Source organism: bacterium (genome assembly GCA_024228115.1).
Lineage (GTDB): Bacteria > Myxococcota_A > UBA9160 > UBA9160 > UBA6930.
The window spans coordinates 1-45,404 of record JAAETT010000062.1 but is presented as its reverse complement, the minus strand read 5'-3'; the positions used below and the strand labels follow the sequence as shown (position 1 = coordinate 45,404).

Below are 45,404 nucleotides of genomic sequence, written 5' to 3'. Positions count from 1 at the left end.
GGTCGAGCCGGGAGGGCGTTCGCCCTGGGTCAAGGACCTTTCGACCCGGAAGATCTGAATCGGAATCCGGAACGGCGGGCTGCGTCGCCCCCCGGCCAAATGATCAGATTTCTACGCTTCTGAGTGAGCGTCTACACTCGGTCGGCGTCCCACGGAAACTGGGGTCCACTACGAGCAGGTCCGCATCCCGCTGCAGCAGCACCTCACCGTGCACCTGCGCTTCGATGTAGTGATCCAGATTCCGGCTGGCGGACCGCTGGGATGGCAGGGGTCGAGTGCGTCCGAGATCCGTACGCAGAGACTCGATGAGCGCGGCGGGGCGAATGTCGCCACGCCCCAGCGCGGAGCCTCGAAGAAAGCTCTCCGTCAGCAGCGCCGCAAGCACGTCATCCCATTGCGCCCATACGCCCCGAGCCGGTGGATTCTCATGGGAGTCACCAAAGCAGAACGTGCTGCGCCGCGAACAGCTCGGAGTCAATACGAAGTAGCTGGAGCCGAAACGGGGAGATGGCCCGTCTGCATGTCCCATCAACGCCAGCGCGCCGTAGCGTGGCCGCAACGAGAGCGGGAGGTCGGGGGCACGGTACGCATCGCCGAAGAGCTCGTTCTCCCAGCGGTCCCGGGGGCCACCCCGCTCCGGTGAAAGCATGCCGTTGGAGAGCTGGGTCTCGAATTGGTTCCGGTAGATACCGTCATCGCGCAGCGCCTCGGCCACGCTGCGCCCATCCCCCGCAAGGCGGTCGGGGTGGAAGTGCAACGCAACGCAGGCGTGGCTCTGCAGCTGCCCGATGAGCGCATCGATCGCGTCCAGCGGCAAGTTGGACATGCGACAGATGTGCTCGATCGTATGGCGAGCGGCGACCCGACGGGCCTGAGCATGGGCCGCCACATGATCGATCGCCTGCTGCTTCGGCGCAGTCTCCGTAGCCCCGCCTCCTTGAACTCGACCGCAGGATAGCGCCGCGACCTGGAGTGTTTGCCCGGTCCGGGATTCACGGGGTCTCTTGCAAGAGTGACCGGTCCGCTAGGCAGCCCCCGGAATCTCGGCCGGATCGAGCAAGGCGCCGGCCTTGCGCCAGCCCTCTGCCAGAAGCCACGTATGCGGCGTGGCGACCGCCACGACCTGTCCGCCGGGTCGCTCCCGCGCTTGAGCGACGATCCCTCTGGCAGAGCACCGCCAACCCTCGAACCAACGCCCTGAAGAAGCGGGATCGATCCTCGTTGTCCTGGGCTTCGTCTTCATGTGCCTACGTCCATTCAGGAGGACGTAGCCCATCGCATTCCGCACCTGGCTCGGCGTCCGTAGCACCACGTGATGGAATCGATCGAGTAGGACACGCCCCTTCCGCCCGAATACCCGGTTCACGGCCCGCGCCAGACGAGATCCCAACGCATTCATCCCCCTGCCGAGCGCCCCCGCATCCCTGGCCTCGACGATCAGATGCAGATGATTCGACTGGATCGAATAGTGAACGAGCCGGAAGTCCGTGCGCTCGAGCACGCAGGCAAACGATCGCTCCACCTCCCGCACCAACCGCCTATCGCGAAGCGACGGAACATCGGGCCGGACCTTCAATGTCACGTGGCAGGGGTGCCGCGAAGCCAAAGGCGCTCGCTGAAGGTGGGCAACTCGCGGGTTCGGCCCCCGCTTGCGCCCAGCGCCCTCACGCCTTCCACCCCAGCCATGAAGAGGAAGATCGAGTTGGGGAGTCCGACGCAACATAGTGTTGATAATGGCATTGTTTAAATGTCGTGTCAACATAGACCCACGCATACAGCCACCAGCCCCAATCCGGCCGGGAACCGGCCGACAGTCCACCCGATCCCCGGCTCGGAGCCGACATCGGCCTCGCCCGTGCGGGCCAAGGCGCCGCGCCCCCACGTCGACCCAGCGAGAACCCTTCGCAGGATGAAAGGATGCCCTCACACCCAACCCGTCCCCCCTCGAAGGCCCCGCGAACCCCAAGCCGGCCAGCCACTCCGCCCCGCAGGAGCCGCCACCGTCAGCCCTCAGCTTCCGGGGACCAGCTCTCCCAGGATTCGCTCCCCTCGCGCGCCGGTCGTCCGTGGCAGGTGATTCACCAGCCCGAGCCGAGCGTTGCGGCCCATCAACGAGAAGGCCATCGCCTCCGCTGCAGCGGCCGGAACTCCCACGGCATCGAAGGGCTGAACGTCGGCCGTGAGACCGCATTCCGCCAAAGCCGCCATCAAGACCGGATTGCGCGCACCGCCACCGCCGACGAGCAGGCGATCGACGCGTGGCACGCCCAGGAAATCGCGGGCAGCACTCGCAACGCTCTCCGCAACCAGCGCGACCAGCGTGGCAAGAAGATCATCGAGAATCCTGCCGGTCTCCTGCCAACGCGACCAGAGCAGCTCGGCTTCGGCCAGGCCATATCGTTCCCTGCCGGTGCTCTTGGGCGGAAGGCGCTGGAGGTAGGGATCGGCCAGGAGTTCGCGAAGCAAGGGCTCATCCACCCTGCCCCTTCCAGCTCCTTCGCCATCTCGATCGAAACGCTCTGCGCCATCGCTCGCCAGGGAGACGACACCATCCATCAGCGAGTTGGCCGGGCCCACATCGAACGCGACGACATCTTCCGCGGCAGCTCCGGCCGGAAGCCAGGTGACATTGGCGATGCCCCCCAGATTCAGAACCAACCGATCTTCGGTCGGGTCCGCCATCACCGCCCAATGGAAGAATGGAGCCAGGGGTGCCCCCTCCCCGCCCGCAGCGATGTCGCGGGTGCGGAAATCCGCGATGGTCGTACAGCCGGTCCGTTCGGCGATGACCGAAGGATCTCCGATCTGGAGCGTGGCTCGGTGCTCGGGATGGTGAGCGACGGTCTGGCCGTGAGAAGCAATCACGTCGACCTCCTTCAGATCCAGCCCCGCGCGTTCAGCGACGGCCCGAGCCGCTCCGGCGAAGCGCTCGCCCAGCTCCACGTCCAGCCGGGCCAGCTCCGCCAGGGCTTCCGGGCCCGGTACCCGACCCGCCGCCAATCGGTGAATCCGTGCCTGGAGCTCCCGGCCCAGCGGGATCTCACAGAAGGCGAGCAACTCGAAAGGCCGGCTCTCCCCGCCCTCGGGCCAGGCGACCAGCGCCGCATCCACGGCATCCGCGGAGGTCCCCGACATCAGCCCGATCACCCGCATCGGAACCCCTCGACTCGGCCGCCCCGCCCGATCACCTGCATCGGCGGGAGGTTAGAGCCCCGCGCGTTGACACGCCGGGCCACACCGCGCATCCTCCGCCCCCGGTTCGCCCGGGCGATGGGATCACACGCTCGCTCCTGTTGGAGACGTTCAAGGGATCCGTCACTCGCCGGAAGGCGCGCCCCTGAGGCATCTCCACCCCACCGCAAGGTGAGAAGAGGGGCGCTGCCGAGCGGACCTTCGGGCCCGGCACGGGGCGGCACCGGCGACATGGAGCCCACCTGGTAGACCCACCAGGAACGAGCTCTCGTCCCTCCTCGGGCGGACCGGAACGCCAGCCTTTCGAGTGGAGAACCATCGATGACCGATTCGTCCCGAACCCAGGGATTCGCCATCTGCGGAGCCGCCGCCTTCCTGGGGCTGGTCTTCCTGAACGGACTCTTGAATGGAGCCTGGTGGGCGGTCGCGATCCCGGTGGGCATCCTGCTCGGCTTCGTCCTTGGCCTGACCTTCTGGGTCGGCTGGACGATCGCCACGATCGAGGTCGAGCCGGAGACGGACCCGACCACCCAGCCTCCTTCCCCGCCTCCGGCGAGTGGGGCAAGCGGCGACGAAACGGACGGCGGATAGGCCCGTGCGGATCGCGCTTCTCACCTACCGGGGCAACATGTACTGCGGTGGGCAGGGCATCTACACCGCGTACCTCGCGCGCGAGTGGAAGAAGGCCGGCCACGAGGTCCATGTGATCGCGGGGCCGCCGCTGCCCGATCTGCCGGATGACATTCCCCTTCACGTGATTCCGAACGAGAACGTGTTTGGCCTGCCCCTCAAGGAATGGGCGCGGCAGAGGGATGCGCGGGCGCTGCTCTCTCCGGTGAACCTGTGGGAACTCGGAGTCTCCCGCATGGGCGTCTTCCCGGAGATGCAATCGTTCGGCCTGCGGCTCTTCCTGCGCTGGAAGGAGCTGCACGAGAAGCATCGCTTCGACATCGTCTTCGACAACCAAAGCCTCTCCTGGGGCCTGCTCGGTATCCGGGCTCTCGGCGTGCCCGTGGTCTCGGTGATCCACCATCCCCTGCACATCGACCGGGAAGCGGATTTCGCCGTCGATCCGCGCTTGATCAAGAAGGTGCGGCGCACGCTCTACTTCCCGCTGTTCATGCAGCAGCAGGTCGCGCCGCGGCTCGACAAGATCGTCACCGTCAGTGAGGCCTCACGAGCAGAGATCGAGCGCTGCTTCGGAATCCCGGAGAAGGACATCGCGGTCGTCTACAACGGCACCGACGCCGAGGTCTTCCGTCCCTTCCCCGAAATCCCGAAACAGACCGATCTCATCTTCGTCGGCCGCACCGAGGATCGAAAGAAGGGCATCGGAACGCTCCTCGAAGCGCTCTCATTGTTGCCCGATGTCACCCTCAAGATCGTCGACGGACGCATTCCAGATCACGGACTCGTCCCCGCGCTCGTCAAGCGGTTTGGTCTCGAGCAGCGCGTCACGGTGAACGAGCATTTTCTCGAGCTGCCGGATCTGGTGCGCGAATACTCCACGGGCAGGATCGCCATCGTGCCTTCCTTTTTCGAAGGCTTTGGCTTCCCCGCCAGCGAGGCGATGGCTTGTGGTCTGCCGGTGATCGCCAATGCCGCCGGTGCACTGCCCGAGGTCGTGGGGACCGACGGCCACGCTGGACGACTCGTTCCGCCGCGCGATCCCCGAGCCCTGGCCAACGCCATCTCCGAAATCCTGGCGGAGCCGGAACGCGCTGCGGAAATGGGCCGCGCCGCCCGGGAGCGCATCCTCAACGTCTTCTCGTGGTCGGACGCGGCAGCACGCCTGACCGACGTGTTCGAAGACGTCCTGCTGGCTTCGCCGACTCGATCCCGAGCAGCCTGACCCATGCTCCTCACCGTGGATCTCGACCGGCTCGACATCCGACCCGGCCAGCTGCTGCTGGACGCCGGCTGCGGCGAGGGGCGCCACTGCTTTGGTGCATTGGAGCGCGGCGCTCGGGTGGTCGGTCTCGATCTGGACCTCGACAGCATGCGCCTGGCGCACCGGGCCGTCCGCCGAAGGGCAGACGAGTTGGAGACCGCGGGCGGCATGCTACAGGGCAACACCTTCGCCCTGCCCTTCGCGGATGCGACCTTCGACCGTGTGATCTGCTCGGAGGTGATGGAGCACGTACACGACTACGGCGCCGCCGTCCGCGAACTCTCCCGGGTGACCAAGCCCGGTGGCCGCATCGCCGTGACGATTCCTACCGCCACCAGCGAGCATCTCTATCTGCGCCTGGGCGACGATTATTTCGAGAGCCCCGGTGGGCATATCCGCATCTTCAAGCCCCGCCAACTGGCACAGGCCCTGGCCAAGGCCGGCCTTGCGACCGAGGGCGCCGGATTCGCCCACGGGTTGCATACGCCCTATTGGGTGCTGCGCTCGATCATGAGCCTGCCCCGCGCCGACGAGAGCGCGATGGTGCGCGCCTACCGCCTCTACCTCGTGCGTGCCACGGGTTCACCGCTGATGGATTGGATCGAGAAGAAGATCCTGAACTACATCTGCCCGAAGAGCGTCATCCTCTACGCGAGCAAGCCCGCGAGCAACCCCGAGGAAGACGTGCGCGCGGCGGCTTGATGCCTCGCCCCCTGCGGATCGGATTCGTCGCCTACCGAGGCAACATGCAGTGCGGCGGCCAGGGCATCTATCTCTGGTTCCTTGCACGGGAACTCACCCGCCTCGGCCACGAGGTCGACGTGATCGTCGGGCCGCCCTACCCCGACGCGATGCCCTTTGCCGACAACGTGACCGAGATCGAGAACGAGATGTTCTGGGCACGCTGGTTCATGAAGGACTGGGCGGAGTTCCTGCCGCGGCCGAACCCTCTGCGCATCTTTCGCCCTCTCCACTTCTACGAGTTGGCGGCGAGCCGCATCGGGTTCCTGCCCGAGCCGTTCGCTTTCAGCCTGCGTGCCTTCCGGGCCCTGGCAGGCAGGATCCGCGCCGGGGCCCGCTACGACGTCATCCACGACGTCCAATGCCTGGGCTATGGCCTGCTCGGAATGCAGGCTCTCGGCCTGCCCGTCGTCACCACCGTGCATCATCCCCTGACGGTCGATCGGCGTGCCTCCTTCGTGCGCGACGAAACCCTTCGCGACGCGATCGGAACGATGCAGTTCTATCCGATCGGGATGCAAGCCTTCGTCGCCCGCCGCCTCGAGCGCGTGCTCACCTCTTCCCATGCGAGTGCCGTCCAGATCCAGCGGGATTTCGGAGTGCGCCCGGAGCGCATCAGCATGCTCGGCAACGGCCTCGACACGGACCTCTTCTCGCCCGACCCTACGCTTGAACGCTCGAACACCGAGATCGTCTGCATCGGCCGAGCGTCGGACCCCAACAAAGGCATCCGCAGCCTGATCCGGGCCCTGGCGCTCCTCGGCAAGGACGTGACGCTCACCCTCGTCGACTCCGCCCAGAGCGAGGCCAGCGCCTGGGCACGGGAGATCGGCTGCGGAGACCAGCTGCACCTGGCGGGACGCGTACCGACCGAGGAGCTGATCCACCTCTACCGCCGGGCCGCACTCGTCGTGGTCCCCTCCCGCTACGAAGGATTCGGCCTACCGGCCGTCGAGGCGATGGCCTGCGGCACCCCTGTCGTCACCACCGATGCAGGAGCCCTGGCCGAGGTCGTCCAGGTCGCCGGTGGCGGCGTCACCGTCCCACCCGACGATCCCGAAGCGCTGGCGAAAGCCATCTCCGACCTGCTCGCACGACCCGAAGAACGCCACCGCCTCGGCGCCCGCGCACGCCCGCGCGTCGAATCCGCCTACGCCTGGCCCCGCATCGCCGAACGAACCCTCGACGTCTACCAACAACTCAACAAGCGGGGACGGGGTTTACAATTGACTTCTTGAGAGGGGGCAGAGCCCTCTCTCAAGAAGTCAATTGTAAACCCCGTCCCCGCTTGTTGACTTGTTTCGCGGGCTTCCGGCCAGGACCAGGACATCGGCAAGGGACGGGACGCGGCCGGCGATCCAGTCGAGGGTGTGCAGAGCCGTATCGGCCACGGATTCGGGCAGATGCCCCACGGTTCTCGTCCAGGTCGGCAGGCCCCACGCGAGCGAGAGACCCTCGACGTGGTCGATCTCCACGTGGGCGCTGAGCTGCTCGCGCATGAGCGCCAGGTCGTAGCGTGTGAAATGATCGTTCGGAACGTCGTAGTGCCTTCGCCCCCGGCGCATCGGGCGGTTCAGGCCTAGCTCTGCCAGGTCATCGGCCGTGCGCGAGGCGCGACACGTGAATGAATCGTAGTTGGCAATCGTCAGCACGACCCGGCCGCCGGGCCGCGTGACCCGGGCCATTTCCGCGATCGCGGTATCCGGCTGATCGAAGTGATCGAGCGCTCCCTTGCAGAACGCGGAATCGAAGCTGTCATCGGCGAAGGGAAGGACGTCCCCCCAGGCTTGGACCCAGGCCGGGACCGCACCGGTGGCCTCCCCGCTCTTCATCCGTGTCCAGGCCATCATCCGCTCGGACGGCTCCGCCCCGACGACCCATGCACCTTGCGCCTGCAGCTCGATCGCGTCCTGACCGAAACCGCTGGCCACATCCAGGATCCGCCGGCCCGGTCCGGGAAGCGTTGCCGCCAGTGTCGCGCGGGTCATTCGATCGAAGACGAACTCACTATCCCGCGTCGTCCCGGTCGGAATGACATCGCTCATATCCCGGTCTAGATCCACCAAACGCATGGCGGCGCACCGTAGCAACCTTCGAGCCAGGTGCGGTGTCTCTACCTGGTCATTCGCTTATTGGGGATTCCTCGGAGCAAGCCGTACCTTGATTGCAGCCATGGATACCGCCGTACACACGCCGGAGCGGGAAGCCCCCGGGGATTCGGACGAGGACCGCCAGGGCCCCCTGGAACGGCTCGCCGGCTTCCGTTTCACCTACCTCGCGATCTTCCTGTTCCTGATTGCCTACGTCTTCTCCGTGGAGGCCTTCGAGGCGGTGATGACCGCCCACTTCAATTCCCAAGTCGAGGCCGCCACCCACGTAGACCCCGATGACGGGCCGGTCGCGGGCCAGGTCCGAGACCGCCTCGACGCGCTTCTCGCGAGTTCCGCCTGGATCCGTGTCGGGCGCATCCGGGTACGCCCGATCGTGCTTGGAGCGGACGGCACCACCCTCTTGTTTGCGGGAAGCTACGCCCCGCCCGTGGCGCCCTCCGATTCGAACGGCGCGGAACTGTTGCCGGCCATCGTCGATGTCGAGGTGAGCGTTCCCCACAACGCCCTTGCCGCCAACGGCATCCTCGTCGCGTACGCGGCGCTCCTGTTGACGAGCCTGATCGGTTACACCCGACGCCTGACCCGGCTCGAAGAACAAGCCCTTCGAGGCGTCATGGATGAACGAGCTTCCATGGCGGAGCGCGCCCGATCCATCGCCCTGGAACTCGGCCAGGTTCGAGGCCGGCTTGCCGAGGTGGAGCCGGAGAAAGAGATCTATTTCGAGGAAATCGAAACGCTCCAAGACGAGCGGACCCGCCTGCGCGCCCGCCTGGCCGAGGTCGAAGACCGGGAGGCATCGCTTCGGGCGGCAGCCGCCGGCAGTTCGGAACTGAATGAGGAACGTCGCGCGCTGGAGGAGCTGCTCGAAGAAGCGACCGGAGATCTCGAGTCCAAAGACGACGAGATCCGCCGCCTGCAGAAGCAGGTCAAACGCACGGGCAAGGGCGCCAGCAAGGATTCCGAGCTGATGACCCGCCGCCTGCGCACCCTCTACAAGGAACTCGAAGTCGACGATCACGCCATCGAGGGCATTCTCGCCCTGGGAGACGAGAGCCAGAAGCTTCGGGCAGAAGAAGCGTTGAAGAAGCTGTGTGACGATCCGGAGAACGCGGGCGTGAGGCGCAAGGTCGGGGGTCTACCCGTTCATCTCAACGTCTTCGAGATGGGCTTCGCGGGCAAGGGCCGCCTCTACACGACCAAGGGCCAGAGCCGTCGCTTCCGGGTCCTGTTGGTCGGCGGGAAGGCTTCCCAGAAGACCGATCTTGAATACCTGAGCCGACTTCCCAAGGGTACCTGAGCAGCCCGACGCTCGGCCGCCGCCCTAGCGCGCCAAGCAGGATCGAAGGGTCGATTTCAGCTCTGCATCGTCCCACGGCTTGGGAAGCAGGGCTGTGATCCCGGCGCGGTCGATCTCGGCCTGGGGGATCTCTTCGGGCCAGCCGGTCAGAAGAACCCGTGGCACACGGCTTCCGCCGCGCTCGACCTCGCTGAGGAATGCGATGCCGTGAGTACCCGGCATCTTCTGGTCCGAGACGATCAGGTCGACCTGTCGTTCGCCAAGCAGCCGAAGCGCTTCGTCGGCGCCGCCTGCGGTCAGGATTTCGTAGCCCTCGCGACGCAGCGAGCGGCTGAGTGCGGAGAGGATGTGCTTCTCGTCATCCACGAGCAGGACGACCGGGAGCGGCTCGCTCACAGCAACTCATCCGGATCGCCCAGCGGCAGCCGAACCTCGAAGCTCGTACCGCGGCCCAGCTCGCTCTCGACCCGCAGCATACCGCCGTGGTTCCGGATCAGATTGAAAGAGGTCGAGAGGCCAAGGCCGGTACCGACACCCACTTCCTTGGTGGTGAAGAACGGATCGAAGATCCGGTCCAGGGTGGCCTTCGGCATCCCCGCGCCATTGTCCGATACGCTGATCAGGACCTCATCGCCTTGCAGCTCCGTCTGCAGTCGGATCTCTCCGCGCAGCTCTTCCTGGGCCGCCCGTTCCTCGATGGCCTGGCAGGCATTCACCAGCAGGTTCATGAACACCTGCTTCAGCTGCATCGGGAAGCAGACCACGGGCGCGAGCTCGGCGTACTGCTTCGTCAGGACGACCGAGTGCTTCATCATGGTCCACACGATGTGGGCCGTAGAATCCAATGCCCGGTTCACGTCACACAGCGCCCGCTCGGCAGTGTCCTGGTGGGAGAAGGCCCGCAGGTCGGTGACGATCGCGCGGATCCGTTCGGACCCCTCCAGCGATTCCCGAATCGCCGTGCCGAAATCCTGCATCAGGAAGTTCGCGTCGACGGCCTGGATGGTGCCGTCCAACGCGCTGGCCGCATCCCGAACCTCCTGGCCATCGAGCCTTTCGCGTCCGGCCGCAGCGCGCAGACCCTCCACGTGGGCCCAGACCTTCTGCAAGTCATCGAGGTACTCGGTGAGCTGGGAGAGGTTCGCGTGGATGAAGCCCATCGGGTTGTTGATCTCGTGGGCCACGCCCGCTGCCAACTGGCCGATCGAGGCCATCTTTTCCGTCTGTAGAACCTGGCGCTGGAGCTGCTTGATCTCGGTCAGGTCCTGGAAGATCGCGACGGCACCCTCGCGGACACCGCTCGCATCGACGAGTGGTGCGCAGGAGATCCCGGTGGGGATCAAGGTTCCGTCGGCCCTCGTCAGAACCGTCTCGACGCCGCGAAAGCGCGTACCTTCTTCGAGCGTCAGAAGTGGCAGCACGTCGCCCGGACCGGCGCCCGGGAACCAATCGCGGATGTCCCGCCCGGTGAGTTCTCCGGACCCCGCGCCGAGCACCCTCTCAGCCGTGGGATTGGCGTAGGAGACCCTCGCATGGCAATCGAGGACCAGCACCGCGCTATTCATGTTTTCGATCACATGCCCGCTGTAACGCCCCAGACTACCAGCGTTTTCCACGTTCTCGACCGGCGGAACGCTGGCCTTGATCCGGCGCAGCCATTGGAGCTGCTCGCGCGCAGCGATCGAAAGGTCGTCACCGAGCGCAGGGCCGCGGGCCACGCAAGCAGCGGCACCAGCACGAAAGGCCCGGAGTGCGAAGGACTCGTCATTGGCCTCGCCGATCACGATCGCCGGCGTCGCACCCTCTCCTGCGCGTTGCAAGAGAGACCAGAGATCGTCGCCGAGGCGGCAATCGAGAACAGCCAGATCCGCGTGCCGAGCCCGCAGGGCGGCGGCAGCGACGCGAACCTCATGATGCAATTCGAGCTGAACCGCCGGGCCCAGCCGCCGAAGCGCATCCGCGGTGGACGTCGCCGTGGGGCCTTCCTGAAAGGGCTCCGCGATCAGCACGTGGACCGCCACACCGGAAGCCGCGTTCACAGCCCGCACCCGCTTCGATGGAGCCCGCCGATCACGCTCGATCCTCTCGCCTATCAGGTGTCGCGGGGGGCGACGGCGCAAGTCTACCGGACGGCTTCGAGCCTACCCACCGGTCCCGTCGGATGGGTCGCGCGTCGGCCCGCCTCGATCCCGTGCTTGGAGAGCTTGCGGTACAAGGTAGAGCGACCAATGCCGAGCCTGCGTGCAGCCTCGCTGGCATCGCCGCGGCTCTCCTCCAGCGCTCGCTCCAGAGCCAGACGCTCGTAGGCCTCGAGGGAAAGCGGCACAGCCGCGTCGGCGGGTTTCATTGCCAGCACCGGCAGCGGCGAATGGCCGTCCCGGAAATCTGCGACACCGAGCCGCTCGTCCTGGGCCAGGGCAAGGGCAGATTCGATGGCGTTCTCCAGCTCGCGAACGTTGCCGGGCCAGCGTTGCCCGCACAGCCGCTCCAGCGCCTCCGGCGTGAAGCCGCGCACAGGGGAATCCGGCCGGCGATGCTTGTGAAGGAGGTGTTGGGCAAGTAGCGCCACATCCTCGCTGCGCTCACGAAGCGGCGGAAGCTCGATGCGAACGACGTTCAACCGGTAGTAGAGATCCTGGCGGAAGCTGCCTTCCGCGACCATCTCGGACAGATCCCGATTGGTCGCGCAGATGACCCGGATGTCCACCGGCATGGCATGCGTCGCGCCCACGGGGCGGACTTCCTTCTGCTGCAATGCGCGCAGCAGCTTGGCCTGCACGCTCGGCTGGATCTCGCCGATCTCGTCGAGGAAGAGCGTCCCGCCGTCTGCGACCCGGAAGAGCCCCGGGGCACCCACGGCGCCGGTAAAGGCGCCCTTCTCGTGCCCGAAGAGCTCGCTCTCGATGATCGTCTCCGGCAGCGCACCGCAATCGACCGGGACGAAGGTGCAATCCTTGCGCAGACTCGCGGCGTGGATGGCGCGCGCAACGATCTCCTTGCCGGTCCCGCTCTCGCCTTGCACGAGCACGTTGGACTCGTTGTGGCGGAGACTCTCGATCATCCGCACGATCGCCCGCATCGAAGGCACGCCGCCGATCAACTCGGGCGCACCCTCGCGCCCTGCCAACTCCTGCTCGAGCATCCGGGTGCGATGGACCAGCCGCCGGCGTTCGATGGCGCGACGCACCGTATTTCGCACCCGATGGATATCGCTCACGGGCTTCTCGAGATAGTCGAAGGCACCGAGGCGCATGCAGCCCACCGCGCTCTCTACGCTGGCGTGGCCTGTCAGGACGATGACTTCCAGATCCGGCCGCAAGGCCTTGATCCGCTCGAGTACCGCGATTCCGTCGACCGTCCCCAGCACCAGATCCAGGAGCACCAGGTCAAGTGTGGGATCGGCCAACTGGGGCTCGAACTCGGCCCAGCAGGAGGCGGCCATCAAGGTATGCTGCTCGGGGCGCAAGATACGATCCATGGCACGTACGAAGAGCGGCTCGTCATCCACCAGGAGGATCCGACCACCGGCCTCGATACCCGCCTCACGAGTCGCAGAACCCGACCCGGGCTTGGAATCCGGGCTTGCCGGCGCGCCGAACTCGGAGATCGAGTCCTGGCTCGCGGGGGGTACGCGCTCCGAGGTCATGCAGGCCTCATCGGCGGCAACCCCGGCCGGGTTGAATCGGACCCCCGGATCCTTTCGGGTGGGTTGAAGGCAGCGCGCTCGATTCCTACCTTGCGGCCACTTCCCCCCGGAAGAGGTTTCGCCCTGGGCAAGCCCCACGTGCTGGTCGTCGACGACCACGAACTGTATCGACGGGCCGTCGAGCGGGTGTTGACCCGTGGTGGCTACCAGGTTTCATCTGCCAAGGACGCGACCGAGGCCATGGCTGCGGTCACGGCCGGCCCTCTCGACCTGGTGATGTGCGACGTCAAGATGCCGGGAATCAGCGGGCTCGAGCTGGTTCGCCAGATCCACGATCTGCATCCCGAGCTGCCTTGCATCGTCGTCACGGGCTACGGTGGCGCGGAAGCCTCCGTAGAAGCCCTGCGCGCCGGGGCCTACTGGTACCTCGAGAAGGCCATGGACGGGCCCCAACAGGACGTCTTGCGCCGGTTGGTGGGCCAGGCCATCGAGCATGGGCGACTGAAATCCGAGAATCGACACCTCCAACATCAGCTCCACGATCGCTACCACTTCGACAACATCGTCGGCGCTCGTGGAGGCCTCCACGATGTTCTCGAGGTCGTGCGGCGCGTGGCGGAAACCGACAGCACCGTCCTGATCACGGGCGAGAGCGGCACCGGGAAAGAGGTGATCGCCCGGGCCCTCCACTACAACAGCCCCCGGGCCGACCGGCCTCTCGTCACCGTCAACTGCGGCGCCATCCCGGAGGAGTTGCTCGAATCCGAGCTCTTTGGCCATGTCCGGGGGGCCTTCACCAACGCGGTGGCCCATCGCGAGGGCCGCTTCTCCGCCGCCAACGGCGGCACGATCTTCCTCGACGAGATCGGCGACATGAGCCCGAACCTGCAGGTGAAGCTGCTCCGGGTGCTCCAGGAAAAGACCTTCGAGCCCGTCGGCTCCTCGGAAACCGAGCACGTGGACCTCCGGGTCATCGCTGCCACCAATCAGGACCTCGGCAAAGCGATCGAAACCAAGCAGTTCCGCGAAGACCTCTACTACCGCTTGAATGTCATCCCGATCCAGGTGCCGCCCCTTCGCGAGCGCCAGGAGGACATTCGGCTGCTGGTGCACCACTTCCTGTCGCGGGACGCACCGAATCCGGACGAACCGCCCTGCCAGCTCTCGGAGGCCGCGCTCGATCGCCTTGTTGCCCACCCCTGGCCGGGCAACGTCCGCCAGCTCGAGAACTCCATCGAGCGCATGGTGGTCATGCGGGGCGAGGGCCAGATCGATCTCGAAAACCTGCCTGAAGAGTTCCATGGTAATGGCGCTGCCGGGCCCACCGGCCCTGCGCTGAAGCTCGGTGAGGCAGGCCTCTCGTTCAACGACGTCGTCGACGATTTCGAGGCCGACTTGATCCGGCAAGCCCTCGAGCGCACCCACTGGAACAAGAACCAGGCGGCGCAGCTGCTCGGCCTGAATCGCACGACCTTGATCGAGAAGATCAAGAAGAAGGGCCTGACACCCGAAGCGTAGGGCTGGTCGCAATCGTGGCGCCCGCTGCGTTTCCAAGCCGAATCCCTCGGATGTCAGAATTGCAACCCGCAGCGCCGGCCTTTTGACGCTTCCGCCGGTTGCTTGCCGGGGTGCATCAGCGGGCTGCGCCAGCCGTCTCGCTGCGGTATTCGCCCGGGCGGAGCCCCTCGCTTTCCCTGAAATGCCTGGGAGTTCAACTGGTTAGCGGGCGTTTTCGCCGGTCGCTTCGGCAGCCCCCCCGGTGTTCCCCGTCCGAGAACCGGGACATTGGCACGACGCCTGCTTTGACCCGCAGTCGAAGTGCAACGGGTCGGCAGGAAGGGTCGCCTGCCAGAACCCGAGGCCAGATGCGGCAACAGCCCGCGCGGAAGGTGGAGAATCGAATGGAAGCTCAGTTGCGTGACGCGAGAGAGAAGCATGGAGATATCCCGGGAGACCTGAAGGAAGCCATCGTCCTCGAGCACGCACCGCTCATCCGGTACATCGTCAACCGGATCGCTGTCAGACTGCCCTCGCATATCGACCTGGACGATCTGCACAACACGGGTGTGATCGGACTGATGGATGCGATCGACAAATACGATCCCGGCAAGAACTGCAAGTTCAAGACGTATGCGGAGTTTCGGATCAAGGGCGCGATCCTCGACCAACTCCGTTCACTCGACTGGGTGCCGCGTAGCGTGCGCCAGAAGAGCCGCAAGCTCGAGCGCGCCTACGGCGAGGTGGAGCAGCGTCTCGGCCGCCAGGCCAACGAAGACGAGGTCGCCGACTCGCTCGGCCTGCAGATCGAGAAGTTTCACGAGCTGATGAATCAGGTACGCGGCATCTCGCTCGTCAACCTCGAGGAGATCCGCGGCGGCGGCCAGGACGGCGACCGCACGGGCTCCTTCGCCGACATCATCGAAGACGTGAACGCCGAGAACCCGTTCTCGACCTTCAAGCTCCACGAGATGAAAGGCCTGATCGCCGACACCATCGCGATGCTTCCCGAGAAGGAGCGCCTGGTCATCTCGCTGTACTACTACGAGGACTTGAACATGAAGGAGATCGGCAACATTCTCGGGATCACCGAATCCCGGGTATGCCAGATCCACACCAAGTCCGCGCTCCGCCTGCGCAGCAAGCTCAAGAACACGCTCGAGAGCGAGTAGCGCTTCGTCCGCCCTTCCCGCTCGCTAGATGGATGCGAGCAGGACGGATCCGATCAGGAGGGGCAGCACCGCGCGGCAATCACCGTGGTGTTGTCCTCGCCACCGCGAGCATTCGCGAGGTCCACGAGGGATTCGCAGAGTTCCTGGAGATCCTCGATATCCGTCGCCATCTTCGCGATCTCGTGATCGTCGACGTGATTCGTCAAGCCGTCGGAGCAGAGCACGAAGACATCGCCAAGTGCGGGCGAGATTTCTGCAAGATCCGGTTCGACGCTCTCGCGAACGCCGAGCGCCCGGGTCAGAACGTGACGATGGGGATGCTCCTTGGCATCGTCCTCGGTGATCTGATTGCGGCGCAGAAGATCACCGACAATGGAATGGTCGTCGGATAGCTGGCGGATGGCACCGGCTCGCACCCGGTAGGCGCGGCTGTCTCCCACGTGGGCCAGGGCCGCACGCTCGCCCTCCGCGAGGATCATCACGATGGTGGTTCCCATCCCGGCGTACTCGGGCCGTTTCTCGGCGGTGCTGAAGATCGAACGGTTGGCGGAAGCGACGGCGTAGCGGAGCTTCTCGGTCAGGGTGGCGGCTGCACCGTCCAGGGTCTGGATCGCCTTCAGCGAGGCTTCGGCGGCCAACTCACTGGCGACCTGCCCCGCGGTATGGCCCCCCATGCCGTCCGCCACCACATACAGGCCCAACTCCGGTGCCAAGGCGTACCGATCCTCATTGTGCTTGCGTCGGTGTCCGACGTCGCTCGCTGCTGCCGCTCTCAGGATCATCTTCACTCCGAGGGGCGGCATGCGCCCCTTCCGGCAGCGTATCGGGTATGGCGACGATCGACTTGACCTTTGGGGGGGGGGACCGGGTGCGGGCCAGGGCCGAGGCCTCTAGGCTGGAGGCGGTTCCGGTCGGGTCGGGTGAGAAAAGGGGTCAATCCCTGGCTCGAAGCCGACGATAGAACCGGCGTAGGGACCGCCACGGCCCGCGGCGCAGGAGCGCCCCGGTACCCGAGCAACTGGCCGTCCAGGGGGGGGAACATGCCCAAGACCCTGCTTCTCGCAGACGACAGCGTGACGATCCAGAAGGTCGTCGGGATCAGCTTCGCCAATGAGGACGTGGAGCTCGTAACCGTGGACAACGGCGATGACGCCGTATCCCGCGCGCGAGAGCTCCGCCCCGATCTCATCCTTGCCGACGTGGTCATGCCCGGCCTCTCCGGCTACGAGGTCTGCCACGCGATCAAGAGTGATCCGGCTCTCAGCGGGATCCCCGTGCTCTTGTTGACAGGCACCTTCGAGACCTTCGACGAGGCCCAGGCGAACGAGGTCGGTGCGGATGGCCACATCACCAAACCGTTCGAGGCCCAGGCCCTGGTCGATCAGGTGAATGCGCTACTCGGAAGCAGCTCCGTCGTCGCTGAAACCGATCCGTCTGCAGAGCCCGAGCCGCTCGGCCTCACAGGCCTGGTGACGCCAGGAGCAGGCCCGGAACCCTACGACTTGTTCGAAGACGATGTCACGGCACCGAGCGGCACGGCCGACGCGGCGCTGCTCGACAGTCCGCCGACCACGGTGCTGATGGGCGGAGAGCCGCTCGACGCGGGCCAGGCCTCTGACTCGCAACCCATGGGTTCGAGTGGCGGCGCCGACTTCGAATCGGATGCGAATGCGCGGACGTCGGATGACTTCGCACCCGGTGCCGATCTCTTCACCTCGGCCGTGGACCCTCACGACGGAACCGTTCTCCTCGAACCCGCATCCGGCGGCGCGAGCGTCGAGGATCTGCTGACCGGCGAGGACGACGTGCTGGAAAGCGGCGATCCGCTGGGGGATCCCCCGTTGATCACCGCGGAGCCGCATCTCCCGGACGAACTCTCGGCCGAAGTCCCTGGCGACGGCCCGAATACGGCCGACGCGTTTTTGTTGGTGGATGAGGTCTCCGACCCGATTGCACCCCAGGCTTCGAGCGACGGGGGTGCCGGCCAGGGCTCGGCAGACTTGTTCGGTGCTTCTGAGAGCGCCGGATTCTCCGACTTCAACGAGAGCTCCCAGGCCGGTCCGGTTTCGGATCCCTTCGAGGCCTCCGATCCCATGGACGCATCCGATCCCTTGGGCTCCTCCGATCCCGGCGGAATGGCCTCAGTGCTCGCGGAACCGCCGCCGGCGCCGGATGCGCCCACGGTCTTCGAGTTCGGCGGCCCTCCGGGCGCGGAGCAGGCCCCGACCTTCGAGAGCAGCTCTTCCTTCGCCCCGGAGCCCGCCAGCGCGGCCGAACCGGGCGCCGGTGCCGACTTGTTCACGGACGAAGTCCGGGAACCGGCAGCGCCGGACCTGTTTGCCAGCGCCGACCCGTCGGCAGCACCGGACTTGTTTGCCAGCGCCGACACCGCGTCATCGCCGGACTTGTCTGCCAGTGCCGACGCGGCATCATCGCCGGACTTCTTCGCGGCCGGCGGCGAATCGGCCGAGGCGAGCAACGTGTCGGACGCCGGCCAACCGCCGCCGGCAGGCGCCCTCTATGACGACGACCCGATGGGCCAGACCACCCTCGACCCCGAGGCAGCCCGCAGCTACGACGTCTCCTCCTCGGACCTTGGAGCCAGCCTCGCCGACAGCCCGCCGGCTCCCATCGTCCTGCCGTCCGAGCCGAACTGGCCGGCTGAACCGGAGGCCGAGGCGGCACCTGCCACGGAGGCCGAACCCGAGCGCCACGATGCGACCCCGCCGGCACTCTCGCCCATGCTGGAGCAGCAGGTCCACGATGCGGTCGAAAAGATGGCCTGGGATGCCTTCGGCGATCTCGCTGAGCGGATCATCAAGGATGCCGTGGAGCGCATCGAGAAGGTGGCCTGGGAGGTCATCCCGCAGATGACCGAGACCTTGATCCAGGAAGAGATCCGCAAGCTCAAGAACGAGGAATAGGCTCTTCCTCCAGAGGCATTTTTTGGCCGCCGTGATCCCCACAGGATCGGCGGGAGTTCCCTCCGGTCGTTAGACTCCCGGGGTGGCTGCGCTCCCCCCGTGTCCGCCGCGTGCGACCTGGCAACCGCTGATCGACCTGGCCGTGGCCGAGGATCTCGGCACCGGCGATGTGACGAGTGTGGCCATCTTCGGCTCCAGCGACGAGCTCTCGGGCTGGATCGAAGCGCGGCAACCCCTGATCGTCTGTGGCCTTCCCATCGCGGAGGCGGTGTTCGAAGCGGTCGATGCGAGCATCGCGTTCAACACCGAGGTGGCCGAAGGCTCGAGCGTCGCCGCCGGACAGATCCTGGCCCGGCTGCACGGTTCCGCACGGGGAATCCTGGCCGCGGAACGCACCGCCTTGAACTTTCTGGGCCGGCTCTGCGGAGTCGCGAGCTGGACACACCGCTTCGTCGAGGCGGTGGCAGGCACCGGTGTGGCCATCGTCGATACCCGCAAGACCCTTCCCGGCTTCCGCAGCCTGGACAAGCTGGCCGTGGCGACGGGCGGCGGCACCAACCACCGGGTGGGCCTGTTCGACGCCATCCTGATCAAGGACAACCACGTCAACGCCGCTGGCGGCGTCGACATGGCAGTCAAAGCGGCACGCGCAGGCGCCGCGCCCCATCTGCAGATCCAGGTGGAGGTCGAATCCGTGGCCCAGGCAGAATCCGCGATCGAGGCAGGCGCCGACCTGCTGCTGCTCGACAACCGCACCCCGGACCAGCTGCGGGAGCTGTCCAGACGCTTCCGGGATCGCATCCCCCTGGAGGCGACCGGTGGGGTGACCCTCGAGAACGTTCGAGAGTTCGCCGAGACCGGGGTCCATCGCATTTCCATAGGCGCCCTCACCCATTCCGCCCCCAATGCGGATCTGGCGCTCGAGGTGACGCCGGGGGAGCTGGCGCAGCGATGAGCAGTACCGAGCGCATCGTCGAAAGCCTGGGCCGCGCGCCCTGCTCGGGAGAAGCCCTTTCCGAGGAGCTCGGCGTAAGCCGGAACCAGGTGTGGAAGCACGTGGAAGCGTTGCGCAGCCGCGGCTACCAGATCGAGGGCGCGGCGGGGGGAGGCTACGAGCTGATCGCCCGGCCCGACCGGCTCTATGCGGAAGAGCTCTTGCCGGGCCTCGGAACCCGCTGGTTGGCCCACGACCTTCACCACCTCGAGACCACCGAATCCACCAACCGGGTTGCCGGAGAGTTGGCCCGCGAAGACGCGCCTCACGGCACCGCCGTCGTGGCAGAGCACCAGAGCGCGGGGCGCGGCCGCCTTGGCCGGCATTTCCATTCGCCGGCTCATCAGAACCTCTACCTCTCGCTGGTGCTGCGGCCCGCGATCTCCATCACCCAGGCACCGACCGTCATCCTCGGAGCCGGGCTGGCCGTGGCTCAGGCCATTGCCGAGGCCCTGGGCACAGCGGAGCGCGTCGAGATCAAGTGGCCGAACGACGTCCTCGTCGATGGCCTCAAGGTTTCAGGCATCCTGATGGAGATGAGTGCCGAGGCGACCCAGGTGGGGCATCTCGTCCTCGGAATCGGCGTGAATCTGAACGTTTCCCCAGAGACCTTCCCGGAGGAATTCCGTTCTCGGGCGACCAGCCTGGCAGCGTCCCTGGGCCGCCCGATCGATCGGGTGGCCTTCACCCGGCGACTCTTCGTTATTCTCGAAGGCGTGCTCGAGAAACACGCTGAAGCCGGGTTCGAAGGATTGCGCGCCGACTTCGAAGCCCTCTACCGGATGCGAGGTCGCGAGATCGAGGTCTCGGATCCCGGCGGCAGCGTTCGTTGCGGGGTCGCGGGCGGTATCGGGTCCGACGGTACGCTCGAACTTCATCTCGAGAGCGGCGACCTTGCGAGGATCGTCGCAGGGGACGTAACGCTCCGGCCCCAGGCGTTGGGCGGCGCCCCAGCGCCCCAAGGACAAGCCGGATGACGAGCCCCGTCCTGCTGGCCATCGACGTGGGCAACACGAACGTCACGCTCGGCGTATTCGATTACAGCGGTGGCCCGGGGGAGCTCCTGCATCACTGGCGCCTGGCCACGCATCGGGAACAGACCTCCGACGAGGTACTCGTCGCTCTCCACGGTCTCTTCGACCTCGGAGGCTGCAAGGTGGGGGCGTTCACGGATGCGATCCTCTCCACCGTCGTCCCGCCGCTGCTGCCCATCTGGGAACGCGTGTGCGGCAAGCTCCTCGCCCAACCGGCCATGGTGGTTGGCCCAGGTATCCGCACCGGCATGCCGGTGCGCTACGAGAACCCCCGCGAAGTGGGCGCCGATCGCATCGTCAACTCCGTCGCCGCCTTCGAACTCGTGGGGGGACCCGTCATCGCCGTCGATTTCGGCACGGCCACCACCTTCGATTGTGTCTCGGCCAAGGGCGAGTATCTGGGCGGTGCGATCTTCCCGGGTGTCCACATCTCGATGGAGGCGCTCTTCGAACGCGCATCGATGCTCCACCGCGTCGAGATCGTCCGTCCCAAGACGGTGATCGGTCGCACGACGACCCAATCCCTCCAATCGGGTTTGCTATTCGGCTATGCCGGCATGGTGGATTCGATGGTGACCCGAATCCGCGGCGAACTGGGCGAGGAGGCCGGCACGATTGCGACCGGCGGCCTGGCCCAACGCATCGCCCGGGAAGCCCAGACAATCGAGCGCGTCGAGCCCTTCCTTACCCTGGAGGGCCTACGCATCCTGTTCGAGAAGAATCGGTCCGCGACGTAGACCGAGCAAACCGGAGGCCCCATGCAGAATTTCAGTGTCGCCAACACGCGTAGCTTTGCGCTGATCGGACACGCGGCCGATGGCAAGACCTCCCTTGGTGAGAGCCTGCTGCACGTGGCCGGTGCCACCCCCAGCCTGGGCTCTCCCGCGGACGGATCGTCGGTTCTCGACACCACCCCGGAAGAGCTCGAGCGCAAGCACACCCTGACTTCCTCGCTATTCGGCTTCGGCTGGAAGGATCTCCATCTCACGCTGGCCGACACGCCAGGCGATCCGAACTTCCAGGGTGACGGGCAAGCCCTGCTGCACGGCCTCGATTCCGCGGTTCTGGTCGTGTCCGCCACCGACGGAGCCAAGGTAGGAACCGAGAGCATGTGGCGGGCCAGTGGCCGCGCAGGAATTCCCGTGATCGCCTTCGTCAACCGACTGGACAACGAACGGGCTGATCTGGATGCGGCCGTCTCCAGCCTGAAGGATCTGGACATCAACCCGATCAAGATCAGCCTTCCGATCGGCGAGGGTGAGGAACTCCGTGGCCTGATCGATCTGCTCGACATGAAGGCGGTGATCGACGGCAAGGAAGCGGAGATTCCGTCGGAACTCATGGACGATGCCCTCGAGGCGCGATCCGAACTGGTAGAGGCCGCCGCCGAGAGCGACGACGAGCTACTGGAGAAATACCTCGAGGACGGTGAGCTCTCGAACGAGGATGTCATGCGCGGCCTGGTTGGCGCGACACTGACGCGGAGCCTCGTGCCCGTGGTATGTGGAGCCGCCACCCGTGAGATCGGCGCGCTGACCTGCCTGCGGGCCATCGAACGCCTCCTGCCCTCTCCGACGGATCGCGGTGCCGCTTGGGCCGCCACCCTCGACGACGAGGAAATCCGGGTCACCGCGGAGCCGGGCGCGCCGTTTACCGCACTCGTGATCAAGACCGTGGTGGATCGCTATTCGGGGACGCTCTCGGTCTTGCGGGTGGTCTCTGGCACCGTCAAAGGCGATACCCCGGTGCTGAACGCCACCCGCGGCGAGAAGGAGCGGCTCGGCAAGCTCTTGCTCTTGCAGGGTGCGGAGCATGTGGACATTCCCGAAGCGGGCCCCGGAGATGTGGTCGCGGTAGCCAAGTTGAAGGATGTCCACACCGGGGATGCCCTGTGTCAGGAAAAGGGGGGCGTGACGCTCCAACCCATTCCGATCCCCCAAGGCGTCCTGTCCTACGCGATTTCGGCACCCTCGAAGGGCGACGAGGACAAGGTCTTCACCTCCTTGGCTCGTCTGGTGGAAGAGGATCCGACGCTCCACCTGGGTCGCGATCCGTCTACCGGCGAATTCCTGCTCACCGGCATGGGCGAGCTACATATCCGCATCACGGCCCAGAAGCTGAAGCGGCTCTACGAAGTGGATGTGGCGCTGAAGACCCCGAAGGTCCCCTACCGGGAGACGATCAAGGGGCGTGCGGAGCATGTGGAGGGCAAGCTCAAGAAGCAGAGCGGCGGCAAGGGCATGTTCGGCGTCTGCTTCCTGACCGTGGAGCCGAAGCCCCGAGGGGAAGGAATCGAGTTCTCGGATGAAGTCGTGGGCGGAGCGATCCCCCGGGGGCTGATCCCGGCCGTCGAGAAGGGAATCATGGAAGCTTCCGAGGCCGGCCCGCTGGCCGGATATCCGGTCGTGGACGTGAAAGTGCGCTGTATCGACGGGAAGCACCACTCGGTGGACTCGAACGAGATGGCCTTCAAGCTGGCGGGCTCATTTGGCTTCAAGGCCGCCCTGGAGCAGGCCAAACCGACCCTCTTGGAACCCGTGATGCGGGTGGAGGTGTCCGTACCCGGGGACTTCGTCGGAGATGTCATGGGCGACGTTTCCAGCAGGCGTGGAAGGGTCCAGACCACGGAAACCCGGGGCCATACGGCAGTGATCAAGGCGGAGGTCCCCATGGCCGAAATGCTGGAGTACGCGAGCGCCCTCACCAGCCTGACCGGTGGGAAGGGGGCGTTCCACATGGAGTTCGACCACTACCACGAGGTACCTGCAGGCGAGCGGGAAAAGATCATCGCGGCGGCCAAGGCCCAGGCTGCGGCAGAGGGGTAACACCGGGAAGAATCCGGTTGCCCCTCCCTGGCTCGTGACCCACAAGAAGAGGAGTGCACCGGCATATGCCCGGAGCTGAAGCTGAGACAGCGAAACAAAAGATCCGTCTGAACCTCTCGCCCCAGGCGGAGAAGTACGTACGGAGAGACGCGCCCATCGGGGTGCGCCGCATGGCTGCAGGCGGTGCCCTACCCCTCGAGCCCGTCGAACTCGCAACCGTCCTGTTTGCTCTGATCCACGATCCGGACGATGAGGTCAAGAGCAAGGCCCAGGAGAGCCTGGAGCAATTGCCCGAGAGCGTGGCGAACACGGTCGCCACTTCCGAAGCGCACCCTGCGCTTCTTTCCTGGCTGGCCCAGGCCTGGAAGGACGACGGCGACCGGACAGAAAGGCTGGCCCTCAATCCTGCGGTCGATGACCGGACGCTCGCCTACCTGGCCAGCCTGCCCCACCCGCGCGTGGTGGAAATCGTGGCCAACAACCAGCAAGCGATGCTGCGACACCCGGCCATCGTCGATTCCCTGGGCGACAACCGGCTGACCGGCCGCGCCACCATCGATCGGATCCTCACATTCCTCGGCCTCGACAGACCGAGCGGCGAGGTCGAAGAGCCCAACGAGGAGAGCGATCTTCCGCCGGTCGAAGAGATCACCGACGAAGCCGCTGCCGAAGCGCTTCGCGCGCTACTCGGCGACGATGCCAGCGAGTTCGATACCGACCTGATCCAGGAGGCCGAAGGCGAACTCGATGAGGACGAGACGTCCAACCTGTATGCACTCATCCAGTCGATGAACGTGATGCAGAAGATCAAGTTGGCGCGGATGGGCAACAAGGAGGCTCGCGGCCTGCTGGTGCGGGATCGCAACAAGCTCGTGAGCACCGCCGCCATCCGCAGCCCGAAGATGACCGACAACGAGATCGAGGGGCTGGCAAAATCTCGCAACATCGCTGACGAGATCCTGCGCATCATCGCCAACAACCGGGAATGGACGCGCAACTATCAGGTGAAGATCGGGCTGGCCACCAATCCGAAATGCCCTGTCCCGACCGCAATGAAATTCCTGAACTTCCTCCAGGAACGGGATCTGCGGAATATCATGAAGAGCAAGGACGTGGCGACGCCGATCTCGACACACGCACGGCGGCTGCTCCAGAAGAAGGGAAAGATCTGATGACCGAGGTGAATGCCAGGATCCTGTATTGGGGAACGCCCGGCGCGGGCAAGCTCTCCAATCTGAAGATGATCCACAGCAAGCTGCGACCGGATCATCGCGGGGAGATCGAGAGCCATCCCACCCGCATCGATCCCTCGGTCAGCTACCACTCCCTCCCGATCGAACTGGGCGATGTCGGTGGTTCGCGCACGCGCATCCGCATCGAGACGACACCCGGCTCGCCCGAGCATGCACCCACCCGGCGGCATCTACTCGACCGGGTCGACGGGGTGGTCTTCGTGGTCGATACCCAACGCGACCAGATCGACGCGACGCTGGCCAGCTGGGCCGAACTCCGCGAGATCTTGTCCGAGTACGGCCGCGAAGTCTCCGATGTGCCTCTCGTGATCCAATACAACAAGCGCGATCTGTCGGATCCTTTCGCCCTGGAGGAGCTGCACCGAAAACTCGAGCTCTCCGGTGTGGCGGCCTTCGAAGCGGTCGCAACCGAAGGCACTGGCATCCTTCCGACGCTGACGACCATCTCCAAACGTGTCGTACGAACCCTGCGCGAGCGTGGCCCCGAGTTGCCTGCCGAGGATGAGGCGTCGGATCTCGCAGAGCCGCTGACCGACTCCGCACCCTTGGTGGATTCCGATCCCCTGGCCGACTCCGATCCCTTGGGCGATTCCGGTCCCCAGCTCGACCCGCTTCCCACAGAGGGCCTGGATGCAGACCTGCTGGCTCCCGATGACGAGGAAGAGGACGACATCGAGGCCACGACGACTCTCGCGGAGAACATGTTCGAAGAATCCTTCCGCGAAGCCACCTCGGATGCGACCGCCGACGTGTTCGACGTGGACCTCGCCACGAGCCTCGAAGCGCCCGAAGATTCGAGTTCCGAGCCCGCCACGGTCGGAAGTTTCGAGATCGTCCAGGTCGGTACGGCAAGGGCCGACGGCCCTCGGGCCGTGGCCGTCCCCCTCGTCCTCCGGGACGAACGGGGTGAGGAGCGCAGTCTCGTTCTCAGTGTCCGCCTCGATCCGATGGAGGAGGCATAAACCCGTTCCATGCGCCGCGCAGTCGCCATCTACGGGGTCACCGAAGAGACCCTGACCCTGATTCCGATCTTGGAAGAGAATCCCGAGATCGAGATCCGAGGGGCCTACGACCCGGAACTTTCGACGGCCCGGGAGCGCGCGGCCGCCATGCATCTGGAACTGCGCTTGACGGACGATCTCGCGCTCTTCGGGCAGCCACTCCACGCGCTGATCGATAGCGGCAGCCTGCCCCCCTTCGCGGAGACGCATCCTGAGCTGGCTCAAGACGTCGAGCAGATCGTCTCTCCACTCACAGCTCGCTTGCTCTGGGGCTACGGGGTTTCGTCCGGTGATCGAAAGAGCGAACTGCTCCAGGCGCTGCATGAGATCGTCGAGTCGGTCAATCTCACAGTCGAGCCCCAGGAATTGTTCGGCCGCATGCTCGAAATCGCCATGAGCGTGACCGGTGCGGACGGGGGCTCCTTGATGCTGCTCGACACCGAACGAGGCGACCTCGCCATCCGAGTCGCGGTCGGCGTCGAACCGGAACTCTGGCCGAAGATCCGTGTCCCCCTCGGTGAGGGCATCGCGGGCAAGGTCGCGGCGGACGCGCGGCCCCTCAAAGTGCGTGGTCATGCGGATCGCGCCGACTTCCAGATCGTCCGGGAACGCTTCGACGTCGAGAGCGCCCTCTGCGTGCCGTTGATTCACGAGGGACGCGTTCTCGGCGTCCTGAACCTGCATCACGCAACCCGGCCCGATGCCTTCGACGACGACGACCTGGAATTTGCGGAGCAACTCGGCCATCTGGACGCCGAGATCATCCACCGAGCCCAGGAGCACGAAACGCTTCGCCGCGAGGCGTCCAGGTACGCCGCCGTGCGGGAAGTGCGCGCGGCCCTGGCCACGAGCGACGCCCTGGATGTCCGCCTGCGTACGCTATGCCAACTGGTCGCTCGCCGAGCCGGCGGCGGTATCGCCACCGCCTACCTCTACGATCCAGACGAAGACTCGCTTCGCTGGATCGCCACTTCGTTGGGAGGTGCCGGACTCGGTGCCGACTGGCGCGTGGATAGCGGCGACGGGATCGACGGCCGGGCCGCTCGCAACCGGCAACCCGTGCTGCTCCATGGTGTGGATGGACGGCTTGCCTACGCCGCCTTGCCCCTGCTCGCCGGTGGCGAGTTGGTGGGCCTGCTCGCCGTCCAGGCCGGCGCACCGGTGCCGCGCAGCCGTAGCTTGGAGGAGGCGCTCCTCGAGATGGCCGCAGCCGCCGCGGAATCGGTGGCCCAGGCCGAACGCGAAGCCCGCATGTCCGCCCATGCCACCAAGGTGACGGCCATCAACGAAGCCGGGATCCGGCTGATCTCGAGCCGGGAAATCAGCGAGGTCACGAGGCTCGCGACCTCTTCGGGGGCCCTCATCCTCGAGGCCGACCACGCCGTGCTGCGTCTACAGGATCCAGAAACCCGCCGCTATGTGATCCGCTCCTACTACGGCTCGGGCGATGGCCGAACCCAGGAAGCCCTCTTCCAGCTCGACAAACACGTCGCGGTCGCCACGCTGAAATCACGCCAGCCGCGCCTGATACGCCAGGTTGCCGAAGAGCCTGGCCTCGCTGAAGCCGGTGGTCGCTTCCAATCCGTTCTCTCCGCCCCACTCCGCCGAGAAAGCCGCGTGATCGGCACCTTGAGCCTGTACGACAAGGTCGCGCCGGATCAATTCTACGCGGGTCCCTTCAACGAGGACGATCTGCGCGTCTTCACCCGCTACGGATCCTACGTCGAACGAGCCCTGGAGAACGCCCTCTACTACGAAAGTGCAGGGCAACACCGCAACTTCGACGAGGAAACCGGGCTTCCGAATGGTGAGTACCTGGCCCTTCGACTGGACCAGGAACTCGCGCGAGCGGGAGACGAAGCAGGCCGATTGGCCGTGGCCGTCTGCCGGCTCGAGAACCTGGACGAGGTGCGCCGGGAAGGAGACGGGGTTCGCGCCGATCGACTGGTCCAGCAAACCGCTCTGGCCCTCCGCGAGCCCCTACGCGATTTCGACGTGCTGGCGCGCACCGGCGAAGCCGAGTTCACCATGCTGCTTCCCGACCCGGGCACTGCGCCGGAAGAGCGGATCACCGCCCTCTCCCGTGCCGTCGCCGACCGCATCTCCCGGGACGACCGGTTGAACCAACCCGTTCGCGCGGCCTTGGCGTTCGGCTACGCCCTGCACCCCGCAGACGGAACGGATCGGCAGGCACTTCTCAAGCGTGCCGGACATCCCCGAATCCGGATGGTTTGATCCGGGGCCTTCTCGAGGTCGGCCGGGGGATCTGGTAACCCGAACACCAGGCCATTGCACGCTAGCCTGCAGGGGATCGTCAAGGTCTTGGTTTCTTTCGAGGAACGTGGCTCGAAGATAGGATCACTGGTGCCGCCTGCGGGACCTGGAGGTTGGCCGGCTTGGGGTTCGCGGGGCTGTTGAGGCGGATGGGTTGGTTGTGAGGGCATCCTTCGATCCTGCGATGGGTCCTCGCTAGGCCGACGGGGAGGCGCGGCGCCTTGGCCCGCCTGGGTTGGGCGAAGGCCGGCTTGGGGCCGTAGGTCGGGTGGGCGGCATGCGAGTTCGTGGCCAGATCGAGGGAAGGAGTAGGCGCCTCTCGCTTGTTCTTGACATCAGAACCAAACAATGCCATTATCAACACCATGCTGCGTCGGACTCCTCAGCTCGATCTTCCCCTTCATGGTTGGGGCGGAAGGCGTGAGGGTGCCGGCCGCAAGCGTGGTCCGAACCCGCGAGTCGCCCACCTTCAGCGAGCACCGCTCGCGTCTCGGCATCCGTGCCATGTCACCGTGAAGGTCCGGCCGGATGTTCCGTCACTTCGCGATGGGCGGCTGGTGCGGGAAGTGGAGCGGTCCTTTGCCTGCGTGCTCGAGCGCACGGACTTCCGACTGGTGCACTACTCGATTCAGTCGAACCATCTGCATCTGATCGTCGAGGCCGGCGATGCGGGGGCGCTCGGAAGAGGGATGAATGCGTTGGGGTCTCGTCTGGCGCGGGCGGTGAACCGGGTCTTCGGGCGGAAGGGGCGTGTGCTGCTCGATCGCTTCCATCATGTGGTGCTGCGGACGCCGACCCAGGTGCGGAATGCGATGCGTTACGTGCTTCTGAATGCACGTAGGCACATGAAGACGAAGCCGAAGACAACGAGAATCGATCCCGCTTCGTCGGGGCGTTGGTTCGAGGGCTGGCGGAGCTCAGCCAGAGGGCTCGTCGCCCAGGCGCGGGAACGACCCGGAGGAAACGTGGTGGCGATTGCCACACCGCACACCTGGCTCCTGGCGGAGGGCTGGCGCAAGACCGGCCCCCTACTCGATCCGGCCGAGGTCCCAACCGTCGTCTAGCCGACCCACGAACCCGAGCCGGCCCCCGCTCCACCTATGCGGGCGAAGGCGCCGCGCGCACCCGTCGGCCACTCGGAAACGTCCCGAAGGATCGAAGGAACTCCCGAACCCCCCGACCGACCCCCCTCAACAGCCCCGCGAACCCCCAGCCGGCCAACCTCCCGGACCCGCAGGCGCCAGAAGCTATTCGCGCTCGGCCTCTCTCAACTCTAGCGATGCTGGATCTGTTCCGAGCTCAACCAAGCAGCTCCGAGAGCTTCCGATACGGAAGCCCGAGGGAATCGGCGACTCCCTGGCAGACGATTTCGCCGCGCCACAAGTTGGCTCCCTGCTCGAGCGCAGGGTCGGCGCCCACCGCAGCTTCGACTCCCTCTGCAGCAATTCGTTCGATGTACGGGAAGGTCGTATTCGTGAGCGCGAAAGTCGAAGTGCGCGGCACGGCACCAGGCATGTTCGCCACGCCGTAGTGGATCACGTCATGGAGCGAGTAGATGGGATCCGAGTGCGTCGTCGGGTGGATGGTCTCGATGCAGCCACCCTGGTCGACCGCCACATCGACCACCACCGAACCGGCTTCCATGCTTTGGACCATTTCCTCGGTCACGAGGGTGGGTGCGCGCCTGCCGTGGATGTAGACCGCACCAATGACCAGATCGCTCTCGGCGACCGCTCGCTCGATATTGGCCGGATTCGAGAAGAGCGTGTTCAGTTCGCCGCGGAAGATGTCGTAGACGTACGCCAGGCGTCGCAGATCTACGTCGAGAACCGTCACGTCAGCCCCGAGGGCGTGGGCGATGCGCACGGCGTTGATGCCGACGATTCCCCCACCGATGACCGTCACCGCACCCCGCGGCACGCCCGGCACACCTCCGACCAGAAGCCCCTTGCCGCCGCGGTTCTTCTGCAGGAGCGTCACGCCGATTTGCGCGGCCAGGCGCCCCGCCACTTCGCTCATCGGTGCAAGCACCGGAAACGTACCGTCCGCATGGCGAATCGTTTCGTAGGCGATTCCGATCACCTGGGCTTCGAGCAGGGCCTGCGTCACCTCGGGTGCAGCCGCAAGGTGCAGGTAGGTGAACAACACCTGGCCCTCGTGGAGGCGGGCGACTTCCTCGGGATTCGGCTCCTTGACCTTGACGATCATCGCCGGCTCGCTCCACACCTCTTCGGTGGAGACGAGGCGCGCGCCGGCCTGTTGATAGTCGTCATCGGGGAATCCGCTGCCCTGCCCGGCCCCGATTTCCACCGACAATCGATGACCGCGGTCGGTCAACATGCGCACGCCATCCGGCGTCATTCCGACGCGGAACTCCTGATCCTTCGTCTCCCTGGAAATGCCGATGTGCATGGGGTTTCCCTCGCCTCCGGGTCGCCGCCAGGGCGATCCTCTCAGGCCTTGTACGCTTCGATCAGGATATCCGCGATCTCGGGGCGAAGAATGCGCGGATCCGGATGTTCCCCAGCGCGAAGCTGATCACGGACCTTCGTTCCCGAGATGCCGTAGGGCTTCTCGTCAGGATGTCGCTCCATCAGGTCGACCCGTCCCAGCGACTCATAGAAGGCCGCAAAGCCGATCTTGCACGGTGTGAGGTGGAGCTCTCCCGGGAGATCGTCGAAGATCTCGTGGGCATCGAAGTCGCCCCAGATGGCTTCGCCGTCTTCGAAGGGCGCATCCGCGTGCTTGCGGCCCACGACGAGATCGCTGAAGCCGTAGTTCTGCCGGTAGATGGCGTGCATGACGGCCTCGCTCGGCCCACCGTAGAACATCTTGATATCGAGTCCGATCAGCTCGAAGACCTCGGGCAGGTCGTACCCCCGCTCGGCCCAGAGCGCCTCGTCCTTGTCCCCTTCGCCGAGCAGACTCTTGTTGCGAAGCTCCCGGTAGCACTCCATGCGCATGGATGCAGGGACGTCGTCTCCTTTCAGCTCTCCGACCAACGGGTTCAGCACGACGCCCGTGTAGCTCCCGTCGCGGGTCAGGCGCTCCGCGCCGGCGACGAGGGCGTACTCATGGGCCCGATGCAGGGGATTGCGCGTCTGGAATGCCAGCGCCCGCTCCCATTTCCGATCCCGGATCAAGGCTCGTACCCGGACCGGGGAGAGCATGAACTGGCCGTACTGCCGATTGATGGGCTGGGGCAGAACCCGCAGGCTTCCGCCCAGAAGCTGCGTGCGCGGGTCGCTCTCGACCATGCGTCCGCCGGGATGGTCGAAGCGTTCCGTACGGTAGACCTGCTTGACATAGCGATCCTTGTCGAATGCGTAGCAGCTCGGCCCGTCGACGATCGCGATGGTGTCCCCTTCCTCGGTCTGCACCGCGACGGCCGATGCGCCGGCTGCAGCCTGGGCTTCTTCATCGGTGACGGGCAGCGCCAGGGGGATCGTCCAGACATAGGACTTTCCACCACTGAGAATGACCCGCTCATCGAGCACCCGATTCCAGGTCTCCTCGTCCATCGGGCCTTCGAGCGGCGAGAGCGCGCCATCCCCGATTCGATACAGGGTCGAAAGATCCGCGCGGCTCACCCGCACGGAAGGCAGACCAGAAGCCTCGGCCAGGAACGCCTTGCGCTCGGAAAGGGGAATGGTGCAGTCGACGGGTGCGTCGAGGCCTCCGTGAACGGGAACGAGATCGCCTTGAGGCGTGCGGGACATGAGAACTCCTGATCGTGATGAAGAAACGTTGGCCGATCGGCCGGAAAAAGATGGGCGGCGGTAACGAGCAGCTACCAGACCGGAAAAAGGCCCTCACCGTCGATGGCCATCGGCCGGTCATCGTCGCCATCGAAGGGCCGGACCCACACCGAGAAGTGGACTTCCTTGTCCGAGGGCGTGGTCACGAAGACGGCATAGCCACCTTCGGTCGATGCCGTGGGCTGATGCTCCCAGGACGCGCCTCGGCCGAGCGGGTGACGCCCCGTTCCATCGGTGCGCATACGCCACAACTTCCAGCCCGAGCGGGTCTTTGCGCTGTAGACGATCCATTTGCCGTCGGGAGTCACACTCGGATGGCGGCCGCGCGTCAGCACCCGGGCCTGGCCGTCGGGATCCGTCAAGTCGAGCATGGAGATCGGCCCCGAGGCCCTATCCTCGACCGAAGCCCAGTACACCGCGCTGCCATCGGGTGAGCAGGAGGGAGCGAAATCGGAGGGGCCGTCCGTGATCGCCTCCGCCTTCCCCCCACCGGCCTTGCGACGGTAGAGCCTGCTTCCGCCTGATGGGAGGAAGGCCGCGAAGACGATGGCGTCCTCACCGCAGTAGCAAGCGTCGAGGTGACGGCGACGGGTATGGGTGATCGGAGTGATGTCCCCGGTGCGAAAATCGCGCTCGTAGATATGCGGCATTCCCCGGCGGAGACCGAGATAAAGGAGGCGTTGGTGATCGGCGGACCATGCCAGCGGGCGGGAGCCGCGGGGCGCCCAATCGGCGATCGAGACCACCCCCGTCCTCGGATCGAGCAGCGCCAGATGTCCAAGGGAAGAAGCCGCGCGCGTCTCACCGGATCCGTAGACGCCGAAGGCCTGGGCCATCTCATCGACGTTCAGCGTGTTCTGGCGTTTCCGGGGCCGAATGCCGGTTCGCGCGGTCCGAAGTTTCTCCTCCATCTTGTAGAACGCGTCGGCGGCCTGCTCGGCCTCCGTCATGTTCCGGTAGACGAGGGCGATCGGCGCCTCCGGAAGATCCTCGAAGCTGTACCGCGGGCCAGCGCAACCCAGGGCATGGGCTACCAGCAACAATCCGATCAGCCGCTTCACGGGGCCTCCGTGCTGAGCACGCGTCCTTCGAAACCACCTGTCGCTCGCTCATAGCGAAAGATGGCGATGTCTCGGACTCGGCGTTCTACCACGGAGATCACCAGATGATCTGCATCGGGGAACGGAAACAACGGTTCGAGGGCATAGGCTTGATCCATCTCGGAGAAGTACGCGCCAGCGCCTACGTGGGAGTGGTAGACCGCGGTCACCTGAACCCGTTCCTCTTTGGCCTGTTGCTGGATCCGCACGTAGTCCATCTCGTTCATGTGAAACGCCTCCCGTCCGTCGAGCGGATGGGACTGCGGGTCTTCCTGGTGCAACCGCGTCATTTCGTTGCGACAGCGGACCACCCTCTCGTAGCGACCGGCTTCCTTGCCCAGGAGGAGCCCGCAGCACTCCTCAGGAACCGTCTCCAGGGCATGGCCCCGAAGCTCGTTCCACACGATCGCGGGCACTGCCACCGGAGGCAGCGACCGTTCTACGTCGATGCGTCCGCTCACAGAGACCGATCTACGTCGATGCGTCCGCTCACGGCCCGTCCTGGGCAACTCGGCCCCTGCGTGGGACCGCGGCATTCTACGGAACACCCTCGGGGATTTCACCCGTCCCGCTGGTCGGGGCACTGTCCCCTGGGGGCAGACAACCCACTACCCACCGCTCAGCGCCTGGAGGATCTGCACCTGGTCCCCCTCGCGGAGGGGCTCCTGCAGGCCGCGTGCGCGCTCTCGATTGATGAACACCCGCAAGTGGGGCCGGAGACGATCCCGCTCATCCACCATGCGGAAACGAAGGCCCGGGTAGAGCCGGTCGAGATCGCGAAGCAGCTCATCGACGGAAGCGCCCTCCGCATCGACCTCCCCGGCGCCGGTGTAGCCTCGCAGCGGCTCGGGAATCGACACCTTCACGCGACGAACTCCACGGCCTCGATGGAGTACACATGGGGCAGGTGGGGAGCGATGCATTGCCAGCTGGCGCCCTCGTCCGCGCTTGCCCAGACGTCTCCATTGGTGGTGCCGAAGTACACGCCAACCGGATCGCGTTCATCCACCGCCATCGATTGACGCTTCACCGTGAGCCAGGCCTGCTGCGCCGGAAGACCCGCATCCTGGCGCTCCCAGCTCTTGCCAGCGTCGCGGGTGCGATAGACCGCCGGCCGGCCAGCCGGGCTCGTGCGTGGCCAGACGTCCGTACCGTCCATCGGAAACACCCAGGCCGTATCCGGATCCCGGGGATGCAGGGAAATCGGGAAGCCGATGTCCCCCACGTCCTTCGGCATGTTGTCACCGATCCGTGTCCACTGTTTGCCGGGCCGCTCGAGGCGGTAGATACCGCAATGGTTCTGCTGGTAGAGGACGTCCGGCGCCTTGGGATGCATGGCCAGGTGGTGGGTATCCTGGCCGGTCTCGGGGAACGGATCCGGCAAGAAATTCGCTTCCACACCGCCATTCAGCGGCCGCCAGTCCGCACCCGCTCGAAGGCTCTCGAACACCCCCCCGCTCGAGGTCGAGAGATACAGATGGGAGGGATCGCGTGGATCGATCCTCACCGAGTGGAGGGGCGAACCGTCCGGCGTCGATTGTTCCGCATCGTCCGGCTCAGCCCAGAGGTCCCAGCTCGCATGGTCGTTCCAGCCATCCACACCATCCCAGGTCAGGCCCCCGTCCTCACTGCGGAAGAGCCCTTCCGGCGCGGTCCCTGCGTACCAGACCCCAGGCTGATCCGCGTGGCCGGGCGTCAGCCAGAACACCTGTTCCACGGCCCGTTGGCGCCCGGCCGGCGAGGGCTTGGGAAAGGCCGGCGGACGCGTAGCCTCTTGCCAGTTCCTGCCCCCATCGGTGGACCGGAACACGGTCGGCCCCAGATGCCCTGCCCTCGCGGCGATCAGCAGGGTTCGACCGTCACGCGGGTCGAGGCAGAAGTGATGTGCCACGTTCCCCAGGAACACCGGCCCCTCGGTCGTCCATACCTCGCGGGCCGCGTCCGGCCGAAGGATCCAGGCGCCCTTCCTCGTCCCAACCAGGAGCGCGAGGCCAGGCCGATGGTGGATCTCGGCGTGGCGGCCCGGGTCGAGCGGCGACGCCTCTCGGGGAGGAGCATTCGCATCCTTCGCCGCGCTGCCGGAAGCAGGAGCACCATCGGGGTTCGCCATTGGAAACCTCATGGCGCCAGGATACGCAGCCTCGAGGGTTCGGAGCCAGGGAATTCAGGCGGAGCGCGCTGGCTCAGATATGCCAGGTACGGCCCGCTGCGCTGGCCCGCTCGACGCCAGCCTCGGCAGCCTGCCGACACAGGCCTTCCAAGCTCACGCTTTCGAGTGCTCCCTGGATGCGAGCTGCCAGATCCGGCCACAGAAACGTCGGACGCTCCGGAACTTCCCGATCTCTGGGCGGCGGACCAGGCGCCAGGGCATCTCCCAGGGGGCCCTCCACCGCCTCGACGATATCTCGCAGCGTCACCTGCTCGGCGTCTCGAGCCAACACGTAGCCGCCACCCGGCCCGCGTTTGCCACGCACCAGCCCGGCCTTTCGGAGGCGCTGGAAGATCTGTTCCAGAAAGCGTCGCGGGATCCGCTGGCGTTCACCGATCACGCGCACCTGCACCGGGCCCTCTTCCCCATGGTACGCGAGATCGAACATCCCGCAGATCGCGTATTGGCTCTGGAGGGAGAGACGCATCGCGGAAGACCTTGCCGCTCCCGGCGCCAACCCACAAGGCGCCCATGACGTCGATGCGATGGGTGGTAGTCTTCGATCGTCCCCGTTTCACCACCGCCGCACCTCCCACCGGCGGAAACAGTCGAAAGGCGTCTGCAGCATTGGCGGGCGAATGGGGATGTGTCGAAGCAAGCAGATCGAGTAGGCCCTGGACGGACAAGCCGCACGAGCGGGAACGTCGCGTCCGGCGGCGGAGGGACCGGCGAACGCATCGCAGCCTTCCTCGATGCCATTGCTGCCGACGCAGATCTCTCCTCGGCCCTGCGCCACCACGAGGTCCTGCCACCCCAGGAGCCCGATCTCGCCCCCGAACTCGAACTCCCGGTTCCGCTTCAGCAGATCCTCAAGACGCGCGGCATCTCCGCCCCCTACGCCCACCAGAGCCGTGCCATCCAAGCCCTGCGTTCGGGGAAGGATGTGGTCCTGGCGACGCCGACCGCCAGCGGAAAATCCCTCGTCTACAGCCTGCCTACGTTGGAGCAGGCACTCGCCGACCGCGACGCGCGGGCGATCTTCTTGTTCCCCCTGAAAGCCCTCGAACAGGATCAGCGGGCCAAACTCGAGCTGGACATCACCGCCCTCGGGTTGATGTCCCAGGACGACCGGCCGCGCGTCGAGATCTACGACGGAGACACCCCTCCTTCGCGTCGCAAGAAGATCCGCGAGAATCCGCCTAACGTCCTCATCACGACCCCGGACATGCTCCACCTCGGCATCCTCCCGCATCACCAGAGCTGGGATGGTCTCTTCCGCGGCCTGCGCCTCGTGGTCGTGGACGAGTTGCATACCTACCGCGGGATCTTCGGATCCCATGTCTCACAGGTCTTGCGACGTCTCTTGCGAGTCGCACGCAACCACGGATCGAAACCGCAGCTCGTCTGCGCATCGGCCACCGTGGCCAACCCGGGCGAGCTGGCCAGCAACCTGGCGGGACGCCCGTTCGAAGTGGTCGAGAGCGATGGCGCATCCCGCAGTCGACGTCACGTCCTACTCATGAATCCTCAGCTTTCGCCCTATACGGTGGCGAGCCAGTTGTTTCGCCTGGCCGTGGGCCACGGCTTGCGCACCATCGCGTTCACCAAGGCCCGCCGCGTAACCGAATTGATGCATACCTGGATCGTGCAAGGCGATCCGGCTCTGGCCGACAAGATCAGCTCCTATCGCGCGGGCTTCCTGCCCGAAGAGCGCCGGGAGATCGAACGCAAGCTCTTCAAGGGCGATCTGATGGGCGTGATCTCGACCTCGGCCCTCGAGATGGGGATCGATGTCGGCGGTCTCGATGTCTGCTTGCTGGTCGGCTACCCCGGCAGCCAGATCGCGACCTGGCAACGAGCAGGCCGGGTCGGGCGCCGAGACGAAGCCCTGATCGCGATGATCGCCCAGCCGGATGCCTTGGATCAGTATTTCGTCGCCCATCCCCGAGCCTTCTTCTCGGGGCGCTTCGAACACGCAGTCCTCGACCCGAACAACAGCCAGATCCTGGACGCCCATCTGCCTTGTGCTGCTGCCGAGGTCCCTCTCCGCGCCAACGAGCCGGCCTTTCAAGCGCCCGCGGTCCAGGCCTCCATCGGCCGACTCGAAGAGGCCGGCGAGCTCCTGAAGAGCGAGTCGGGCGATCGCTGGTTCGCGTCTCGCCGCAACCCCCATCGCCACGTGAGCCTGCGCTCGGCGGGAGCCAGCTACACCATCGTTCTCGCCAACCAACGAGACGGCAAGGGAAAGCCTCGGATCATCGGGCAGATCGGCGCCGGGAATGTCTACACCGAGTGCCACGAGGGAGCGATCTACCTGCATGCGGGACGCTCCTTCGTGGTCACGCGACTCGAACTCGATGAACGCCGGGTCACGGTCGAGCCGGTCGAAGCCGTCTACTTCACGAAGGCCATCTCGGAGAAGGAGACGGAAATCCTCAGCCGGGATCGCACGCGCCCCGCTGGCAACATCCGCCTCACCCAGGGCCGAGTCAAAGTCACCACCCACGTCACAGGTTTCGAACGGCGGCGGGTTCGCGGCCAGGAACTACTCGGAACCGAGCCCCTCGAGCTTCCGCCGACCTCGTACGAAACGACCGGGATCTGGCTGGAGATGCCCGACGAAATCCCGGGTGTACTGGAACGCGAGGAACGCCACGTGATGGGCGGCATCCACGCGGTGGAACACGCGGCTCTCGCCGTATTCCCCCTCTTCGCCCTCTGCGACCGCTTCGACGTGGCCGGCATCTCCTACACCCGCCATCCACAACTCGGCCGGGCGGCGGTGTTCTTCTACGACGGACACGATGGCGGAATGGGCCTTACCTCGAGCGCTTTTGACCGTATCGAAGGCCTGCTGGAAACCACCTACCAGCTGATCCACGATTGTGCCTGTGAGAGCGGCTGTCCCGGCTGCGTGCACTCCCCGCGCTGCGGCAACGGGAACCGCCCGATCGACAAGGCCGCGGCACTACGGGTTCTGGAGCTCACGCTCGGGCAGGAGCCGTTGCCCGAACTCCCGGACGAGGAAATCCGGCTCGCCAGCACCCCGAATCCCGCTCCGGAGGCCGAAGCCCAATCGGGCCCCGAGCCGCGACTCATCTGGTTCGACCTCGAGACCCAACGCAGCGCCAAGGATGTCGGCGGCTGGCATAACGCCCATCTGATGCGCATGGCCCTGGCCTGCACCTGGGATAGTCGGGAGCAAGCCTTCAAGACCTACCGTGAAGCGCAGGTCGACTCACTCCTCGCCGATCTCGCCGCCGCCGATCTGGTGATCGGTTTCAACTCGATCCGCTTCGACTACCAGGTGCTGCAGGGCTACACGGATGACGGCCTGCGGAACCTGGCCAGCTTCGACCTGCTCGAGGCCATCCACACGCGCCTGGGCTTTCGTCTGGCCCTCGGCCACCTCGGAGAGGAAACCCTGGGCGTCGCCAAGAGTGCAGACGGCCTGCAATCCCTTCAGTGGTGGAAGGAAGGCCGCATCGACGAGATCGAAAGCTACTGCCAACAAGACGTCGCCCTCCTCCGCGACCTCTTCTTCCACGCCCGCGACAAGGGGCACCTGCTCTTCCGCACCAAACGCGGCGAACGCGTCCGACTCCCGCTCGCACTCTCCGTCCCCGAACTCATCGAGCGAACCCGCAGCCGATCGAGATAGCGGGGACGTTCTTTCCGCTGTTTCCGTTATCCGATTTCCCCCTCCGCGGGAAACCGGATAACGGAAACAGCGGAAAGAACGTCCCCGCTTCCGCTTCTTCTAGTGGAGGGTGGGGTTTTGGCGAAGCCGGCCATCGAGGAGCTCGAAGTACAGGAGCACGAGCACGTGGCGAACCGAGGGCGCCAGGTGCGCGACGAAGCGATGTCCCTGCTCTGGCGTCTCGAATTCCACCAGGGCTTGAATCGCCCTCTGGATCTCCTCCAGGCGCCCGGAGACATCCTCACGGAGGAGATCCGCATCCTGCTCGAAGGCTTCCGAGATCATCTGCCGGTCAAAGAGCAGGTGGATCCCTCGTTCTCCGATCTCGAGCAGCTTCTCCGTGTTCACCTTGCGTAACCCCCGATCCCCGTTTCGGCGTAGGTGGCGCCCGAGTTGAGGGGGATTCGCGCCCAGGGCATCGGCTGCCTAGGTTCCCGGCCCCATGTTGCTCCGGCTCGATGACGTCTCTCGCAGCTTCGGCTCGCGCTCGCTGTTCAGCGGCGTGTCGTTGGAGGTAGGCGCAGGCGATCGCATCGGCCTGGTCGGTGCCAATGGCGCCGGCAAGACCACACTTCTACGCATCGCCGCGGGCGACGAAGCGCCGGATGCGGGCCGGCGCAGTGTCCGCCGCGGCGCCCGCGTCGGCATTCTCCGCCAGGAGATCGACCCGGCCCAGGACTGCACGGTCCGCGAAGAGACCGGCCGCGCCCTGGCCCATATCGAGGATCTGGAGCGGGACCTGCGCGAACTCGAAGCCCAGATGACCGAAGCCGGCGAAGTGAGCAGCGACCTGGCGGAGGCCTACGATGCGGCCAACGCCCGCTTCGAGCATGCGGGCGGCTTCGAACGCGAAGCGCGAATCGAACGCATCCTGGCCGGCCTGGGCTTCAGCGAAGAAGCTCGCGGACGCCCACTGCGAACCTTCAGTGGTGGCTGGCTGATGCGGGTGGAGCTCGCCAAGTTGCTGCTCGCCGAGCCGGATGTGTTGCTCCTCGACGAACCCACCAACCACCTCGACCTGCCCTCGATCCAATGGTTCGAAGAAACCCTGACCGCCTTTCGCGGAGGCGTGATCGTCATCTCCCACGATCGCACGTTCCTGCGCCGGCACGTGCGACGAGTGGCCGAACTCGCCCTCGGACGCTTCATGGTCTACCCGGGCGGCTACGACTTCTATCTCGAAGAGCGTGTACGCCGCAAAGAAGAGCTACTGGCTCGCAAGAAGAGCCAAGATCGGAAGACGGCGGAAACCGAACGCTTCATCGAACGCTTCCGTTCCAAGGCGAGCAAGGCGCGACAGGTGCAGAGCCGCGTCAAGTCCCTCGAACGGCAGGAACAGATCGAACTGCCGGACGAGGACAAACGGCGCATTCGCTTGAAGATCCCCGAGCCCTCGCGGGCCGGGGCCATTCCGATCGCCCTGGAAGACATCCACAAGCGATACGACGACAAGATCGTCTATGAAGGCATCGACCTCCAGATCGAGCGGGGCGACCGCGTCGCGTTGGTCGGGCCGAACGGTGCCGGAAAATCAACGCTGCTTCGGATCCTGGCGGGCGTGTTGCCTTTCGAGACAGGCAAGCGCGAGCTTGGCCATCGGGTCGAGGTAGCGTTCTACGCCCAGCATCAACTCGAATCCCTGGACCCGAAGCGCAGCGTCCTGGGGGAACTGGAAAGCGGTGCCGAGACGGGTGATGTAGCCCGTCTGCGTGGTCATCTCGGCGCGTTCCTGTTCAGTGGTGATGACGTGGAGAAACGTGTCAGCGTTCTCTCCGGTGGCGAGAAGGCGCGCCTCGCCCTGGCCAAGCTGCTGCTTCGACCTTCGAATGTGCTGGTGCTCGACGAGCCGACCAACCACCTGGACGTTCAAGCCTGCGAGGTGCTCGAAGAGGCGCTCGGCGGGTACAAGGGAACCCTCGTGTTCATCTCGCACGATCGTGCGTTCATCAACTCGCTGGCATCGCGCGTCATCGAGGTGGAAGACGGTCGGCTGCGCTTCTTCCCGGGAAACTACGACGACTATCTGCGAAGAGTCGCCGAGCCGAAGCAGACGAAGCCAAAGAAGGACGCACCCGAGGCGCTGGCCGCTGCGCCGCCCGAGCAGAAGAAACCGACGCCGCCCGAACCGGCTTCCAACAAGGAGCGCCGACGCGACGAACGCGAGCGCCGCAAGGCCCGGCAGAAGATCGAGCGGCGCATCGAGAAGATCGAAGCCGAGATCCTCGAAAAGGAGAGCGCCGTCTCCGAACTCGGCTGGAAGCTGGCCGATCCCGGCCTGTTCAAGGAGCCGGACCGCCTGCGCGGCCTGGAAGCCGAGCGCACCGAACTGGGAAGCGAAATCGAAGCCCTCTACGCAGAGTATGAACGCCTCGGTGCAGAGCTTGGCGCGATGGCCGATGCAGATGGCGAAAACGCGGCTGCGAGTTGAAGTTTCGAGGCCGGAAGGACGTCCATCCGGCGCGAGTTGACGGCCCGGGGACCGCCCCGTAGCCTCCTCCGGCCTGTGCCCAGGTGGCGGAATTGGTAGACGCGCTAGACTCAGAATCTAGTGTTCGCAAGGACGTGCTGGTTCGACTCCAGTCCTGGGCACCACTGAAACCGCTTGATTTCTCAAGGTTTCTGGCCACCCAAGCAAGGCCGACACGTTGCAGATCACTAGAAAAGGAATCTGGTGGTTGACACAAGATCGGCACACCTCGAAATGGGGAGCCCGGGGCGTGGTTGCAGGCGAATGGTGTGTCCTGGGTTTTCGGAGGCGAACAACTGGACCCTGCTGCCGTTCACGATGCGTGCCGTAGTTCATACTCCACGGGTGAGACCATGCTGTTCAGCGGGGCGATTCTGCTTGACTCGCACCGAATTTGAAGCATAAATGGCTTTTTCTCGGGGAGCGGTATCTGTTGGCAAGAAACTCAGCGTCGCGTCTTCTATTGGCAAGCATGATTCTGTTCTGGTCCCAAGGGGCCGGCGCCGTGATCTCGTTTATTCCCACGTACGTGGAAGATTTCAATCTCGACAGCGATCCAGCAGCGAGCGGGTTCGCCGACGCAGTATTCGTGCATTCGACAGATCTGCTGCCTACTAACAATGCCGTGTTCTTTCAGGCTGGAGAGGGTGTTGTCTCGCTGGCCGGAGAAGCTCAGCATTCGCTGTTCTTGCAAGGTGGTCTAGGGACTGGGCACACGATCACCTTCACTCTGGCGCCTGGAGAAGTCGTTACCGAAGCTGCCATCTATCATGAACCCTTCCTGGACTCAGGCAGAATCACATGGTTCGGAACATTGGGAACGTTTTCTGTCGAACCGATTCCAAGCATCAGTGACATGGCATTTGCATGGGCGGCCGGGTTGAACGCGGTCGCCCTTCATGATTCCTTCTATGCAGCACCGACAGACATCGGATACATCACCGGCGTTCAGCTCAACGGTCACGACACGAACTGGGATCATTTGATGATCAAGACGGAGGTTGGGGTTCTCCCGGCGCCTTCTTCTGGCTGGCTGCTCCTCTCGTCTCTTGTTGGCTTTCTCAAGATCAGCGGCAAAGGTCGATCCAGCTAGAAGCGGGCGAGGCCTTTCAGCCGGCAGTTGGGCGGGCCAGGAGTTCGGAGTCAACCCGAGTCTTGACGGCTTGGCGATCGATCCAACCCCTGCTGCTACGATGCTGCAAGAGCTGCCGCGTTCTCGGCCGAGGGCTCTCATCCTGTAGGCTTCGTTAGTCGGCGTGAACCGCGCATCCTCTCGCCATACAGGAATCTCCAAGGGATTCGGTCGTGAAACAAGGGCGAATCAGCCAGACGGCTCTCAAGGTTGCGCTTGGCTTGATCACGTTGAGCGTGAAGGACGACTGGGCGCAACGGCTTCCTCTTGGTCTGGCAGAAATCAGCGAGCGCCTGCTCCTGGCCTCGGGGTCACCGGGCTACGGCCCAGGCCTGATGCGCGCATCGAAGAAGCAGTGGATGGTCCGCGTCTACCAGATCCAGGATCACATGATGCCGGGGCAGTGGGAAGGCTTCGGCCATCGCAAGATCTTCGTGCACCAGCAGGTGGAGGCCGCGATAAGGCAGGGCGCGCGACAGGTGCTGGTCCTCGGTGCTGGCTTCGACACCCTTTGCCTGAGACTCGCGCCGCAACACAGCCACGTGCGCTTCTTCGAGATCGACCATCCCACGACCTCTGCGGCCACGGCCAGAGGAGTCGCCATAGAGGGTCAGCCGGCGAACATGATTCAGATCGCGGCCGATCTCGGCGAGCGTGCTCTCTCGAGGGTGTTGTCGGAGGACGGTCGCTGGCAGTTCTCACAGCCCTCGGTGCTCGTGGCAGAGGGCCTCTTCCAGTACCTGACAGACGATGAGGTGCGAGGTCTGCTGAGTGAGACGGGCGCCTGCACTTCGCCAGGAAGCCGGATCGTGTTCACACACACGATCCCCGGTGAACGAAAAATCCTCTCGGTCCTCGTGCGCCTCGTCGGAGAGCCTTGGAAGTCCGCCGTCCGCAGCGAGGATCTACCCGAGTACATCGACGGTACCGGTTGGGCGATGATCTCCGACATCGACACCGAACCGGCGCACGGGGTCGAACGCTACGCGGTCGCTGAGCGGCGCTGACTGATCGGTCGCGAGTCTGATATGCAGGGCCATAGCGAGCAGGACCATCCATCAGGGAGTCGTGATCGCAGGCAGGGGACCTGGGCTTCCCAGCCCTACATGCCGGAACTTTGCCGCCGCCTGCCGCCCGCCCACTTCGGGCCGCGCCAAGTCCGCGGTTTCGCAGAGTGGCGTCCCCAACGGGACTCCAACTCGTGAAGAAGCGTCGCAAGTCCGCGAGAAACAAGGACTCCGACGAGTAGATGCTTGTCGCCCAATTGTCGCCGGGCAGGCCTGAGAAGCCTGAGGCTTCCATGACCCAGGGCGCACGCATCGTGAACGGCAGCACGAGTCCAGTTATTCGCCTCCGCGAAACCCAGGACACGACAGAGTCTCCCGAGAACCCGGAGGTTCAGTCTCCAATGGAGATGTCGGCTTGTGCGGTGGCATGCCAGTTCCCTAGCTTGGGGACCAACCAAAGGCCGGCGGCGGCCCCCGGAGCGATTCAGGTCGGCTCTCAAGGAGAATCCCCTGACGGCATTGTCGAGGCCACTCGCGAGACGACTGGTCCTCCCGTGGATCCTGTCAATTGCCTCGGGTGCCTGGGCCCAAGCCAGCCTGATCGGGATGGGTCACCTCCCCGGCGGCGACTCGAGTCTCGCTCTCGCGGTTTCCGGAGACGGAAGTGCCGTCGTAGGACAAGCCTGGATCGGGGGGAGTTGGTCCGCGGTTCGCTGGACGAGAACAACGGGCCTCTCAGCGATCGCACGTCCACTCAGCAAAGCCCGTGCAGTCTCCCATGACGGGTCCGTAGTCGTTGGATACCAGCATCGTTCCGGCGCCGTGAGCACCAGGGAGCCATTTCGATGGGAAGCGCCCGGCCCCGCCATCGGCTTCGGCCACCTCGTGGGCTCGGGATCCAGCGAAGCCAACGGAGTCTCCGCCGATGGAAGCGTGGTGGTCGGTAGAGCGTACTTTCAGACCCTCCAGCTGGGCTTCCGTTGGAGCGCCGGCTCGCTCTTGCCGTTGGCGGATCTTCCCCTCGGTCCGTACGAAAGCGCGGCGACGGGAGTGTCAGCTGACGGCAGCATCATCGTGGGCGCGGGCACCCGCCCCGGATACGCGGAGGCCATGTATTGGTCTGCTCCCCACAATTCGCCTTTTGGTCTCGGCGTCCTCTCGCCTCGGGCACCCTTGAGCGCCGCCTACGCGGCTTCCGCCGACGGTTCCACCATCGTCGGGACCAGCAGGGTCTTTGGATTGGGGGAACAGCCCTTTCGGTGGCAGGCAGGTGTGAAGCGCACCCTTGGCTACCTGCCCCCCCGCTCGGGACACGCCGGTGCGGCGTTTTCCGTATCCGCTGATGGCTCGGTGGTCGTGGGCCGCAGCGATGATTCGGGTCTGGATGTGGCGTTCCTCTGGACGGAGGAGCGCGGTATCGAGCGCGTGAGCGAACTTCTCGCTGCACATGGGGTCGATACGAGCGGTTGGATCCTTCGGTCAGCCCGAGGCGTCTCCGCCGACGGTCAGGTCGTGGTCGGCGATGGCGTCAATCCCAACGGTAGGGCGGAGGGCTGGATTGCCTTCCTCCCGCGTCCCTGTGCCGATGGCGAGGACAACGACGGCGACGGTTTCACGGACTTTGCCGGCGGTGATCCCGGCTGCTTCAATGCCGGCTATTTCACCGAGAGCCCTCAGTGCCAGGACGGAATCGACAACGATGGGGATGGAAAGATGGACTACGACGCGGGCCTCTCCGCCAATGGGTATGCGGACCCCGCTGGGCCTAACCCGTATTGCGTCGGTAGCCCGTGGAGGATTTTCGAGACACCTCCTACGTGCGGCCTCGGCGCCGAGCTGGCTCTGCTGATACCGCTGATGTTGGCGTGGCGTTCTCGAAAGCTGGCAGGTCGAACGGCGGCATAGGTTTGCGCGGGAACACCCCCGAGTTGCCTCATCGTATGCTTTCGCCCTGCCCTAGCTGCGGTCATCCGCTTCCGAGCAATAATCCGATTGACTGGCACCTCGACGCCCTCGAACGCGGTTGCCACTGGTCGTGCGCTGCGACGGTGCTGCGGGCGTGAGCTGCACCACTGACCGCGTAGCTCTGCATCGACTCCAAGTGTAGACGCTCACTCAGAAGCGTAGAAATCTGATCATTTGGCCGGGGGGCGACGCAGCCCGCCGTTCCGGATTCCGATTCAGATCTTCCGGGTCGAAAGGTCCTTGACCCAGGGCGAACGCCCTCCCGGCTCGACCG

36 protein-coding genes, 1 tRNA gene and 1 pseudogene are annotated in these 45,404 nt (G+C 65.4%); 22 read left to right on the top strand and 16 right to left on the bottom strand.

The window, feature by feature from the left end; all coding sequences use genetic code 11:
* Positions 1 to 103 precede the first annotated feature (103 nt).
* The 3 genes from GY937_03745 to GY937_03735 form a co-directional block, all read right to left on the bottom strand.
* Positions 104 to 889 carry a DUF3626 domain-containing protein gene (locus GY937_03745; GenBank protein MCP5055821.1) on the bottom strand — a complete coding sequence of 262 codons (786 nt, stop codon included), beginning with the start codon at positions 887 to 889 and terminating at the stop codon, positions 104 to 106.
* A gap of 135 nt (positions 890 to 1,024) precedes the next feature.
* The gene (locus GY937_03740; GenBank protein MCP5055820.1) at positions 1,025 to 1,582 is read right to left on the bottom strand and encodes a hypothetical protein; all 558 of its coding nucleotides are present in this window, start codon (positions 1,580 to 1,582) and stop codon (positions 1,025 to 1,027) included.
* A 428-nt stretch (positions 1,583 to 2,010) separates the two neighbouring features.
* Positions 2,011 to 3,153, bottom strand: coding sequence for an anhydro-N-acetylmuramic acid kinase (locus GY937_03735; GenBank protein ID MCP5055819.1), 1,143 nt, complete (start codon positions 3,151 to 3,153; stop codon positions 2,011 to 2,013).
* A gap of 360 nt (positions 3,154 to 3,513) precedes the next feature.
* Between GY937_03735 and GY937_03730 the strand changes: the two genes are divergently transcribed.
* From GY937_03730 to GY937_03715, 4 genes are read left to right on the top strand one after another with little or no spacing between them, the layout of a single operon-like run.
* The gene (locus tag GY937_03730; protein ID MCP5055818.1) at positions 3,514 to 3,783 is read left to right on the top strand and encodes a hypothetical protein; all 270 of its coding nucleotides are present in this window, start codon (positions 3,514 to 3,516) and stop codon (positions 3,781 to 3,783) included.
* Between the two features lie 4 nt (positions 3,784 to 3,787).
* Positions 3,788 to 5,044: a glycosyltransferase family 4 protein gene (locus GY937_03725; GenBank protein ID MCP5055817.1), complete on the top strand. Its 1,257-nt coding sequence runs from the start codon at positions 3,788 to 3,790 to the stop codon at positions 5,042 to 5,044.
* A gap of 3 nt (positions 5,045 to 5,047) precedes the next feature.
* Entirely contained in the window at positions 5,048 to 5,785 is a 738-nt protein-coding gene (locus GY937_03720; GenBank protein ID MCP5055816.1) for a class I SAM-dependent methyltransferase, read from the top strand.
* Positions 5,785 to 7,062 (top strand): glycosyltransferase family 4 protein, encoded by a 1,278-nt coding sequence (locus GY937_03715; GenBank protein MCP5055815.1) that lies wholly within the window; start codon positions 5,785 to 5,787, stop codon positions 7,060 to 7,062. Before GY937_03720 ends, GY937_03715 begins: the two co-directional genes overlap by 1 nt.
* Positions 7,063 to 7,089: 27 nt before the next feature.
* Here GY937_03715 and GY937_03710 read toward each other — a convergent pair whose 3' ends face one another.
* Positions 7,090 to 7,869, bottom strand: coding sequence for a methyltransferase domain-containing protein (locus GY937_03710; GenBank protein MCP5055814.1), 780 nt, complete (start codon positions 7,867 to 7,869; stop codon positions 7,090 to 7,092).
* 127 nt (positions 7,870 to 7,996) lie between these two features.
* On the opposite strand from GY937_03710, the gene GY937_03705 reads away from it, so the two are divergent.
* Complete coding sequence (locus GY937_03705; protein MCP5055813.1) at positions 7,997 to 9,232, top strand: hypothetical protein; 1,236 nt, start codon at positions 7,997 to 7,999, stop codon at positions 9,230 to 9,232.
* A gap of 24 nt (positions 9,233 to 9,256) precedes the next feature.
* On the opposite strand, the gene GY937_03700 is transcribed toward GY937_03705, so the two are convergent.
* The 3 genes from GY937_03700 to GY937_03690 all read right to left on the bottom strand — a co-directional run bounded on the left by GY937_03700 (position 9,257) and on the right by GY937_03690 (position 12,740).
* Positions 9,257 to 9,628 (bottom strand): response regulator, encoded by a 372-nt coding sequence (locus tag GY937_03700; GenBank protein ID MCP5055812.1) that lies wholly within the window; start codon positions 9,626 to 9,628, stop codon positions 9,257 to 9,259.
* Entirely contained in the window at positions 9,625 to 11,280 is a 1,656-nt protein-coding gene (locus GY937_03695; GenBank protein MCP5055811.1) for a PAS domain-containing protein, read from the bottom strand. The genes GY937_03700 and GY937_03695 overlap by 4 nt, the downstream gene beginning before the upstream one ends.
* 74 nt (positions 11,281 to 11,354) lie before the next feature.
* Positions 11,355 to 12,740, bottom strand: a complete 1,386-nt coding sequence (locus GY937_03690; GenBank protein MCP5055810.1) for a sigma-54-dependent Fis family transcriptional regulator — start codon at positions 12,738 to 12,740, stop codon at positions 11,355 to 11,357.
* Here GY937_03690 and GY937_03685 point away from each other — a divergent pair.
* Positions 12,681 to 14,396, top strand: coding sequence for a response regulator (locus GY937_03685; protein MCP5055809.1), 1,716 nt, complete (start codon positions 12,681 to 12,683; stop codon positions 14,394 to 14,396). The two genes, GY937_03690 and GY937_03685, sit on opposite strands and share 60 nt — an antisense overlap.
* A gap of 383 nt (positions 14,397 to 14,779) precedes the next feature.
* Entirely contained in the window at positions 14,780 to 15,547 is a 768-nt protein-coding gene (locus tag GY937_03680; protein MCP5055808.1) for a FliA/WhiG family RNA polymerase sigma factor, read from the top strand.
* 53 nt (positions 15,548 to 15,600) lie between these two features.
* On the opposite strand, the gene GY937_03675 is transcribed toward GY937_03680, so the two are convergent.
* Positions 15,601 to 16,350, bottom strand: a complete 750-nt coding sequence (locus tag GY937_03675) for a Stp1/IreP family PP2C-type Ser/Thr phosphatase (GenBank protein ID MCP5055807.1) — start codon at positions 16,348 to 16,350, stop codon at positions 15,601 to 15,603.
* A 237-nt stretch (positions 16,351 to 16,587) separates the two neighbouring features.
* Here GY937_03675 and GY937_03670 point away from each other — a divergent pair.
* The 9 genes and pseudogenes from GY937_03670 (at position 16,588) to GY937_03630 (ending at position 28,916) form a co-directional block, all read left to right on the top strand.
* Positions 16,588 to 16,935: pseudogene (locus GY937_03670) on the top strand (response regulator).
* A 1,618-nt stretch (positions 16,936 to 18,553) separates the two neighbouring features.
* Complete coding sequence (nadC, locus tag GY937_03665) at positions 18,554 to 19,426, top strand: carboxylating nicotinate-nucleotide diphosphorylase (protein ID MCP5055806.1); 873 nt, start codon at positions 18,554 to 18,556, stop codon at positions 19,424 to 19,426.
* Complete coding sequence (locus GY937_03660) at positions 19,423 to 20,442, top strand: biotin--[acetyl-CoA-carboxylase] ligase (protein MCP5055805.1); 1,020 nt, start codon at positions 19,423 to 19,425, stop codon at positions 20,440 to 20,442. The genes nadC and GY937_03660 overlap by 4 nt, the downstream gene beginning before the upstream one ends.
* Positions 20,439 to 21,236: a type III pantothenate kinase gene (locus GY937_03655; GenBank protein MCP5055804.1), complete on the top strand. Its 798-nt coding sequence runs from the start codon at positions 20,439 to 20,441 to the stop codon at positions 21,234 to 21,236. The genes GY937_03660 and GY937_03655 overlap by 4 nt, the downstream gene beginning before the upstream one ends.
* 21 nt (positions 21,237 to 21,257) lie before the next feature.
* Positions 21,258 to 23,324, top strand: coding sequence for an elongation factor G (locus tag GY937_03650; GenBank protein ID MCP5055803.1), 2,067 nt, complete (start codon positions 21,258 to 21,260; stop codon positions 23,322 to 23,324).
* 65 nt (positions 23,325 to 23,389) lie between these two features.
* Complete coding sequence (locus tag GY937_03645; protein ID MCP5055802.1) at positions 23,390 to 24,496, top strand: hypothetical protein; 1,107 nt, start codon at positions 23,390 to 23,392, stop codon at positions 24,494 to 24,496.
* Positions 24,496 to 25,539 carry a hypothetical protein gene (locus tag GY937_03640; protein ID MCP5055801.1) on the top strand — a complete coding sequence of 348 codons (1,044 nt, stop codon included), beginning with the start codon at positions 24,496 to 24,498 and terminating at the stop codon, positions 25,537 to 25,539. The genes GY937_03645 and GY937_03640 overlap by 1 nt, the downstream gene beginning before the upstream one ends.
* Positions 25,540 to 25,548: 9 nt before the next feature.
* On the top strand, positions 25,549 to 27,813 hold the full coding sequence (locus tag GY937_03635) for a GAF domain-containing protein (GenBank protein MCP5055800.1): 2,265 nt from the start codon (positions 25,549 to 25,551) through the stop codon (positions 27,811 to 27,813).
* 404 nt (positions 27,814 to 28,217) lie between these two features.
* On the top strand, positions 28,218 to 28,916 hold the full coding sequence (locus tag GY937_03630) for a hypothetical protein (protein ID MCP5055799.1): 699 nt from the start codon (positions 28,218 to 28,220) through the stop codon (positions 28,914 to 28,916).
* 235 nt (positions 28,917 to 29,151) lie between these two features.
* Here GY937_03630 and ald read toward each other — a convergent pair whose 3' ends face one another.
* The 7 genes from ald to GY937_03595 all read right to left on the bottom strand — a co-directional run bounded on the left by ald (position 29,152) and on the right by GY937_03595 (position 35,346).
* Positions 29,152 to 30,264, bottom strand: a complete 1,113-nt coding sequence (gene ald, locus GY937_03625) for an alanine dehydrogenase (GenBank protein ID MCP5055798.1) — start codon at positions 30,262 to 30,264, stop codon at positions 29,152 to 29,154.
* A 41-nt stretch (positions 30,265 to 30,305) separates the two neighbouring features.
* Positions 30,306 to 31,571: a sulfate adenylyltransferase gene (locus GY937_03620; protein MCP5055797.1), complete on the bottom strand. Its 1,266-nt coding sequence runs from the start codon at positions 31,569 to 31,571 to the stop codon at positions 30,306 to 30,308.
* Positions 31,572 to 31,642: 71 nt separating this feature from the next.
* Positions 31,643 to 32,671, bottom strand: a complete 1,029-nt coding sequence (locus tag GY937_03615) for a hypothetical protein (GenBank protein ID MCP5055796.1) — start codon at positions 32,669 to 32,671, stop codon at positions 31,643 to 31,645.
* Positions 32,668 to 33,171 carry a hypothetical protein gene (locus GY937_03610; protein ID MCP5055795.1) on the bottom strand — a complete coding sequence of 168 codons (504 nt, stop codon included), beginning with the start codon at positions 33,169 to 33,171 and terminating at the stop codon, positions 32,668 to 32,670. Before GY937_03610 ends, GY937_03615 begins: the two co-directional genes overlap by 4 nt.
* A 147-nt stretch (positions 33,172 to 33,318) precedes the next feature.
* Positions 33,319 to 33,576 carry a MoaD/ThiS family protein gene (locus GY937_03605; protein MCP5055794.1) on the bottom strand — a complete coding sequence of 86 codons (258 nt, stop codon included), beginning with the start codon at positions 33,574 to 33,576 and terminating at the stop codon, positions 33,319 to 33,321.
* A complete protein-coding gene (locus GY937_03600; GenBank protein MCP5055793.1) occupies positions 33,573 to 34,718 on the bottom strand; it encodes a glycosyl hydrolase in 1,146 nt (381 codons plus the stop codon). Before GY937_03600 ends, GY937_03605 begins: the two co-directional genes overlap by 4 nt.
* Positions 34,719 to 34,893: 175 nt before the next feature.
* The gene (locus GY937_03595) at positions 34,894 to 35,346 is read right to left on the bottom strand and encodes an Rrf2 family transcriptional regulator (protein MCP5055792.1); all 453 of its coding nucleotides are present in this window, start codon (positions 35,344 to 35,346) and stop codon (positions 34,894 to 34,896) included.
* Between the two features lie 159 nt (positions 35,347 to 35,505).
* Here GY937_03595 and GY937_03590 point away from each other — a divergent pair, with 159 nt between their 5' ends.
* Complete coding sequence (locus GY937_03590) at positions 35,506 to 38,520, top strand: DEAD/DEAH box helicase (protein ID MCP5055791.1); 3,015 nt, start codon at positions 35,506 to 35,508, stop codon at positions 38,518 to 38,520.
* Between the two features lie 99 nt (positions 38,521 to 38,619).
* On the opposite strand, the gene GY937_03585 is transcribed toward GY937_03590, so the two are convergent.
* Positions 38,620 to 38,907 carry a hypothetical protein gene (locus GY937_03585; GenBank protein MCP5055790.1) on the bottom strand — a complete coding sequence of 96 codons (288 nt, stop codon included), beginning with the start codon at positions 38,905 to 38,907 and terminating at the stop codon, positions 38,620 to 38,622.
* Between the two features lie 94 nt (positions 38,908 to 39,001).
* On the opposite strand from GY937_03585, the gene GY937_03580 reads away from it, so the two are divergent.
* From GY937_03580 to GY937_03560, 5 genes are all read left to right on the top strand, one after another.
* A complete protein-coding gene (locus GY937_03580; protein MCP5055789.1) occupies positions 39,002 to 40,987 on the top strand; it encodes an ABC-F family ATP-binding cassette domain-containing protein in 1,986 nt (661 codons plus the stop codon).
* 77 nt (positions 40,988 to 41,064) lie between these two features.
* Positions 41,065 to 41,151: transfer RNA gene (locus tag GY937_03575), tRNA-Leu, on the top strand.
* A 347-nt stretch (positions 41,152 to 41,498) separates the two neighbouring features.
* Positions 41,499 to 42,119, top strand: coding sequence for a hypothetical protein (locus GY937_03570; protein MCP5055788.1), 621 nt, complete (start codon positions 41,499 to 41,501; stop codon positions 42,117 to 42,119).
* Positions 42,120 to 42,331: 212 nt separating this feature from the next.
* Positions 42,332 to 43,165 (top strand): SAM-dependent methyltransferase, encoded by an 834-nt coding sequence (locus GY937_03565; GenBank protein MCP5055787.1) that lies wholly within the window; start codon positions 42,332 to 42,334, stop codon positions 43,163 to 43,165.
* A gap of 606 nt (positions 43,166 to 43,771) precedes the next feature.
* Positions 43,772 to 45,070 (top strand): PEP-CTERM sorting domain-containing protein, encoded by a 1,299-nt coding sequence (locus GY937_03560; protein ID MCP5055786.1) that lies wholly within the window; start codon positions 43,772 to 43,774, stop codon positions 45,068 to 45,070.
* Positions 45,071 to 45,404: the final 334 nt, after the last annotated feature.

Bases quoted from the DNA above. Each gene is read 5' to 3' on its own strand.
- GY937_03730 (MCP5055818.1), top strand. From the start codon at position 3,514: ATGACCGATTCGTCCCGAACCCAGGGATTCGCCATCTGCGGAGCCGCC.
- GY937_03710 (MCP5055814.1), bottom strand. From the start codon at position 7,869: ATGAGCGATGTCATTCCGACCGGGACGACGCGGGATAGTGAGTTCGTC.
- GY937_03580 (MCP5055789.1), top strand. From the start codon at position 39,002: ATGTTGCTCCGGCTCGATGACGTCTCTCGCAGCTTCGGCTCGCGCTCG.
- GY937_03655 (MCP5055804.1), top strand. From the start codon at position 20,439: ATGACGAGCCCCGTCCTGCTGGCCATCGACGTGGGCAACACGAACGTC.
- GY937_03715 (MCP5055815.1), top strand. From the start codon at position 5,785: ATGCCTCGCCCCCTGCGGATCGGATTCGTCGCCTACCGAGGCAACATG.
- GY937_03620 (MCP5055797.1), bottom strand. From the start codon at position 31,571: ATGTCCCGCACGCCTCAAGGCGATCTCGTTCCCGTTCACGGAGGCCTC.
- GY937_03735 (MCP5055819.1), bottom strand. From the start codon at position 3,153: ATGCGGGTGATCGGGCTGATGTCGGGGACCTCCGCGGATGCCGTGGAT.
- GY937_03595 (MCP5055792.1), bottom strand. From the start codon at position 35,346: ATGCGTCTCTCCCTCCAGAGCCAATACGCGATCTGCGGGATGTTCGAT.
- GY937_03685 (MCP5055809.1), top strand. From the start codon at position 12,681: ATGCTGCTCGGGGCGCAAGATACGATCCATGGCACGTACGAAGAGCGG.
- GY937_03705 (MCP5055813.1), top strand. From the start codon at position 7,997: ATGGATACCGCCGTACACACGCCGGAGCGGGAAGCCCCCGGGGATTCG.
- GY937_03650 (MCP5055803.1), top strand. From the start codon at position 21,258: ATGCAGAATTTCAGTGTCGCCAACACGCGTAGCTTTGCGCTGATCGGA.
- GY937_03720 (MCP5055816.1), top strand. From the start codon at position 5,048: ATGCTCCTCACCGTGGATCTCGACCGGCTCGACATCCGACCCGGCCAG.
- GY937_03635 (MCP5055800.1), top strand. From the start codon at position 25,549: ATGCGCCGCGCAGTCGCCATCTACGGGGTCACCGAAGAGACCCTGACC.
- GY937_03570 (MCP5055788.1), top strand. From the start codon at position 41,499: ATGATTCTGTTCTGGTCCCAAGGGGCCGGCGCCGTGATCTCGTTTATT.
- GY937_03680 (MCP5055808.1), top strand. From the start codon at position 14,780: ATGGAAGCTCAGTTGCGTGACGCGAGAGAGAAGCATGGAGATATCCCG.
- GY937_03675 (MCP5055807.1), bottom strand. From the start codon at position 16,350: ATGCCGCCCCTCGGAGTGAAGATGATCCTGAGAGCGGCAGCAGCGAGC.
- GY937_03645 (MCP5055802.1), top strand. From the start codon at position 23,390: ATGCCCGGAGCTGAAGCTGAGACAGCGAAACAAAAGATCCGTCTGAAC.
- GY937_03640 (MCP5055801.1), top strand. From the start codon at position 24,496: ATGACCGAGGTGAATGCCAGGATCCTGTATTGGGGAACGCCCGGCGCG.
- GY937_03560 (MCP5055786.1), top strand. From the start codon at position 43,772: ATGGGTCACCTCCCCGGCGGCGACTCGAGTCTCGCTCTCGCGGTTTCC.
- GY937_03660 (MCP5055805.1), top strand. From the start codon at position 19,423: ATGAGCAGTACCGAGCGCATCGTCGAAAGCCTGGGCCGCGCGCCCTGC.
- ald (MCP5055798.1), bottom strand. From the start codon at position 30,264: ATGCACATCGGCATTTCCAGGGAGACGAAGGATCAGGAGTTCCGCGTC.
- GY937_03630 (MCP5055799.1), top strand. From the start codon at position 28,218: ATGCTGCGTCGGACTCCTCAGCTCGATCTTCCCCTTCATGGTTGGGGC.